Source organism: Bordetella avium (assembly GCF_034424645.1).
GTDB classification, from domain to species: domain Bacteria; phylum Pseudomonadota; class Gammaproteobacteria; order Burkholderiales; family Burkholderiaceae_B; genus Bordetella; species Bordetella avium.
This window is the reverse complement of record NZ_CP139969.1, coordinates 2,177,717-2,235,387: the sequence shown is the minus strand read 5'-3', so window position 1 is coordinate 2,235,387 and position 57,671 is coordinate 2,177,717. Positions and strand designations below refer to the sequence as shown.

Annotated in this window: 39 protein-coding genes and 2 pseudogenes (2 of these 41 running past the window's edge); 17 read left to right on the top strand and 24 right to left on the bottom strand. The window is 62.1% G+C overall.

Annotated features, from left to right (window positions below):
- The 3 genes from U0029_RS10350 to U0029_RS10340 form a co-directional block, all read left to right on the top strand.
- On the top strand, positions 1-793 hold the 3' portion of the coding sequence (locus U0029_RS10350; RefSeq protein ID WP_012417216.1) for a M81 family metallopeptidase. 710 nt of this gene lie to the left of the window's left edge; the window shows 793 of its 1,503 coding nt (coding positions 711-1,503); its start codon lies beyond the left edge, outside the window; the stop codon is at positions 791-793.
- A gap of 126 nt (positions 794-919) precedes the next feature.
- Positions 920-1,975, top strand: a complete 1,056-nt coding sequence (locus tag U0029_RS10345; protein WP_114852618.1) for an RNA methyltransferase — start codon at positions 920-922, stop codon at positions 1,973-1,975.
- A 277-nt stretch (positions 1,976-2,252) separates the two neighbouring features.
- Positions 2,253-4,520 (top strand): DNA internalization-related competence protein ComEC/Rec2, encoded by a 2,268-nt coding sequence (locus U0029_RS10340; protein WP_114852617.1) that lies wholly within the window; start codon positions 2,253-2,255, stop codon positions 4,518-4,520.
- Between the two features lie 91 nt (positions 4,521-4,611).
- On the opposite strand, the gene U0029_RS10335 is transcribed toward U0029_RS10340, so the two are convergent.
- Complete coding sequence (locus U0029_RS10335) at positions 4,612-5,877, bottom strand: diguanylate phosphodiesterase (protein WP_114852616.1); 1,266 nt, start codon at positions 5,875-5,877, stop codon at positions 4,612-4,614.
- A 424-nt stretch (positions 5,878-6,301) separates the two neighbouring features.
- Here U0029_RS10335 and U0029_RS10330 point away from each other — a divergent pair, with 424 nt between their 5' ends.
- From U0029_RS10330 to purL, 4 genes are all read left to right on the top strand, one after another.
- Positions 6,302-7,228, top strand: coding sequence for an alpha/beta fold hydrolase (locus U0029_RS10330; protein ID WP_012417220.1), 927 nt, complete (start codon positions 6,302-6,304; stop codon positions 7,226-7,228).
- 32 nt (positions 7,229-7,260) lie between these two features.
- Positions 7,261-8,106, top strand: a complete 846-nt coding sequence (locus U0029_RS10325) for a 3',5'-nucleoside bisphosphate phosphatase (RefSeq protein ID WP_012417221.1) — start codon at positions 7,261-7,263, stop codon at positions 8,104-8,106.
- A 49-nt stretch (positions 8,107-8,155) separates the two neighbouring features.
- A complete protein-coding gene (gene greB / locus U0029_RS10320; RefSeq protein ID WP_012417222.1) occupies positions 8,156-8,719 on the top strand; it encodes a transcription elongation factor GreB in 564 nt (187 codons plus the stop codon).
- Positions 8,720-9,109: 390 nt separating this feature from the next.
- A complete protein-coding gene (gene purL / locus U0029_RS10315) occupies positions 9,110-13,147 on the top strand; it encodes a phosphoribosylformylglycinamidine synthase (protein WP_114852625.1) in 4,038 nt (1,345 codons plus the stop codon).
- Between the two features lie 459 nt (positions 13,148-13,606).
- Here purL and U0029_RS10310 read toward each other — a convergent pair whose 3' ends face one another.
- Together U0029_RS10310 and U0029_RS10305 are read right to left on the bottom strand one after the other, a co-directional pair.
- On the bottom strand, positions 13,607-13,765 hold the full coding sequence (locus tag U0029_RS10310) for a hypothetical protein (RefSeq protein ID WP_231838635.1): 159 nt from the start codon (positions 13,763-13,765) through the stop codon (positions 13,607-13,609).
- 261 nt (positions 13,766-14,026) lie between these two features.
- On the bottom strand, positions 14,027-14,197 hold the full coding sequence (locus tag U0029_RS10305) for a hypothetical protein (RefSeq protein ID WP_231838637.1): 171 nt from the start codon (positions 14,195-14,197) through the stop codon (positions 14,027-14,029).
- A 740-nt stretch (positions 14,198-14,937) separates the two neighbouring features.
- On the opposite strand from U0029_RS10305, the gene U0029_RS10300 reads away from it, so the two are divergent.
- The 3 genes from U0029_RS10300 to U0029_RS10290 all read left to right on the top strand — a co-directional run bounded on the left by U0029_RS10300 (position 14,938) and on the right by U0029_RS10290 (position 23,121).
- Positions 14,938-20,979 carry a two-partner secretion domain-containing protein gene (locus tag U0029_RS10300; RefSeq protein ID WP_012417226.1) on the top strand — a complete coding sequence of 2,014 codons (6,042 nt, stop codon included), beginning with the start codon at positions 14,938-14,940 and terminating at the stop codon, positions 20,977-20,979.
- An 88-nt stretch (positions 20,980-21,067) separates the two neighbouring features.
- On the top strand, positions 21,068-22,540 hold the full coding sequence (locus tag U0029_RS10295; RefSeq protein WP_012417227.1) for a M20 family metallopeptidase: 1,473 nt from the start codon (positions 21,068-21,070) through the stop codon (positions 22,538-22,540).
- An 11-nt stretch (positions 22,541-22,551) separates the two neighbouring features.
- Positions 22,552-23,121, top strand: a complete 570-nt coding sequence (locus U0029_RS10290; protein WP_012417228.1) for a DUF1415 domain-containing protein — start codon at positions 22,552-22,554, stop codon at positions 23,119-23,121.
- 4 nt (positions 23,122-23,125) lie between these two features.
- On the opposite strand, the gene U0029_RS10285 is transcribed toward U0029_RS10290, so the two are convergent.
- The 13 genes from U0029_RS10285 to U0029_RS10225 form a co-directional block, all read right to left on the bottom strand.
- The gene (locus U0029_RS10285; RefSeq protein ID WP_236824217.1) at positions 23,126-23,566 is read right to left on the bottom strand and encodes a lysozyme inhibitor LprI family protein; all 441 of its coding nucleotides are present in this window, start codon (positions 23,564-23,566) and stop codon (positions 23,126-23,128) included.
- Positions 23,567-23,576: 10 nt separating this feature from the next.
- On the bottom strand, positions 23,577-24,413 hold the full coding sequence (locus U0029_RS10280) for a class I SAM-dependent methyltransferase (RefSeq protein ID WP_114852615.1): 837 nt from the start codon (positions 24,411-24,413) through the stop codon (positions 23,577-23,579).
- A 75-nt stretch (positions 24,414-24,488) separates the two neighbouring features.
- The gene (locus U0029_RS10275) at positions 24,489-25,076 is read right to left on the bottom strand and encodes a peroxidase-related enzyme (protein WP_012417231.1); all 588 of its coding nucleotides are present in this window, start codon (positions 25,074-25,076) and stop codon (positions 24,489-24,491) included.
- Positions 25,073-25,573, bottom strand: coding sequence for a CMD domain protein (locus U0029_RS10270; protein WP_114852614.1), 501 nt, complete (start codon positions 25,571-25,573; stop codon positions 25,073-25,075). Before U0029_RS10270 ends, U0029_RS10275 begins: the two co-directional genes overlap by 4 nt.
- Positions 25,573-26,877, bottom strand: a complete 1,305-nt coding sequence (locus U0029_RS10265; protein ID WP_012417233.1) for an acyl-CoA thioesterase/bile acid-CoA:amino acid N-acyltransferase family protein — start codon at positions 26,875-26,877, stop codon at positions 25,573-25,575. The genes U0029_RS10270 and U0029_RS10265 overlap by 1 nt, the downstream gene beginning before the upstream one ends.
- Entirely contained in the window at positions 26,877-28,448 is a 1,572-nt protein-coding gene (locus U0029_RS10260) for an ABC transporter substrate-binding protein (RefSeq protein WP_012417234.1), read from the bottom strand. The genes U0029_RS10265 and U0029_RS10260 overlap by 1 nt, the downstream gene beginning before the upstream one ends.
- 33 nt (positions 28,449-28,481) lie before the next feature.
- Positions 28,482-29,489, bottom strand: coding sequence for an ABC transporter ATP-binding protein (locus tag U0029_RS10255; RefSeq protein ID WP_012417235.1), 1,008 nt, complete (start codon positions 29,487-29,489; stop codon positions 28,482-28,484).
- Positions 29,486-30,490, bottom strand: a complete 1,005-nt coding sequence (locus tag U0029_RS10250; protein ID WP_114852613.1) for an ABC transporter ATP-binding protein — start codon at positions 30,488-30,490, stop codon at positions 29,486-29,488. The genes U0029_RS10255 and U0029_RS10250 overlap by 4 nt, the downstream gene beginning before the upstream one ends.
- Positions 30,487-31,392 carry an ABC transporter permease gene (locus tag U0029_RS10245; RefSeq protein WP_012417237.1) on the bottom strand — a complete coding sequence of 302 codons (906 nt, stop codon included), beginning with the start codon at positions 31,390-31,392 and terminating at the stop codon, positions 30,487-30,489. The genes U0029_RS10250 and U0029_RS10245 overlap by 4 nt, the downstream gene beginning before the upstream one ends.
- Positions 31,389-32,363, bottom strand: a complete 975-nt coding sequence (locus tag U0029_RS10240) for an ABC transporter permease (RefSeq protein WP_012417238.1) — start codon at positions 32,361-32,363, stop codon at positions 31,389-31,391. The genes U0029_RS10245 and U0029_RS10240 overlap by 4 nt, the downstream gene beginning before the upstream one ends.
- Positions 32,360-33,817, bottom strand: coding sequence for an NAD(P)-binding domain-containing protein (locus U0029_RS10235; protein ID WP_114852612.1), 1,458 nt, complete (start codon positions 33,815-33,817; stop codon positions 32,360-32,362). The genes U0029_RS10240 and U0029_RS10235 overlap by 4 nt, the downstream gene beginning before the upstream one ends.
- 10 nt (positions 33,818-33,827) lie before the next feature.
- A complete protein-coding gene (locus tag U0029_RS10230; protein ID WP_012417240.1) occupies positions 33,828-34,778 on the bottom strand; it encodes a LysR family transcriptional regulator in 951 nt (316 codons plus the stop codon).
- Between the two features lie 238 nt (positions 34,779-35,016).
- Entirely contained in the window at positions 35,017-35,568 is a 552-nt protein-coding gene (locus tag U0029_RS10225; protein ID WP_012417241.1) for a DUF2239 family protein, read from the bottom strand.
- A 219-nt stretch (positions 35,569-35,787) separates the two neighbouring features.
- Here U0029_RS10225 and guaB point away from each other — a divergent pair, with 219 nt between their 5' ends.
- From guaB to U0029_RS10210, 3 genes and pseudogenes are all read left to right on the top strand, one after another.
- Positions 35,788-37,248, top strand: coding sequence for an IMP dehydrogenase (guaB, locus tag U0029_RS10220; protein ID WP_012417242.1), 1,461 nt, complete (start codon positions 35,788-35,790; stop codon positions 37,246-37,248).
- 94 nt (positions 37,249-37,342) lie between these two features.
- On the top strand, positions 37,343-38,935 hold the full coding sequence (gene guaA, locus U0029_RS10215) for a glutamine-hydrolyzing GMP synthase (protein WP_012417243.1): 1,593 nt from the start codon (positions 37,343-37,345) through the stop codon (positions 38,933-38,935).
- Positions 38,936-39,218: 283 nt separating this feature from the next.
- A pseudogene (locus U0029_RS10210) lies at positions 39,219-40,120 on the top strand (tyrosine-type recombinase/integrase).
- 97 nt (positions 40,121-40,217) lie between these two features.
- Here the strand turns inward: U0029_RS10210 and U0029_RS10205 are convergent.
- On the bottom strand, positions 40,218-42,698 hold the full coding sequence (locus U0029_RS10205) for an autotransporter domain-containing protein (RefSeq protein WP_147294804.1): 2,481 nt from the start codon (positions 42,696-42,698) through the stop codon (positions 40,218-40,220).
- 2,065 nt (positions 42,699-44,763) lie between these two features.
- Between U0029_RS10205 and chrA the strand changes: the two are divergent.
- A pseudogene (gene chrA, locus U0029_RS10200) lies at positions 44,764-45,984 on the top strand (chromate efflux transporter).
- A 132-nt stretch (positions 45,985-46,116) separates the two neighbouring features.
- On the opposite strand, the gene U0029_RS10195 reads toward chrA, so the two are convergent.
- From U0029_RS10195 to U0029_RS10165, 7 genes are all read right to left on the bottom strand, one after another.
- Positions 46,117-46,623 (bottom strand): cytochrome b/b6 domain-containing protein, encoded by a 507-nt coding sequence (locus tag U0029_RS10195; RefSeq protein WP_158308696.1) that lies wholly within the window; start codon positions 46,621-46,623, stop codon positions 46,117-46,119.
- 339 nt (positions 46,624-46,962) lie between these two features.
- Positions 46,963-48,192: a xanthine dehydrogenase family Fe-S subunit gene (locus U0029_RS10190; protein ID WP_114852610.1), complete on the bottom strand. Its 1,230-nt coding sequence runs from the start codon at positions 48,190-48,192 to the stop codon at positions 46,963-46,965.
- Positions 48,189-49,055 carry an FAD binding domain-containing protein gene (locus U0029_RS10185; protein WP_049794145.1) on the bottom strand — a complete coding sequence of 289 codons (867 nt, stop codon included), beginning with the start codon at positions 49,053-49,055 and terminating at the stop codon, positions 48,189-48,191. The genes U0029_RS10190 and U0029_RS10185 overlap by 4 nt, the downstream gene beginning before the upstream one ends.
- Positions 49,052-51,493 (bottom strand): xanthine dehydrogenase family protein molybdopterin-binding subunit, encoded by a 2,442-nt coding sequence (locus U0029_RS10180; protein WP_039052033.1) that lies wholly within the window; start codon positions 51,491-51,493, stop codon positions 49,052-49,054. Before U0029_RS10180 ends, U0029_RS10185 begins: the two co-directional genes overlap by 4 nt.
- A gap of 155 nt (positions 51,494-51,648) precedes the next feature.
- Positions 51,649-53,103, bottom strand: a complete 1,455-nt coding sequence (locus tag U0029_RS10175; protein ID WP_012417250.1) for a TRAP transporter large permease — start codon at positions 53,101-53,103, stop codon at positions 51,649-51,651.
- Positions 53,104-53,140: 37 nt separating this feature from the next.
- Positions 53,141-53,722 carry a TRAP transporter small permease subunit gene (locus U0029_RS10170; protein WP_012417251.1) on the bottom strand — a complete coding sequence of 194 codons (582 nt, stop codon included), beginning with the start codon at positions 53,720-53,722 and terminating at the stop codon, positions 53,141-53,143.
- Positions 53,723-53,788: 66 nt separating this feature from the next.
- Positions 53,789-54,907 (bottom strand): TRAP transporter substrate-binding protein, encoded by a 1,119-nt coding sequence (locus U0029_RS10165; RefSeq protein ID WP_039052029.1) that lies wholly within the window; start codon positions 54,905-54,907, stop codon positions 53,789-53,791.
- Between the two features lie 286 nt (positions 54,908-55,193).
- Between U0029_RS10165 and U0029_RS10160 the strand changes: the two genes are divergently transcribed.
- The 3 genes in view from U0029_RS10160 to U0029_RS10150 are tightly spaced (at most 39 nt apart) and all read left to right on the top strand, a layout consistent with a single transcriptional unit that may run on beyond the window.
- The gene (locus tag U0029_RS10160) at positions 55,194-55,502 is read left to right on the top strand and encodes a non-heme iron oxygenase ferredoxin subunit (protein ID WP_012417253.1); all 309 of its coding nucleotides are present in this window, start codon (positions 55,194-55,196) and stop codon (positions 55,500-55,502) included.
- Complete coding sequence (locus U0029_RS10155) at positions 55,499-56,836, top strand: NAD(P)/FAD-dependent oxidoreductase (protein ID WP_012417254.1); 1,338 nt, start codon at positions 55,499-55,501, stop codon at positions 56,834-56,836. The genes U0029_RS10160 and U0029_RS10155 overlap by 4 nt, the downstream gene beginning before the upstream one ends.
- Before the next feature lie 39 nt (positions 56,837-56,875).
- Positions 56,876-57,671: the 5' portion of an aromatic ring-hydroxylating dioxygenase subunit alpha gene (locus U0029_RS10150; protein ID WP_012417255.1), read on the top strand. 494 nt of this gene lie beyond the right edge of the window; the window shows 796 of its 1,290 coding nt (coding positions 1-796); its start codon is at positions 56,876-56,878; its stop codon lies off the right edge, out of view.

The window sequence follows — 57,671 nt, the reverse complement described above, 5'->3', positions numbered from 1 at the left end:
CTTTCCTGCGGCCGATTTCCCGGAGTGCGGGCCGGTCGTGTGGGCCCATGGGCCGGACCGCGACGCCGTCGAGCAGGCAGTGCAAACCTTGGCCCGCCGTATTGCCGCGCTGGAGCCGCAGTGGTCGCCTGAGTTCTTGGCGCCAGAGCAAGCCGTGCGCGAGGCGCAGCACCTGGCGGCGGGCGCGAGCCGCCCCGTCATTATTGCCGACACGCAGGACAATCCTGGCGCGGGGGGCGACGCCAACACCACCGGGATGTTGCGCGCCTTGATCGATGCCGATGCGCAAAACGCCGCCATCGGCCTCATGTGCGATCCCGATGCGGTGCGGCAGGCCTTGGCGGCCGGACTGGGCAAGACCCTGCGTTTGCGTATCGGCGGGCAATCGGGGGCGGCTGGCGATGCGCCCTATGAAAACACCTTTGTGGTGGAACATGTCAGCGATGGTAAAACGCGCTTTGAGGGTCCGATGATGCATGGCATGGACGCGGATGTCGGCCCGACGGTGCGCCTGCGTCATGGCGGCGTGTCGGTGGTGGTCAGCAGCAACAAGGCCCAGACCCTGGACCGCAACCTGATCCGTCTGGGCGGCCTCAATCCCGAGGATTTGGCCATTCTGGTGGTGAAAAGCTCGGTGCATTTCCGCGCGGACTTTCAGCCCATTGCGCAGGCCGTGCTGATTGCCAAGGCGCCCGGCCCCATGCAGGCTGATCCGGCCGATCTGCCCTGGACTGCGCTGGCCCCGGGCATGCGCACCCGTCCCTTAGGTCCGGCCTTCGAGCCGGCTAAGTAGCGCCGCGCGTCCGGGCGGGATGCCGCGCCATGGCCATCTGGCCATGGCTTGCGCCGCCGGCACGACATGGCCCGGCGGCTGTGGCGCCAAAGCGCTTTGCCGGCGCCGGAGTAAAATCCGCTCCCCATGTGCTTCTCAGACTTTGACCTCCGCCTCGCCGCCTTTGGCGCCCAGCCCGTCCATCGAGGCCGCATCGCCCGTGTGTGGCTGAACGGGCAGGCGCTCGACACGGGCACCCGGAGGCGGCATTCCGAGCATTTTTTGCCGTTGGCCTTGCGCGAGGCGCTGCCGGCGTTGACGGCCGAACTCGATGGCCTGGCCCGCGTTCATTCCGAGCATGCGGGCAGCGATGGCTCGCGCCTCTTGGTGGCGCTGGCCGACGGGCAGATGGTGGAGAGCGTGCTGCTGCCGCGAGATGGGCTTTGCGTGTCCACCCAGGTCGGTTGCGCGGTCGGCTGCCGCTTTTGCATGACGGGCAAGAGCGGCCTGATCCGTCAGGTCACAAGCATGGAGATACTTGCCCAGGTCGTGCTGGCGCGGCGCCGGCGTGCGGTGAAGAAAGTCGTGTTCATGGGCATGGGCGAACCCGCCCACAACCTGGAGAACGTGCTCGAAGCCATCAATCTGCTGGGCACCGAAGGCAATATCGGTCACAAGAACCTGGTATTCTCGACCGTAGGCGACCGGCGCGTATTCGAAGCGCTGCCGCAACAGCGCGTCAAGCCAGCGCTGGCTTTGTCGCTGCATACCACCAAGGCCGAGCTGCGCGCGCGATTGTTGCCGCGCGCGCCCAGTATCGCACCCGACGAATTGGTGGAGCTAGGTGAGCGGTATGCCCGCCACATCGGCTATCCCATCCAGTATCAATGGACGCTGCTCAAGGGCGTTAATGACGGCAACGACGAGCTCGACGCGGTGTTGCGTCTGCTCAAGGGCAAATATGGCGTGCTCAATGTCATCCCCTTCAATAGTCTGGAGGGGGATGACTATCAACGTCCCGACCTGGAGCGTATCCGCGAAATTGTCCGCTACGTGCACAGCCGGGGTGTCTTGGTCAAAGTGCGCAATAGCGCAGGGCAGGATGTCGATGGCGGTTGCGGCCAACTGCGCGCCCGCGCGACGGGCGCCGACCAGGTGGTGACGCTGCGCCGCGCGCCCAGGCCTCAAGCCGTTCAGGCCTGAGGCGGCATCCCTCGGGCCTGCGGGTGAGGGAGCTTTCTTCAACCCTGGCCTATGCCTTCGCGCCTGTTGTCCATGTTTTCCCCCGGGAGTTGCACCGCCTTGCGCATTGACAGGCCAGCACCCTGAGAACGCGTGCGCGGCCCGTTCATGTCTCGGTCTGTTGCGCCAACAGGTATTTCCCCCTGCGACCAATCACGACACAGTCTGCCCACGCAGCGCAGCTTCTCGCGCAAAGTGCGGTTTTTGCGAGGTGGCCGTGTCTGGAAAGCGGGTAGTCATGCGGTTTGCGCCTTGGGGCTTGCTGGTGCTGGCGGCTGTGTTGGCCTTGATCCGGGCCTGGACCTGGGGTACGGAGCTGTTGGCTGCGGAGCATGACAACGAGGTGTTCGCGCTGGAGCTGACCATCGCCAGTCTGGCGCGGGGCGACGCGTCCAGCCGCAGCTTTGCCGCCGAGCTGGATACCTCGCGGCCTTCGGGGGTGCCGCGCCGTTTGCAGGTGACGTGGCGGGCATTGCCGGGTGGCGCTGTGCCAGAGGTGATTCCGGGGCAGCGCTGGCGCATGGTGATGGTGTTGCGCCGCCCTTATGGCCATGCCAATCCGCATGGCCCGCATGCCGAGCGGCGTTTTCATGCCGAGCGGGTGGGGGCGACGGCCTCGGTGCGTGGCTATCCGCGCTTGCTGGCGCCGCCTCGCGGCTATTGGCTGGAGCGTGCGCGGCATGCCTTGCGGGCCCGTCTTGCCGACGCGCTGGAAGGGCGGGTTTATGCCGGGGTGATCATCGCGCTGGTGATGGGGGATCAGCAATCGATACGCCGCGAGGACTGGGAGGTGTTCAACCGCACGGGGATCACGCATTTGGTGTCGATCAGCGGTTTGCATGTGACCATGTTGTCGGGGCTGGCGGCGGCCTGGGCGCGCTGGCTTTGGCCTCGTGCGCGCTGGCGCGGCCGCTATCTTGCCGAGCGCTGGGCAGCGCAGCGGGTAGCGGCATTGATGGCGGTGTTGACGGCGTTGAGTTATTGCCTGCTGGCTGGCTGGAGCGTGCCGACGCGGCGCACGTTTTTTATGCTGGCGGTAGTGGCCTGGGCCTTGCAGGCGCGTTTGCCGCTCACGCCGGGAGCGATCCTGTCTGTGGCGGCGGCCCTTGTCGTCGTGCTCGATCCCTGGGCGCTGACAACGCCGGGTTTCTGGCTGTCTTTCGGCGCGGTGGCGATTTTGATGCGCGTGGTGCTGACACAGCGCAGCGGATCGCGCTGGCAGCGCTGGCGAATGGCCGTCTGGGACTTCTGCCGCACACAGATGGCGGTCACGCTGGGTCTGATGCCATTGCTGGCGTTCTGGGTGGGCGAGGTGTCGCTGGTGTCGCCTCTGGCCAATGCCTTGGCGATCCCCTGGGTCAGTCTTTGGGTGACGCCGCTGGCCTTATTGACCGGCGCGCTGGTATGGCTGCCGGGTGCGGCGTGGTTAGGCGGACTGGCGCATGAGAGTTTTGCGGGCTTGATGTGGGGCCTGTCGTGGCTGGCTGCCTGGCGCGGGGCAAGCCTGCCGGTGGCGGCGGCGCCGATCTATTTGCTGGGGCTCGCATTGATGGGTGTCGCCTGGGCCTTGCAGGGCCGGGGCTGGCCATCGCGGTGGGTCGGATGGGTATGCATCGTGCCCATGCTGGTTTGGCGGCCGGAGCGGCCCCCCGAAGGCGGGTGGCGTCTGGCGGCGCTGGACGTGGGGCAGGGCACGGCGGTGGTGGTCGAAACTGCCCGGCATGTGCTGCTTTATGACACCGGGCCGCGCCATTACCGTTCCTGGGACGCGGGCGAGCGTCTGGTGCTGCCCTATCTGCGGGCGCGGGGTATTGCGCGCTTGGATCATCTGGTGGTGTCACATGCGGATCTGGATCATGCCGGCGGGCTGATGAGCCTGTTGACGGTGTTGCCCGTGAGCCAGTCCTGGGCCTCCTTTGTTTTGCCGGCTTGGCTGAGGCGCGAGCGCCGTCTGCGCGAGCGGGAAGGGGAGGTCTTGCCTGCCGAGATTCCTTTGCCTGGGCAGCAGCATGACTGCCGGGCGGGCGACGGGTGGGAGATGGATGGGGTGCGTTTCCGGTTTCTGCATCCAGGCGCCGATCCTACCCTGTGGCCCAAGGGCAATAATGCTCGCAGTTGCGTGTTGCTGATCGAAGGCGGCGTCCATCGTGCCCTATTGCCGGGCGATGTGGCCAAGGCGCAAGAGCGTGATTGGCTGGCTGCGCTGCCTGCGGTGGATGTCGTGTTGGCGCCGCATCATGGTTCTGCCGGTTCATCCAGCCAGGAGCTGGTCGACGCGGCGGGTGCGTCGCATGTTATTGCGCAGGCGGGACGTTTCAGCCGTTTCGGGCATCCGGCGCCGGCCGCCATGCGGCGTTGGCAACGGGCCGGGGCGCGTGTCTGGCGCACGGATCTCGATGGCGCCGTGATTGTCGAGTCAGGCGAGTCCTTGACCGTGAGCGGGTGGCGGCATGAGCGGTGGGATGGTTTTGTGCAGGAGACCGCCGAGATGTTTGCCGGACGCTAGGGCATTGAGCCCTTGGCTAGTCGTATGATGCCTCTCCGATGTGGGCCGGCGAGGCTGGCGAAGCCAGTATGGCGGCGTTGCGTCTAACAGGCTAGGCACAGTTGGCGGCGCGCGCATTGTCGCAGTAACGGCGCTCGGGCCAATACACATCAGGGATACGATTGAGGGCCGGTTTGGCGAACAGATAGCCCTGGAAGCGCTCAACTCCCGCTGCTTGCAACCAGCACCACTCATCGATGGACTCGACGCCTTCCGCGACGGGGGTAATGCCCATTGCCGTGCACACCTGGACAATGGCGAGCACGATGGCCTGCCTCGGGCCGTCGGTATGAATGTCCTGGATGATCCTGCGGTCGATCTTGAGTTTGTCTGGCTGAAATTCGGCCAGAAGCGACAGGCCGGCAAAGCCCGAACCGAAATCATCGATTGCTACGCCGACTCCGAAAGCACGCAGTCTCTTGATGGCGTTTCCGAACGATCTGAGACAGGAGATGGCCTCCTGCTCGGTGATCTCCACGAGCACCTGGGTGGGTGAAAGCCCGCTTGCCTCGATGTGCGCAACCAGCTTGTCCACGGCGTCCGGCACCGTCATGAGCGACATGGGGAACAGATTGACCGCGACCTTGATGTGCTGTTGGCCGATTTGGTGCGCCAGCCGGAAGGCGAGGGCTTTTGACTCAATATCGAGCCGGTAACGGTGCTCGGCCGGATACGACGAGAAAAACTGCTCAGGAGATCCGCCGTTGCGCCCACGTATGAGGAACTCAAACGAAGAGATGTCGCGGCGCATCGGATTGACAATGGGTTGAAGCGCGAATTGATAGGGAGGGTCATCGTTCTGTGCGATGTCTGAACGGTCGGTATCGTCACCCCCCTCTTTTGCATCCATAAAGGGCGGGGCCGACCAGTTTGATGAAGAATCGCCTTCGATGATGTGGCCCACGCTGCTGGACTGCACGTAGAGCAGCAGAATCTTGATGACCCGGTCATCGCTGTTGCTAAACTGAGTCATGCCCACCATTTTGGCGAGAATCGCCAGCCTGGGATTGATCGATTCGCTTCCGCGCAGGTCGATCAAGGCCATCGGGTCGCCCTTGAAGCGGCGAGCCGGGGCGTAATCTCGCAGAAGATGAACCACATCGCTGTGCCGGGGATCGCGCTTTATGTCTCCATATAGGACATCGACGGCGTTTTGCGGGCCTTCCAGCAACTGCACGAAATGCAGGCCGTCAAACAGCAGAATGCCGGTGATATTTTCGCGCGCGTTTCGCAGTCTGGCCGCCTGGATCAGTTCTCCAAGACGCTCTTCATCAAATGCCACAACCGCGCGGCTGCGATAGATCAGGGTCGAGAGCATTGCATCCTCCCAGGTACGATCGTGGGTGGTTCGTGAATCTTGCTCAATGCATGAACATCTGCCTGGGCCCGCCTATTGCGCAAAACTTGCTCGCGCTCTGCGAAAGAAGGGGCGAGTCGCAGGGGTTTGAATCATTCACGGGTAAGGCTATCCCCGATTCAGGGGGTGAAATCAAAACCTACTTGATCCTAACCCTGAATGCATTCGGATTAGAAGCAGAAAGTCTCCATAATGCGTCCCTAAATAAGAATTAGTTCAAGTCAGAGGGCAGGCCGGCGGCTGAGTCGCCCGGTTATGGCCAGCCATGCCAGGGGCAGGGCGGCGTGGGGGTGTTCCAGTACGCCTCTGTCAGCCAGGCGTGAATGGCGCCGCCTTACAGAGTTAAGATCTGCGCTTGGGCCACGATGGCCGCCTGGAGGCTTGCATGTCAGAACCGCGTCTGGATTTCGTTACTTGTGTCAGTCCGGCGGGTTTTCACCGCATGGCCTATTGGGAGTGGGGAGACCCCGACAATGATGATGTGGTGATGTGTGTGCACGGCCTCACGCGCAATGGCCGCGACTTCGACCACCTTGCGCGGCGTCTGGCAGGGCGTTACCGCGTGGTGTGCCCCGATGTGGTCGGGCGAGGGCAGTCGGATTGGCTGGTCAACCCACTGTACTACACGATCCCGCAGTATGTTGCCGACATGATGACGCTTCTGGCCAGGGTGCAGCCCAAGACCCTGGCCTGGGTGGGCACCTCGATGGGTGGGCTTATCGGACTGGGGCTGGCTGGCGCCTTGGCCATGGCGCGCCAGACCAGACAGGCTCCTGCGGGTATTCATCTGCCCCAGGAGCGAGACATCCATATCGACTACATGGTGCTCAACGATGTAGGGCCGCGGATGGAGCGTATCGCGCTGGATCGGATTACCGACTATGTCGGTCTGCCGGGTATTTACAGCAGCTTCGAGGATGCCGTGGCGGCGACCAAGCTGGCCTGCGCCACCTTCGGGCCGCACGACGAAACGCAATGGCGCGAACTGGCCGATCATAGTTATACCCGGCAGGGGCCATTCTGGATCAAGCGCTATGACCTCAAGCTTGCCTTGGCGCTCGTGACCCAGGTCGGCCCGGATACCTATTTGGCTGGCGAGCAATTGCTTTGGCAGGCCTATGAGGCGCTGGACTGCCCTATCCTCGTTCTACGCGGTGAAGAATCAGACTTGCTAAAGGCGTCCACCGTTGCGGAGATGCGCCAGCGTAATCCGCTTACCGAAGAGCGCGTGTTTGCGGGGGTGGGCCATGCCCCCACACTGATGTCGCCGGAGCAGATTGAGCCTGTTGCGGCGTTTCTGCACGCTAGCTAGTTCGCGGCTGTCCCTGCTCATACAATAGGCCGATGAACACCTCCTGCTTGAACATCGATTTGCATTGTCATTCCACTATGTCTGACGGCATGTTGCCGCCTGCGGACGTGGCGCGCCGTGCGCATGCCAATGGTGTCGATGTTTGGGCTTTGACCGACCACGATGAAGTGAGCGGTGTCGCGCAGGCGCGAGCAGCGGCGGCAGAACTGGGGATGCGCTTCATCACTGGCGCGGAAATTTCCGTGACCTGGGCGGGTCAGACCGTCCATATCGTGGGGCTGCATTTCGATGACAGCAATCCGGCCCTGGTCGAGGGGCTGCGCAAGACCCGTGCCGGGCGGGCGGGCCGCGCCCGTCAGATCGGCGAGCGTCTGGCGTCCTTGGGCATGCCTGGCGCTTACGAAGGCGCTTTGCCTTTTGCGGGCAACCCGGAGCTCATCAGCCGCACGCATTTTGCGCGCTATCTGGTCGAGGCGGGCTACTGCCCCGATGTGCAGACCGTTTTTAATACCTACCTCGGCGACAACTGCCCCGGGCATGTGCCCATGCAATGGGCACGCCTGGCGGACGCGGTGGGCTGGATACGCGGGGCTGGCGGCCGTGCCGTGATCGCGCATCCTGGCCGTTACAAATACACGGCGCTGCAATTCGCTGCGCTGTTCGACGAGTTCCTGCAGCTCGGCGGCGAGGGCATCGAGGTCGTGACGGGCAGCCACACCAAGCATGAGGCCGTGCATTATGCTGGCGTGGCCCGCCGCTATGGTTTTCTGGCCTCGCGGGGTTCGGATTTCCATAGCATGGGTGAAAGCCGGGTGGACCTCGGCTGCCTGCCGCCCCTGCCCGAGGATTTGAAACCGGTCTGGCACGACTGGGTCTGAACTCCTTTGAACCGGCGTCCCCTGGACGCCTTTGCCCACTGATTCCGCCATGAACAAGGCTTTTGTCAAAGAATCCGAGCGCGACGACGATGACGATCTGCCCGAGGCGCAGGCTTTGCCTGCCGGCACGCGCAACTACATGACCCCTGAGGGTTACGCCCGCTTGCGCGACGAACTGGCGCATCTGATGAATGTCGAGCGGCCCAGCGTAGTGCAGGTCGTGTCTTGGGCGGCCTCCAATGGAGACCGCTCCGAGAACGGCGATTATCTGTATGGCAAGAAGCGTTTGCGCGAAATCGATCGTCGCATGCGGTTTTTGACCAAGCGGCTCGATATTGCCGAAGTGGTCGATGCCTCTTTGCAACCCAATCGCGATCAGATTTTCTTTGGCGCGACGGTGGTGTATGCAGGCAAATCCGGCGAGGCCCAGCGGGTTTCCATCGTGGGTGTGGACGAGGCCGAGCCGCTGGCGGGCAAGATCAGTTGGATTTCGCCGGTCGCGCGCGCGCTCATCAAGGCGCGCGAAGGCGATACGGTCACGCTACGCACGCCGGGAGGCGTTGAGGCGCTGGATATTCTGGAAGTGCACTACCCGGAGCCGGCTGTCGAGTAGATGCCGCAGCAATAGAAACGGGCGCTGGTTTGTGACCAGCGCCCGCAGTTTGGAAGGGTTTATTGACGCCCCTGCCTCGCGTCGGTAGCTTGCGCTACCGCTTCCCCTTGGGCTGCTGCTTATTCTGTAACGATGCACACCGGGCGAGGCGGCATCCTGTAAAGGGTTCAACGGTATTCTGGGCATTGCAAACCTCGCGCTTAACGGTTAAGGCTTTCAACAACATCAGAACTTTCTGGCGCACAGTGTAGGGCCAGTGCAAGCGCAAATCGATCCGGGGTTTTCCTGATGAAAGCGGGTTTTTCAGCGGGAAATTGGCTTTGGTCCGGGTTTACCCCGGCGAGCAGGTAAAATCAGGTTTTGATCCCTTTTACCTACGGCGCCCGCATCGTGTCCCTTGTCCAGCATCTGCCCGGTTCCTCCGTCCTGTCCTCGTTTCGCCGTGAGCGGCTCCTCGCGCAATTGAAAAAGGCCGGTTTACCGGTGGCGGACGTATCCGCCCGCTACGAACACTTCGTGCAAACCGACAAGGCCTTGTCCGCCGAGCAGCAATCCCATCTCGTCCAACTACTCGACTACGGTACGCCGCTGAGCGGCGAACCGGGGGCCAAGCGTCTGGAGCTTTTGGTCATTCCGCGTCTGGGCACGATTTCCCCCTGGGCCAGCAAGGCCACCGACATCGCTCATAACTGCGGTCTGGACAGCGTTCACCGCATCGAGCGCGGCGTGCGTTACTTCATCACGCCCGAACGCGGCCTGCTGGGCGCGAAGTCGTTCGACGCCGACATGCTGGCGCGTGCGGCCGATTGCCTGCACGACCGCATGACGGAAACCGTGGTGCAGGGCGATTTCGACGGCCAGGCGCTGTTCACCCCCCTGGCGGGCAAGCCCATGCGTACCGTGGGCGTCAAGGCCGAGGGGCGCGCTGCGCTGGAAGCCGCCAACAAAAGTCTGGGCCTGGCGCTCTCGGAGGACGAGATCGACTACCTGACCAAGGCCTTCGGCGATCTGGGCCGTGACCCCACCGATGTGGAATTGATGATGTTCGCGCAGGCCAACAGCGAACACTGCCGCCACAAGATCTTCAATGCCCAATGGGTGATCGATGGCAAGGAGCAGCCCAACACGCTGTTCGGCATGATCCGCGCGACGCATAAGGCGCAGCCCGAGGGGACGGTGGTTGCTTATTCGGATAACGCCGCCATCATGGAGGGCGGTCCGGCCCAGCGTTTTCAGGCCGGCGTGCCGGGCGGCGCCAATGAAGCCCGTTATGTGCGCCGCGACACCGTCGTGCACACGCTGATGAAGGTTGAAACCCATAATCACCCGACCGCGATCGCCCCTTTCCCCGGTGCGGCCACGGGCGCGGGCGGCGAGATCCGCGACGAAGGCGCGACGGGCCGGGGCTCTAAGCCCAAGGCCGGCCTGACCGGTTTTACCGTGTCGCATCTGCGCTTTGACGACGCGCTGCAACCTTGGGAGGCCGATCATCATGGCCTGCCCGAGCGTATTGCCTCGCCCCTGTCCATCATGATCGACGGCCCCATCGGGGGCGCGGCGTTCAACAACGAATTCGGCCGGCCCAATCTGCTGGGTTATTTCCGCAGTTTCGAGCAGACGGCAGGCGGCACGCGCTGGGGCTATCACAAGCCCATCATGATCGCGGGCGGCCTGGGCAGCATCGATGCCGGCCTGACCCATAAAGATCCGTTGCCGCCAGGCGCCTTGTTGGTGCAATTGGGCGGCCCCGGTTTCCGTATCGGCATGGGCGGCGGCGCGGCGTCCAGCATGAGCGTGGGCAGCAACTCCGCCGAACTCGACTTTGATTCGGTGCAGCGCGGCAACCCCGAGCTGGAGCGCCGTGCGCAAGAGGTTATCGACCGCTGCTGGCAGCAGGGCGAGGCCAATCCTATTCTGGCCATCCACGACGTGGGCGCTGGCGGTTTGTCCAATGCCTTCCCTGAACTGGTCAATGATGCCGGCCGGGGCGCCATTTTCGATCTGAAGCGCGTGCCGCTCGAGGAATCCGGCCTGTCGCCTGCCGAAATCTGGAGCAACGAGTCTCAGGAACGCTATGTGTTGGCGATCCTTCCCCAGGATCTGGCCCGCTTTGAAGCCATTGCCCAACGCGAACGCTGCCCTTACGCGGTGGTTGGCGTGGCCACCGAAGAGCGCCAGCTGCGCGTGGTGGACGGCGAGGGCCTGCCCGGCCTGGATACCCTGCGCCCGCAAGGTGCAGATGAGGTGCGCCCCGTGGATGTGCCCATCGATGTCATTCTGGGCAAGGCGCCGCGCATGACCCGTGATGTCCAGCGCCTGCCGGGCGTGTCCTGCGCGCTGGATCTGGCCGGTCTTGACCTTACCGAGGCCGCCTATCGCGTGCTGCGCCACCCGACGGTGGCCAACAAGAGCTTTCTCATCACCATCGGCGACCGCACCGTGGGCGGGCTCTCCAGCCGTGATCAGATGGTCGGCCCCTGGCAGATTCCGGTGGCCGATGCCGCCGTTACGCTGGCGGATTACGAAGGTTTCCGTGGCGAAGCCATGTCGATGGGCGAGCGCACCCCGCTGGCCATGCTGGATGCGCCCGCCTCGGGACGCATGGCCGTCGCCGAGGCGCTGACCAATCTGGCTTCGGCCGATGTGGCCCGCCTCGAAGACATCAAACTGTCGGCCAACTGGATGGCCGCCTGCGGTGTGCCGGGCCAGGACGCCGCGCTGTATGACACGGTATCGGCCGTGAGCGAGCTGTGTCAGGCCGTGGGTTTGTCGATTCCGGTCGGCAAGGACTCCCTGTCCATGAAGACGACCTGGCGTGAAGACGGCGAGGCGCGCGAAGTGGTGGCGCCGGTGTCGCTCATCGTGACGGCGTTCTCGCCGGTCGGCGATGTGCGCGCCAGCCTGACGCCTCAGCTTCGCACCGACGCGGGCGACAGCGTGCTTATCCTCATCGATCTGGGCCGCGGCCGTCATCGCATGGGCGGCTCCATTCTGGCGCAGGTCTATAACCAGGTCGGCGAAACGGTGCCGGACATCGATCAGCCGCAGGATCTGCGCGCCTTCTTCGTGACCATCCGCACCCTGGCCGAAGCCGGCACCATCCTGGCCTACCATGACCGCTCCGACGGTGGGTTGTTCGCCACGGTGGCTGAAATGGCTTTTGCGGGCCGCACGGGCGTGTCGATCAACCTGGACATGCTGACTTTCGATCCCCAGTCGGCCGACTGGGGTGATTACAAGATTCGTCCTGAACAGGTCGCCGTGCAGCGCGACGAGCTCACGCTCAAAGCGCTTTTCTCGGAAGAAGCCGGCGCCGTCATTCAGGTGCCGGCCTCGCAGCGCGATGCCGTGATGCAGGTGCTGCGCGGCGCGGGCCTGTCGGCACACTCGCATGTCATCGGCGGCCTGAATGGCGCCGACGAGGTCGAGTTCTTCCGCGACGGTAAGAAGATCTGGGGCCAGCCGCGCGCCGAACTGGGCCGCGCCTGGAGCGAAGTCAGCTATCGCATCATGGCGCGCCGCGACAACCCGGCCTGCGCGCAGGCCGAACTAGATGTCTGGAACGACGCGGCGGACCCGGGCCTGGCGCCGCGTGTCGCCTTCGATCCGCAACAGGACGTGGCGGCGCCCTTTATCGCGACGGGCAAACGCCCGCGTGTCGCCATCTTGCGCGAGCAGGGGTGCAACAGCCAGGTGGAAATGGCCTGGGCTTTTGATACCGCGGGTTTCGAAGCCATCGATGTCCATATGACCGATCTGCTGTCCGGCCGTATCGATCTGGGCGGCATGCAAGGGCTGGTAGCCGTGGGCGGCTTCAGCTACGGCGACGTGCTGGGCGCAGGCGAAGGCTGGGCGCGCACGATTCGGTTCAATAGCAAGCTGTCGGATCAATTCGCTGCCTATTTTGCGCGTCCCGACACCTTCGCCCTGGGCGTGTGCAACGGCTGCCAGATGATGGCCGCGTTGGCCCCCATGATTCCGGGCGCCGAGTTCTGGCCGCGTTTCACGCGCAACCAATCCGAGAAGTACGAAGCCCGTTTGTCGCTGGTGGAAGTGCAGGCCTCGCCGTCTATTTTCTTTGCCGGCATGGAAGGCGCCCGTATTCCGGTGGCGGTGGCGCATGGCGAGGGCTTTGCCGATTTCTCCCAGCAGGGCGATATCGGCCGGGTGCTGACCGCTGCGCGCTACATTGACAACCACGGTCAGATTACCGAGCGCTATCCTTTCAATCCTAACGGCAGCCCGCAGGGTTTGACGTCGGTGACCACGGCCGATGGCCGCTTCACCGTGCTGATGCCGCATCCCGAACGCGTCACGCGCAATGTGATGATGTCCTGGACGCCGGCGCAATGGGGCGAGAAAGATAGCCTCGGCGCTTACACGCCCTGGATGCGTTTCTTCCGCAACGCGCGGGTGTGGCTGGGCTGATCCGTCTGCCTGTTTAAGCCTGCGCGGCAGCCGCTCTAAAGGCGGCTGCCGCGTGTCAGCAAGCGTCGTCCTCAAGGCATAGAGTCAGCGGCGGCGTTCTTCACGTTTGATGGGCAAGCGCGTCAGGCCCGCCCACCCGGGCTGCGATGAGGGGCTTGACGTCGATCTGATCCGGAAATAGTCCGGGATTGATGCGGCATGTCCGCTCGAGCGCCGTGGACTCTACATCCGCGCGGACCCGCTGGATGTGCGGGCAGAGCGATTCCACGGGTTTCCGGGGCCGTCCTGGCGGGTTTGCCGTCCACGGGCTTGAGGCTGCCCTGCGTGACGGGTTGTTGGCGTTGAAGAGGGCGAAGAAAAAAATCGCCGGCCATGAAGGCCCGGCGATACATGTTGCGGGAATCACCCGCTCCTCTGGCCGGCGGGGCGGAGGTTCCATACAGCAGAAACGGGCGCGGCTTATTGGTCGAGCTGAATCTTGGCCTCCTGAGCGGCATGTTTCCATTGGGCGACATCGCCGGCGATGACGGCCTTGAATTCATTCGGGGAGTTCGCCACCACTGTGTCTTCCAGGCTGTTGAGCTTGGCCTTGACTTGCTGGTTGTTCAGTGCGCGCACCGAGGCTTTATACAGTTGGCGCGGATATCATCCGGTAGTCCTTTGGACGCGAGCAGACCGTTCCAGGCATTGGCTTCGTAGTCGAGCAGGCCGGGGTTCCCAAATCATCGAGACTTCGCCACTGATCACGTCGGTGAAGGCCAGGCCCGCGCCGCGATAGGCAAGGTGCATGAGTTAGGTGCCAGTCTTGGATTTGAACAGTTCCATCGCCAGATTGCCCAGACCGCCCGCGCCCGCCTTGTTTTCTACTACGACAGTTTGTTACAACTCTTGGTCCGGCTGCGCGGCAAACACACGGCCAATGATGTCGGCGGTGCCGCCCGGCGCGAACGGAATGACCATGCGCAGCGGCTCGTCGGGGTAGGCGCTGCGCGCCACCGGCATCAGAACTGCAAAGAGCGCGAGGGCAAAGGTGGTTTTCTTGAAAGACATCAGGTGTTCCTCGGGGAAGGGTAAGCCGTTTGCAGCCAGTTCAGAATGTGGTCCGCAACGGCGTCGCTGCTGTGATCCAGCATACAGAAATGAGAATTGCCGGGCAGGCCTTGTGCCGGCAGATTCCACTCGTCGGCCACTGATCGGCTCGACTCCCACCCCGGCGGTGATCGCGCCGGCGGCCCCGGGGCTGCGGCATCCTCGTCATCCCGTGTCCCGCCTGCGCAGCGACGCTCGCGTACCCTATCTGGTCTATGCCGATACCATGTGGCTGGGACGCATCCTGCATGACTGCTTGCCCGGGCTGTGCATGATGGCTTCGCTCGAGACGGTTTATGAGTCTGATCTGGCCGATTCGCTGCTGGTGATGGCGTGTCAGGGGTTCGGCTTGGCTGCCTTACACCCTGGTGGAAAGAGCGCTGCGCGCCGATCGTGCCGGCCACGATATCGAGATGGAAATCCGTCTGTATCAGCCCGTGAGTCAAACGCGACCCCTGGCGCGCGAGCTTTGGAAGCGCGTGGAACGCCACGCTGCGCCCTAGTGCTCGTGGCGCTGCCCGCTTCGGCTGCCGCCTTTGCTTACGCTATACCGAACATGGTTTAGTACATGAAATATGACGTACGAATGTAAGGTGTTTCTTCTTATTTTTGCGTGAAATCTCGAGATTTCCTGTCTTCTCGCTCCACAGTTCACGGTAGGGTCATTCAAGTCCGGCCCGCTTATAAGAGGAGACAGGATCATGAGCACTCATCATCAGGCGCCGCCTTTGCCGGAAACACTTTTTCGCGGCGCACTGAGTTGCCTGCTGGTCACGCTGGCTGCCCGCGCTGCGGCGGCAAGCGACGTGGCGCCCAACGGGGTGCCGGTGTTGAACATCGCCGCGCCGAACGCTCAGGGTTTGTCGCACAATCGGCTGCCGCGGTTCGATGTGGACTTACCGGGTTTGGTGTTCAACAACAGCCAGTTCGACGGACCTTCGCAGATCGCCGGCCAATTGATGCGCAACCCCCATCTGCGCGCGCAGCCGGCGACTGCCATCCTTACGGAGGTGACCGGCACGAGCGCCAGCCGCTTGCAAGGCACGCTGGAGGTCTTTGGCGGCAAGGCCGACTTGCTGATCGCCAATCCGAATGGGATGGTCGTCAACGGCTTGAGTACCGTGAACGTGGGCCGCCTTACCCTCAGTACAGGCTTACCCAGGTGGACGGCCGGGGGCCTGTCGCTAGACGTGAGCCAGGGCAAGATCACTATCGGCAAGCGAGGCGTGAACACACAGGGCTTGCAAGTCTTTGACTTGGTGGCCAGGGTGATCCAGCTTGATGGCCAGGTCGGCGGCACGGGTAAGGCAGCGGATATCAATGCTGTCGCGGGAGCATCGGTGTTTGAGGTGGCGACGCGTGGCGTGACCCCGCGCGAGCCGCAAGCCGCAGCGCGCGAGGTCTACGCTATCGACGGCGGCGCGGTGGGTGCGATGAACGGCGCCGCCATCTCCCTGGTCGTGACTGAGGCCGGTCTGGGGGTGCGCCTGCCCGGCATGCTGAGTTCACCGGGCGACATCACGATCCGCGCCGGTGGGGAGGTTCGTCTGGGCCATATCCAGGCCCGGGCGTCTCAGGTCGTATCGGGGGCCTCCGTCACGATGGGCTCGGCGATATCTGGGCAAGATCTGCAACTGAGCGGGCGGTTCGGTTTAGCGATTGATGCCTTCAAGGCCGGTGGGGATGTGGTGCTCAGCGCCCAGGCCGGACGCTTGGCGCTGGGGACCGGAACGCGCCAAGACGGCGCAGAAAAATCAGTGGCCAAGGGACATCTCAAATTGCGGGCTGGCGAGGTAGAACTGGGCCGCGCCATCGTGGCGGAAACCCTGACGCTGAGGGCGGGCAATGTGCATCTCAACCAGGCCATGATTGATGTCGGTTCCGCAGATATCCGGACGGATGGACTTTTCCGGATGACCGCTTCCAGCACCTCGACCCACTTACCCCCTGAGGCGACCGGTCTGCGCGCGCGCCGGGGCGACATCGACATAAGGGCGGGAGCGATCTCCAATAACGGTGCCACCCTCGCCGCTGTGGCGGGCGATCTGGGCGCGCAGGTCGCGGGACGCCTCGACAACGAGGGCGTCCTGAGTGCCGGCGGCCAGCTTAGCCTGGTGGCCCAGGATATTGATAACCGCGGCGGGCTAGTGGCCAAAGAAAAGCTCAGCCTGATCGCCGGCCGCCATATCGGCAACCGGGGCGAGGTCGTGTTGACGGGTGAAGCAGAGGAAGAAAGACTGATTGCGCGCGCCGGTCAGTCCATCCAGAACGACGGCGCGTTGCGCAGCAAGGCCGGGATCCATTTGATGGCTCTCCATGACGCGGTTTCCCCGCCCACAGTGGTGTCCAACGGAGAGGTCGTGGGTCATTCCTTGAGGGTGGCCGCGCGGGACTTTGACAACACCGGAAAGATCGCCGTGCGGGACACGATGCGCCTGCTCACCGACCAAGACTTGCGCAATTCCGGCACTATCCAGGCAGTCAACCACATTGATGCCAGGGTGGGGGGCTATGGCAATACCGGGCGTATCAGCGCGGGCGGCAAGGCTAGCTTCACGATCATGCATCCCGATGGTCTGGTTATCGACGCTAGCCGCCAGGCCGCGATTGCCAACCAAATGCTGAGCTATCAGGCCAACGCCATCTCGGTGCACGATGCTATCCAGAACCCGGGTGATATCGTGCTGAGGGCCACGCGGGGCGATATTATTAACCGCCATCGGATCGCCACCCTGAAAAATCTCACACTCAGCGCGCAAGGCCGTGTCAGCAACCTCGCCGCCGCCTTGATGTGGGCGGGCCAATCCGCCAGGCTGTCGGGTCAAGACCTAGTGAACGAGCGGGATGCCTGGTTGCTGACACAGGAGGGCGACATCACGCTCAAGGCCACAGGGCGGGTAAGCAATAATGTGGGCCGTATCGAAGCGGGCAGGCATATCCGCATCGACGCGCCACGCACCGAGAACCTCTCGGAGATAAGCGGCGAACTAAAGCTCAGCGACGGCAGGGCCGAGCGGGTCATCACACCTGACAATCTCGGTCATTGGCGTGATCTGCGCTGGGTCAAAACGGTGATTCACGACTTTCCGGTCCGCCGGCCCCTCTCTACTCTGAGCGTCAAGCAAGGGGTTTTGCTGGCCCAGGGCGATATTGAATTCAACCAATCTGAGCAGCATGGACGCGGCGGCGAGGTCTATAACGAGGGGGTCGTCCTGGCCCGCGGCCAGCTCCGCCTCGACGGGGCCGCCGAGAACCGCTCGTTGTCTCAAACGCTGGATATCATCGATTTTCTGAAACAGAACCGCTCGGCAGGCGGGGCCTATGGCAGCCATGTGGTGGATTCGCTGGCCATTCTGCATCCCGATACCCGCGATTTTGGCAGTCTGTTCGAGCTTCTGGATTTTGTGTTCGCTTCTCCCGAAAGGTGGGTGCCGCTGTTTGTCGCCTATGGCTACCACCCTTCGGATCTCGCCCCGGTATTGATGGCTGCGGACATGAGCCAGGCGCCTGAGTTCGGCAAGATGCTCAATCATTTGATGGGCGCGGATTGGCGCGCGCTGGATGCCGGCAAACGTCACGAACGCTGGCTAGCGGCCAAGGCAGGCAAACGCGCGCCGATGGAATTCTTTCCCGCAGCGCAGACCGTAATGGCGGGCCAGCAGGGCATGCGTTTCACAGGCGGACGCATCCTGCTGGGCGGCAATGCCAGCCAGTCCGCTGCGCAGGCGCAGCTCGCCGCCGTGAGCCGCGAGCAAGCCCGGATAGGCAAGGCCGACACCGCCATCGTGGCGGGGGCTCTGGACGCTTTTTTCGAGACACCGTCTTATGCCGGTGATCGAGATACGCAGTGGGATGATGTCATTTTGCACGGGCTGCTCGCCAACTCCTCGCTCTTTGGGAGGTCGGCGCAGGTCAGACCGGTAAGCGGCGACGCGCTGCCCATCCCGTATTACGAGACCCGTCTGGCCTTTATCGATCAAAGCCGGTTTTACGGATCGCGCTACTTCTTCGAACGCATTGGCTATGAGCCGCAGCGAGGCCTGGTTATATCGGGCGACAACTACTTCGAAACCCAGCTGATTCTGCGCGAGTATGCACAACTGCAGCGCGGCGCAATGGGGCCTGACGCTGTGGGCGGCGCGGCATTGGCCAAAGCCCTGATGGATCAGGGGGCCGCGCAGGCCGGCGCCCTGGGACTGACGCTGGGGCAAGCGCTGACCAGCGGGCAGATCGAGCGTCTTGAGAACGACATTGTCTGGTATGTCTGGACTGAAATCGATGGCCAGGCGGTGCTCGCACCCCGGGTCTATCTGTCCCGGGCCAGCAAGCAGGCCGCTGAACAGCGGCGCAGGCGAGGGGGCGCCGTTCTGGTCTCAGGCGGCGGGATCCATGTGGAAACCGGGGCTCAGGAGGTCGCTGTCCACAATGGCGCTTTTTTGGCCGGTGGCGGCGTGCGTATCGCGACCCGGCAGGGGCAAGCGCGCGCGGGCAATATCGCTTTCACGAGCACGGGCGGTGTGCTGGGCGGCGTTGTCGGCGGTCAGGCAATAGAGATACAGGGCGCGGACATACGGGTCTCGGGGGGCGAAATCAAGGGCGGTCATGTCACCCTGAAGGCGGATAACGCACTCGGCATTGTCGCCAGCATGCAGTACGGCGCAACAGGCAATTTGGCGCGCCGCACGGACACCGCGCAGATCCATGGGGAAACCGGCTTTGATCTCATTGCCTCCCGTCTCACCACCGAGGGCGCCACGATGCGCACGCAAGGCGAGGCGTTCATCCAAGCCCGCACCGCTGATCTCAGGGATGTTCATGAGCTCGAATCCAGTTATGCTCATACGGTGAAACACGGTTTGGGCGAGGCTTTTGCCTTTCTGTCCCACACCAGCCGCATCAAACGCAGTGCGACCGCCGTCTCTGTCGGCAGCGACATCCAGGCCCGTCATCTCCGCATCCACACGCTGGGCGATCTGCGCATTACCTCGGGCAGGGTTCAAGCGCACAGCAGCAATATCGACGTGGGAGGAGATCTGCTGCTCAAGGCCGGAGTCAATCATGCCTTTTCTCATAGCAATGAAACGCGTAGAGAGCTGCGGATCAGCGCGGAAGCAGGCTCAGGCGGTTATGTTGCAAGCGCTTCGGCGGGCAGCGACGCCGGAACCAAGACCCAGACCGGACCTGGCGTCAGCGCCGGTCTCAGGTTGAATATGGGCTTTTCTTCCTCGTCGATAGACACCACCACGCAGGGCAGGACCTATGTCACCGGCCAGTTCAATGTGGGAGACGGGCGCATCGAGGTAGCAGGCAAGGCCGATGTGGGCGGCGCCGATATCAATGCCGACCGTTATCGCGACGAGGGTCAGTCTGGCAGTGGTGAATTGCATATCAGGGCCGGGGAAATCGTCAGCAGCCGCTACGAAACCGAGCTGCGCACCGATGTGTCCGAACAGCATTTTCGCCTGGGTTGGTACTCGGCCTCGGATTTCATGCCCTTGAGTTCCAGCTCCCGCTTGGGTCTGGGCATCGCCCAGGCATCCCATGAGGGGCGTCAGATCGACCCCGGCCTGATGACGACTCAGGTGCTGGGTGAAGTCGTGCAAAACGTGATGGGCGATACGGGGTCCACCTCCATCGGCACCTATATGGGCGGCGGCTGGTCGAAGCAGACGCAGCGTCGTCGCGAAGACAATGCCAGCCGCATTGGCGGTAGTGTGACCCTTGAGGCGGCCAAAGGTGATCTGGTGCTTGATGGCGTCAGTTTTGGCGGAGGCCGTGATGTCGCCCTGCGTGCCAAGGGCGGCATCACGCTCGCTGCGGCCCGGCAAGAACTGCGCTCACACACCGAGGCGCATCGGCTCGAAGCGCGCACGCAGCTGAGACTGGCCGCCAATGTGGTCAAGGGAAGCGCCGCCCTGCGTGGCACGCTCGGTCTTTACGGTTCGCATAAGACCAGCGAGCTCATATCGCTCGAATGGACGCGCGGGCAGATTCTTGCCGAAAACCTACAGATCCAGGCGGGAGGAAATCTCACGTTGCGCGGGGCGCGCGCGCAGGCGCGCGGGCGCGCCGTCATCGACGTGGCGGGTAATGTCAGGGTCGAGAGCGTTCAGGACACACAGCGCAGTCAGGAAAGCGGCGGCAGTTGGTCCCTGCGCGGCGGCGTGCAAATGAGTCAGGCCACCGGTTTCAAACCCACGCCGGTGATGGGGTTGTCCTTCTCCGGCAGCCATTACCATGACAACCACACGCTGGTGGGGCAGCGCAGCGGCCTGCAAGGCGGGCAGCTGTCCTTGCGGGCAGGCGGTGATCTTAGTTTGTCCGCCGCGGATATTGCCGCCCGCGGGGGCCGGCTGATGGTGGGCGGGCGCCTGTTGGCCCAAACCCAGAATGAACAGAAGGCGCGTGACGGGGGCTATGCCGGGCTCGAGATGCCATCCATCACTACGCTGTCCAGCATCCCCCCGACTGTGCTGAGTGCCGGGCGCGGACCGCGTGATCTGATGCAGGCCAGCCAGCACGCCCTGGTTTCCATGGGCTCGGGCGTCTTTCGGGCCGCGGCAGGGGTGCACGGGGGGTTGGCGCGGCAGCCGGATGACGCGCGCGAGATTCAGCGCGATGAGCGTTGGGCGCAGGGCGATTTCGCCTTTACCTATGGGTCGGCGCCGCGCTTTGATCGGGGGCCTTTTGCCCCGCCGCTGAATCAGGTGGCTTACGACAGCGCGATGACAGCCTCACCCTGAAAGGGCGGCGATGGCCGGGGGCGCAAACACAGTCGGAATTTGAGGCATAAAATACGGATTTTCGCCGCTCCCAACCGGAGAACCGCTCATGAACGCCCGTGTACCCGACGACGCCCTGCCGCCCACCCTGGACCCGAAGGCCTTGCAGGCTTTTGTCGATGAAAAGTGGGATACGGAAATCATCCCCGCGCTGACCGAATACATCGCCATTCCCGCCAAAAGCCCGGCTTTTGACGCCGACTGGGAAAAAAATGCCTATATCGAGCGCGTGGTGCGAGATGCCGCGCAATGGGTCGAGGCGCAGAAAGTCTCTGGCCTGACGCTGGAGGTCGTGCGTCTGCCGGGCCGCACGCCGGTCATCTTCTTCGATGCGCCGGCCACGCGCAAAGACAACGGCGATACGATTCTGCTCTACGGCCATCTGGACAAACAGCCGGAATTCTCTGGCTGGCGCGCCGATCTGGGCCCCTGGACGCCCAAGTACGAGAACGGCAAACTTTACGGGCGCGGCGGCGCCGATGATGGTTACGCCATCTATGCCTCGTTGACGGCCATCATGGCGCTCGATAAACAAGGCGTGCCGCGTCCGCGTTGCGTGGGCATTGTCGAGACCTGTGAGGAGTCCGGCAGCTATGACCTGTTGCCCTATGTCGATGCCTTGCGCGAACGTCTGGGTAATGTGGCCTTGGTGGTCTGTCTGGATTCTGGCGCGGGCAACTACGATCAGTTGTGGATGACCACCTCCCTGCGTGGCATGGTGGCGGGTACGCTGGAAGTGCAGGTGCTCGACGAGGGCGTGCACTCTGGCGATTCCAGCGGGGTGGTGCCGTCGAGTTTTCGCATTCTGCGCCATCTGCTGGACCGTCTGGAGGACAGCGGTAGCGGACGCCTGCTGCCGCAAAGCCTGCATTGCGAAATCCCGGCCGACCGCGTCGAGCAGGTCAAGGCGACCGCTCAGATTCTGGGCGATGAGGTCTGGCGCCGCTTTCCCTGGAGCTGCGGCGCCGAGGCGGGCTTTGTGCTGCCCATGACGACCAATCCCGAACAGGCGCTGCTCAACCGCACCTGGCGGCCGACGCTGTCCGTGACGGGCGCCGAAGGCCTGCCGCCCCTGAGCAGCGCAGGTAACGTGTTGCGCCCGCGCACGGCCTTCAAGCTGTCGCTGCGCCTGCCGCCGCTGATCGATGCGGTGGCGGCGTCAGCGGAAATCAAAAGCCTGCTGGAAGCGGATTCGCCCTATAACGCCAAAGTCATCTTTCATGCCAACGAAGGCGCCGCCACAGGCTGGAATGCGCCGGCCACGGCGCCCTGGCTGGCTCAGGCGCTGGACGCCGCTTCGCAGGATTATTACGGCGCTCCTTGCGGCTATATCGGCCAGGGCGGCACGATTCCGCTCATGAATATGCTGCAAAAAGGCTTCCCCAAGGCGCAGTTCATGGTGTGCGGCGTGCTAGGTCCGAAGTCCAATGCGCACGGCCCCAACGAGTTTCTGCACGTGCCCTATGGTAAGAAACTGACCGCCGCCGTCGCTCAGACGATGGCCGCCATGCCCTCGGCCTGAAAGGTAGCCCCATGATCCTGAACACTCCTGCCGCCGACGCCATCATCGACGAGGTCCGCCATTGGGTGGACCGCGCGGTCATCGGCTTGAACCTCTGTCCCTTTGCCAAGGCCGTTCAGGTCAAGGGCCAGATCCGCTACGCCGTCAGCGACGCCACCGATGCTGAGGGCGTGCTGCCCGATCTCGAAGCCGAATTGCAACGGCTGGCCGATACGGCTCCGGAAGAACTGGACACCACCTTGCTGATCCTGCCCGAGGCGCTGCACGATTTCTACGACTTCAATGACTTCGAAGAATTGTCGGAGCGTTTGCTCAAGCAGATGAATCTTGTAGGCGAATTGCAGGTGGCGACCTTCCACCCCTTATTCCAGTTCGCCGGCACCGAGCCTGAAGATATCGAGAACTACACCAACCGTTCTCCCTATCCTATCTTGCATCTGCTGCGCGAGGACAGCATCGATCGTGCCGTCGAGGCCTTCCCCGATGCCGCCGAGATCTACGAGAAGAACATCGAAACCCTGCGCGAGCTGGGGCACGATGGCTGGCAAGGTTTGATGGAAGACGGCCGGGGCGTGAGCTAGCCCCTCAGGGCATGAAAATGGCTGCGCGCTGGTCGCCGCGGCGCTTGACGAGCGTCTGGTACTGGCCCAGCCTTTCTTCCCGCGCCGACATCATTTCGACACGGCAGGCATTCAGGGCGATCTCGCCCCAGGTCTGGCGCCAGGTGTCGTTCTCGCCGCCAGCCATGTCGGTAAACACCTCGCAGTCCGCTTCCACGAAGCTGGCCCAGCTAGCCTGATCGCGGTCGAGTTTGCTGGCTTCTTCCCCAGGCAGTTTGCTGCGCAGCGCATCGTAACGCGCCTGCAGGGCCGATTTTTGCCTATCCAGCGCGGTTTGCACACAGACCAGGGCCTGATGGCTTTCTTCGGACAGCGGTGCGTCGCAGTCATCGGCGAGCGCGGGCTGGCTGGCCAGGCAAAGGACGGCGGCGGTAAGCGGCGCTGCGGCGCGCGACAACATCTTCATCAGGACAAAATCAGAGGTCTGCGGGGACGCTGAACCGTTCGTGCAACTGCGGCAGGCCCACGCGGTCAAGCATTTCATTCAGCCGTTGTGCGGCCTTGCGGCGGGGGCGGTCCGCCTTGTGCTGGGCGATGATGAGTTCGTTCTTCATGGAGTGTTCCCAGCCGACCAGTTCTGTCACACTGACCTGATAGCCATGGGCCTCCAGTTGGAGGCAGCGCAGCACATTGGTGAGCTGGCTGCCGAATTCGCGCGTATGCAGCGGGTGACGCCATAGCTCGGCCATGGCGTCGCCCAGCGAGGCGCTCTTGTGCTGACGCAGCGCTGCCGCGACCTCGGCCTGGCAACAGGGCACCAGCACGATGTGATCGGCCCGCTTGGTGAGCGCAAAGCGGATGGCGTCGTCGGTCGCCGTATCACAGGCGTGCAGCGCGGTGACGACATCGATCGTCTCGGGCAGCAGCGGCGACACGATGGATTCAGCGACGGAAAGATTCAGAAAAGACATACCCGTGAAACCCGCGCGCAGGGCGAGGTCTTGCGAGCTTTGCACCAGGGCATCGCGTGTCTCGATGCCGTAGATATGGGAATCTCCGGCCAGTTTCTTGAAATACAGATCGTAGAGAATAAAGCCCAGGTAGGACTTGCCCGCACCATGATCGGCCAGCGTCACGCGGCCACGGCGCGCCGCGACATCAGCCAGCAGCGGCTCGATGAACTGGAACAGATGGTAAACCTGCTTGAGCTTGCGCCGGCTATCCTGATTCATCTTGCCATCGCGGGTCAGGATGTGCAGGGCCTTGAGCAGCTCAACTGACTGGTCAGGGCGGATTTCGTAAGTCTTGGACATGGGTGAAACAGAACTGGGCAAGCCCCTAAAACCCGCAGTGTACCCAAAAGTCGGGGGGGCTCCCCCCCCGGCGACTCAGCTTTGGGGGAAGATGGGTTCGCCCAGATTAAGCATCAGGCGGTTGGCCCAGGCGAAGATGGCGTCGGCATGCACCAGATCCAGGATTTCTCCTTCGGACAAGCCCACCTCCTTGAGGGCGCGGATGTCCTTCGCATCCAGCCCGGCGGGATTTTCGGTGATCTTGACCGAGAACGCGGCGATGGCGCGCTCGCGCTCGGTCGTGCCTGCCGTGCGCGGATCGTCGAACACCTCGGCGATCACGTCATTGCGCTTGGCCAGTTGCTCAAAGCGCTGCGCATGGACCGAGGCGCAGTATACGCAGCCATTGATGCGCGAGACGACCGTAGCGCCCAATTCGCGTTCCGCGCGCGACAGCCCGCCCGGCGCATACATGATGGCGTTGAAGGCGGTCGAGCGCTGGCGCAGGATTTCCGGCTGATGGATCAGGAACAGGTAGTAGTCGGAAGTCTTGGCCTTGGGATGGCTTTCCTCCAGCACCGCGATCTGCTCGGGCGTGGCGCTCTCGACCCTGACCGTATCCAACCAGGCTTTCCATTCCAGGCTTTCATTGGTGAAGCCGTGGGCTTTGATGGGCGTGCTCATGCGCTTTGCTCCAGCGATTGGATGGCCTTCAGGCCCGCGACCAACCGCACCTGATACGACAGAAAGGCGATCAGTTGCGAGAGGGCAACCACGGCCGGCGTGGACAGGCCTGCCTCGGGCAGCGTCTTGAGCGCGGCCTCATCGCCCTCTACCGGATTGATGATCAGCTTGCGTGTGAACTCGAATATGGCAGCCAGGCGGGGCGTGGCGGCCGGAGCATCTTGCTGCACCGTATCGAGCAGCGCGGCGTCCGCGCCCGCTTCTTTCAGGTGCGCCAGATAGTAGGTGGCCAGTTCCGGCGCCGGCGTCAGGCGGCAGGCGTAGACCGCGACGGCCAGGCGTTCGCTCAGCGGCAGGCCAGGCAGGGCGGGGTCAAACAGGGCCTCCAAGCTGCCTTGCGTGGCCTGCACCACCTTCTCGCGCTGATGGCGCACCGCGTGCAGCGGCTGGCCGGGGGCGAGGCCGACCAATTGATCGACCAGATCCGGGGTAGTCATCAAGCCTCTCCTTCGGCGGCCTTGGCCACCGCATCATGCAAAAATTGCAAAACACCGGCCCACGATTCTTCGTCGGCTCGGGCGTTGTCTTTGGGATTGCCGCCGCTGGTGCTGATCTTGCCGGACACGGGGTGGGCATACACCATCTGCGTGGTCGGCACATAGGGAAAGACGATCAAATGGCCGGCGTCCTGGAAGTCCAGCCATTGCACTTCGTGCGGATGCGACACCTCGGCCAGCTTGTCACGCACCATGCCCGAGTACAGCGACGAGGGCCAGGAGCCATCGTCGGTGGCCGAGAGCAGCATCACCGGGCCTTGAATACGCTCGACCGGGATACGTGCGCGCGCCACGGCATCCGGGTCTTGCAGCGCGGTCAGGATGGCGCGCTCGTGCCGGTGCGGCGCGGGGCCGTCGTCAAAGGGCTTCCAGCTGGCACTGCGGTTGTTTTCCCAGACGTGGGTGAGCGGCTTGCCATCCAGCAGCCAGGTCGGCCCTTCGCGGCCGATCTTGGGGTCGGCCGCGTTCTGTCCGCTATGCACCACTGCGCCCGGCACATAGGCCACGACGGCCGAGACCTCTTCAGGGAAGGTCGCGCCCAGAAGCAGCACCAGCTCACCGCCGCGCGACTGGCCGCTGAGGGCGACGAAGTCATGGGCGGGCCGGACCCTGCGCCGCAGCCAGCGCAGGCCACGCTGGAAATACTCCAGTGGCGTGTTGGAGATGTAGTCGGACAGCCCCGGCGCCTTGAAGTAAGCCAGCGCGAAGGCGGCATAACCATGCGACGCGTAAAGTGCGGCGCGCGGTTCGTTGATGCCGCCGCCTGAGCCGTTCAGAATCATGACGGCCGGGTGCGGGCCGGGACCGGCGGGCAGATAAAGCGTGCCGACCAGGCCATCCTCGCAGACCTCCTGGCGCGTGACGCCGGCGCCGGCCAGACGCTGCACGAGGCGGGCGTTGGCCTGGGTCTCGCCGCTGGCGGCCGTCACCTCGGTGACCAGCGCCTCGGTCACCGGCTGGTTGAACGCCTCGCGGCGGCCGGCCACGTCCGGCGCCTGCGACCAGATCAGGCCCATGAGCGCCACGCCGTCATAGCTGCCGGACAGGGGGGCATCGCGGCCGAGGTCCACCCTGCCTTGGGCATCGGCGACAAAGCGCGCCGCTGCGCGCCAGATCACGCCGGCGCGAGAGGTGGCCGTGGCCAGGGTGACTTCAGCGCCCGGCAGTGCGCCGTCGACGACGATGCGGCGAGGCGCGTCGATCAGGGCGTCGGCAGGTTCGATAGTCAGTGTCAGGACGGACATTATTTCGTGTCCTTGCTGACCATCTGTGCAGCGGTGCGGTCGCTGGTCATCGGCTCGACCTTCAGACCCTTGCGGGCTGCCCAGATGTTTTTGTAGTGAAACAGCGGAATGATGCCGACATCGTCGCTGACCAGCTTGACCGAGTCGCGCAGAATGGCCTCGCGTTTGGCGATATCGAATTCCGAGGTCGACGTGTCCAGGGCCGCGTCCACCTTGGGATTGCTGTAACGGCCCCAGTTGGAAGCGCCCAGCCCCTTCTCCGGCGCCACGGTGGCGAGGATGTTGACCAGCGCATAACTGGCTTCACCCGTGCCATTACCCCAGGCCAGCATGCTCACGGCATATTCATTCTTGTTGGCGCGGCCCGAGTAGACCGCCCATGGCACGACCTCGACCTGGGTCTTGATGCCCACGCGCGTCCAGAACTGCGCCACCGCCTGAGCCGTCTCCGGGCCTTGCGGGTAGCGGTCGTTGGGCACATGCATGGTCAGCTTGAAACCCTCGGGAAAACCCGCTTCGGCCAGCAGCTTCTTGGCCTGCGCCGGGTCGTAGGGAATGTCCTTGACCTCAGGGTTGTAGCCAAACGTGCCCTTGGGCATCCATTGATTGGCCTCGGTCGCGGCCTCCTGCAAAATGCGGTCGGTAATGGCCTTGCGGTTGATGGCCAGGTTCATGGCCTGGCGCACGCGCTGGTCCAGCAGCGGGTTCTTGGGCAGCGGCTTGCCGGCGTTGTCCGTGATGTAGGGGCTGGGAGCCGGATTGAAATTGGGTTGCAGCAGCATGACGCGCAAGCCGTCATACGGGAACACCGAGATATTGGGCGATTTCTTCAGTTTTTCCAGATCAGAGACCGACACCTTGTCGATCACATCCACGTCGCCGGCCAGCAGGGCGGCGGTGCGGGCGGCCGCATTATTGATGTAGCGATAGTTGATCTTGTCCCAGATCTGTTTGCCGCCCCAGTAGTCGTCGTTGCGGGCCATCACCACGCGGTCGCCCGGCGTGTACGACACGAATTTGTAGGGGCCGGTGCCCACCACGGCCTTGCCCGAGTTGTAGTCCTCGGTACTGGACTTCTCGCCCACGTGTTTGCTCACCACATGGATAGACGCCAGATTCAGCGGCAGATCGGGGTTGGGCGCCTTGGTCTTGATGACCAGGGTCAGCGGGTCCGGAGCGCTCATGGACTCGATGGTGCGCAGATAGCCGCCGTAGGTGGCCACGCTGCCTGGCACAGCGCGTGCGCGGGTGTAGGAATAAATCAAGTCATCCGCCGTGAAGGGCGTGCCATCCTGCCACTTCACACCGGGGCGCAGCTTGAATTCCCAGGTGGTCTTGTCCAGCGGCTTCCACGACAGCGCCAGGCCGGGCTGAAGCTTGTTCCATTTGTTCTCGATCAACAGGTCCCAGAAATGCAGCGCTACCGACCGGTCCCCGGCGTGGTTGTTCAATTGCGGGTCCAGCGAGGACAGCGGATCGGCGAAGCCGATCGACAAGGTATCGGCCGAGGCGGGCAGGGCGGCGGCGCCGACCAGTGCGGCAGCCAGGGAGGTCAAAAGCAGTCGTTTCATGTTGCGTATCCTGATAAGTAAAAGCGTGAGGGCTCAACCGGCGTCATTCAGATGACAGGCGCTCAGGTGATGGATGGCGATGCCTTTCAAGCGCGGCGCCTCGGTCTTGCAGCGCGGCATGGCATGAGGGCAGCGTGGATGGAAATGGCAACCCGAAGGCGGCGCCAGGGGACTGGGGATCTCACCCTTGATGGGGGCGAAGGTCTTGTGGCGGACATCCAGCCGGGGGATCTCGGCCAGCAAAGCCTGTGTGTAGGGATGGTTGGCGTGACGGAACACCTCCTCCACGGGCGCGGACTCAACGATGCGGCCCAGATACATGATGATGACGCGATCCGACACATGTTCGACCACGCCCAGATCATGGCTGATGAATAGATAGGTCAGGTTCAGCTCTGCACGCAGATCCATGAACAGATTCAGAATCTGCGCCTGGATGGACACATCCAGCGCCGCCACCGCCTCGTCGCACACCAGCATGTCGGGCTTGACCGCCAGCGCGCGGGCGATGCCGATGCGCTGGCGCTGGCCGCCGGAGAATTGATGCGGATAGCGCTGGCGCAGCGCCGGGTCCAGCCCGGCGCGTTGCAATTGCGCGCTGACATAATCATCGAAGCCCCCACGGTCGACCAGACCATGAATGCGCGCCGCCTCACCCACGATTTCGTCTACCCGCAGACGCGGATTGAGACTAGCGTAGGGGTCCTGGAAGATCATTTGAATCTTCAGCCGTGCGCGATGCGCCTCTTCGGGGCTCATTTCCGAGCTCAGGCGGCCGTTCACACGCACCTCGCCCGCGCTGGGCGGCATGAGACCGGCCGCAATGCGGCCCAGCGTGGACTTGCCGCAGCCAGACTCTCCCACCAGGCCCACCACTTCGCCCGGCCGCACGGCCAGGTCCACGCCATCGACCGCATGGGTGACGGCCGGCGGTTTGGACAGGCTGCGGAACAGGCGCGACAGCGCGGTGTCCGAGCCTTCGCCGAAACGCTTGCTGACCCCGCGCAAGTCCACCAGCGGCGTGATATCAGGTGTGTTCATGCCGAGGTCTCCGGAGTTAGGGCAGGATGGAAGCAGCGCACCAAACGGCCTTCCTGCGGCGTGGATAGGGGCGGACGCTGCCCGCAGGCCGCCGACGCGCGCGAGCAGCGCGACGCGAAAGCGCAGCCCTCGGGCAAAGCGAGCAGATTGGGCGTCATGCCGGGAATCTGGCGCAGCCGCTGGCCGCGTGCATTATTGCTGGGCAGACTGCCGATCAGGCCGGCCGTGTAGGGGTGCATGGGCGCATCCAGCACGGCATCGACCGTGCCATGCTCAACGATGCGTCCGGCATACATCACCGCCACCTCGTCGGCCAGCCCGGCCACGACCGACAGATCGTGGGTGATCCAGATCAGGCTGGTGCCGTGCTGGCGGGCCAGTTTCTGCACTTCGGAAAGAATCTGCGACTGGATCGTGACATCTAGGGCCGTGGTCGGCTCATCGGCGATGATGAGGTCGGGCTGGTGTAAAAGCGCGATGGCGATGGCCACGCGCTGGCGCATGCCGCCCGACAATTGATGCGGATAGGCCAGCAGTCTTTCTTCCGGGCTGGGAATACCCATCATGCCCAGCGTGGCGCGGGCCCGTTCCCGAGCCTGAGCGGTGCTGACCTTCTCATGGGCGCGAACGGCTTCGATCATCTGCGCATCCACCCGCAATACCGGGTTGAGCGTCATCATGGGGTCCTGGAAAATCATCGCGATGCGCCTGCCCTGCAGACGGCGCATTTCGCGAGGGCTCAGGCGAGTCAGGTCGCGGCCCTGAAACAGCACGCTGCCGCCCACCACCCGGCCTGGAGGATCCACCAGGTCCATGATGGAAAAGCCCGTCACGGACTTGCCCGAACCCGATTCACCCACCAGACCAAGAATCTTGCCCCGCTCCAGCCGGAAAGACACGTCGTCCACGGCGGGCAGGGTGCCGGCTCGGGTTTGAAACTGGGTCCGCAGATTGCGGACTTCCAGCGTAGCCGGCTCCAGAGAATGCGTGGCGGCCGTCATTTGTGCGTCCTCGGATTGAGCACATCGCGCAGGCGGTCACCCACCAGATTGATCGCCACAATGGTGATCAAGAGCGCAATGCCAGGATAGAAACTGATCCAATACTGGCCCGACAACATCGTCTGATAGCCGTTGGCGATCAACAGACCCAGCGAGGGTTCGGTAATCGGCACGCCCAGGCCCAGAAAGCTCAGGGTGGCCTCCAGCGTGATGGCGCGGGCAATTTGCAGCGTGCCGATCACGATGAGCGGCGGCAGGCAGTTGGGCAGAATGTGGCGCAGCATGATGCGCCAGCCGGGAATATCCAGGCAGCGGGCTGCCTCTACATATTCGCGGCGGCGCTCGACCAGGGCCTGGCCGCGCACCGTGCGGGCGTAATACGCCCACTCCAGCACCACCAGCGTCAACACCACATTGCCCACCCCCTTACCCAGGTAGGCGAGGATCATCATCGCCACCAGAATCGACGGAAAAGACAGAATCAGATCGACCAGGCGCATGATCAGGGCATCCACCCGGCCGCCCGCGTAGGCCGCGATCAGGCCCAGCAGCGTGCCCAGCACGGCGGCAATCAGCGCCGAACCCACACCCACCATCAGGCTGATGCGCAGACCATACAAAATTCCCGACAGCAGATCGCGGCCCTGGCCGTCCGTGCCCAACCAGTAATTGAACGTGCCCAGGCCGTTGGGAGAGCCCGGCGGCAGGCGTGAATCCAGCACATCCAGCTGCATGAGGTCATAGGGGTTTTGCGGCGTGATCCACGGCGCAAGAATGGCGGCCAGCACCAGCAGCACCGACACCACCAAGCCGACCACCGCCGTCTTGGAGGCGAAGAACTCGGCCACATGGCGCTGCCACGGCGATTCACGCTTGAGCGCGGGAGTCGTCGTCAAGCTCATTGCAAGCCCTCCAGCCTGACCCGGGGGTCCAGCACCTTGTACAAAATATCCACCAGCAAATTCAGTAGCACGAATAGGCAGACCACGACCACCAGATACGACACGATGACCGGCCGGTCCAGCGAGTTGATACTGTCCAGAATCAATTTTCCAGCGCCCGGCCAGGAAAAAATGCTTTCAGTGACCACGGCGAAAGCGATGGTCGAGCCCAGCTCCAGGCCCAGTACGGTCACCAACGGAATCAAGGTGTTGCGCAGGATGTGCATCCCCACGACGCGCGCAGGCGACAGGCCCTTGGCGCGGGCGAATTTCACGAAATCCAGCGGCATGATCTCGCGCACCCCGGCGCGGGTCAGGCGGATCACCAAAGAAATCTTGAACAAAGACAGGTTGACGGCCGGCAGAATCAAATGGCGCCAGCCATCGGCCGTCAGCCAGGACCACTGCGCGCCCAGGAACTCCACCGTCTGCCCCCGCCCGCTGGCCGGCAGCCAGCCCAGCGACACGCTGAAAGCCATAATCAGCATCAGCCCGACCCAGAACGTTGGCAGCGAAAACCCCACGATGCTGCCCGTCATGATGGTTTTGGAAATCGGGCTCTCGGGATACAGACCCGCGTACAGACCCAGCGGAACGCCCAGGATCACGGCCAGCACCAGCGCTGCGATGGCCAGCTCCAGCGTGGCCGGCAGACGCTGCATAATCAGCTCCACGGCAGGAATGTTGTAGACAAAACTATTGCCCAGATTGCCGTGCGCGGCGCCGTTCAAAAAGCCCAGATACTGGCGCCACAAAGGCTGATCCAAACCCAGCTCGGCAATGATGCGGGCGCGGTCGATTTGATCCACGTCCTGGCCGATCAGGATATCCACCGGGTTGCCAATCGCGTGCAGACCGACGAAAACAATCAGCGTCATCAAAAGCACCACCACCACGGCCTGGGCCAGGCGGCGCAATAACCATAGCGTCATGTCCGCTCTCCCGGGGGCGGCGCCACGGTCCATTCGTCGCCGAACACTTCCGGCTCGGCATAGGCCTGCATCGTCTCGAAATGCTGCGCCACATCTTCGGCATAGAGCATGCCGGCAATGCCCTGGGCGAGGCGGCGCGCGCCCTCGCTGACCGCCGGAATGTCGCCCGACACGCCGCCATGCGACAGCACTGCGGGATAGCAAAAGCAATGCACGCGGCTCAGGTCTGGGCAGGCGCCGGGGCGGCGCTCCAGAAATTCGAACACGGGTCCTAGGTCGGGAGAATCATGCAGTTCCTGATCCTCCTCGCCTGCTGCGGGCTGATAACGATCGCCCCACAAACGGATATGCGGGGCGATCTCCGCGAATTCCGGCCGGGCCTGCCAATCCAGTTTGAAGCCCGTCGAAAAAATCACGAAATCAACGCGGAACACCCCCTTGGGTGTCGTGAGCGCAATCTCGCCGTTTTGCCATTGCACATCCAGAATCGGGCAGCCGAGATTGAAACGCGCATTGGCATGACGCGATACCCGCAGGGTGCTGCCACGTGGCGGCGGCACCTGCTGCGCATTGATGTAATGACGAAAGCGCCACTTCCATTCTTCTGGCAGATTCAGGTGGCCGTGGGTCAGGCCGGGGTTGCCGGCGCCCTTGCCTTTGTTGATGCGCGGAATATCGTCGCGGCGGATCAACAGGTCCACGCTGGCCGCGCCCGACTCCAGCGCGGTCGCCGCGCTGTCCATCGCTGAGGCGCCCGCCCCAATGACCGCCACCCGCTTACCGGCCAGGGTGCCATAATCCATTTCATCCGAAGAATGCGCCCAGCCGTCGCGCGGCAAGGCCTGCGCAAACGCGGGCAACGACGGGCCGCCCAGACCATCGCGTCCTGTGGCCACCACCACGCGGCGCGCCAACAAGGGCTGCGTGCCAGCGGGGCTTTGCACCGTCAATGCCACCACGCCATCGCCACGCGGGCGCAGCGCCAAGACGCGGTGCTCATTACGCACGTCCAGCTCCAGCACCTGGCGGTACCAGCGCAGATAATCCATCCACTGCAAACGCGGAATCTTGTCTAGCGCCTCCCAGGCGGCCAGACCGAACTGCGCTTCGAACCAGGCGCGGAAGGTGAGGGCGGGCAGACCTAGCGCCGGCCCCGTCAACTGCTTGGGCGAGCGCAAGGTTTCCATGCGCGCCGTGGTGGCCCAGGGGCCTTCATATCCCTGGGGCGAACGGTCCAAACAGACCGCGCGCACCCCCAGATGCTTGAGCGCGGCGCAGGCTGCTAGGCCCGCCATGCCGGCGCCGATGATGACCACCTCCTGCACCGGCTGGCCATCGGCCTCGCGCGCGGGCACCCAGGCGCGGGCCGGCAGTTCCAGCCAGGCCAGATCCTGGCGTAGCCGGGCTTCCAGTTCGGTCAAGCCCAGGGGAGGGTGGGCAATGGGAAAACTCATGCTGATTCCATCAAAAATCGGGTTTGCCATGCAGACGGCTCAACAGGCCGGCATGGGCGCTGGCTTCGTGGCGGGCAAAACCTGGCAACAAAGCAGCGGCCGTTTCGGCCAGCGTCTTGGCCATGTCGGCCACTGCGGGCGCGATAGGCGTAGATTGGGGTGTGACCACCCCGAAAAAAAAAGGAATCTGCCGGTCGATGGCGCGGATCGCCACCCCTTGCACCGCCAGGCCTGTCGCCGACACCGGCTCCAGAATCGCCACACCCAGGCCGGCGCGCACCGCCGCCAGCGCATTGATCGAAGAATTGCTTTCGATCAAGCCGGGCGCGGCGGCTTTCAGCACCTGGTCCAGACGGCTGCGCAGACGAAAGGGATTCGCCATCGTGATAAATCGGCGTCCCGCCAGGGCGGCAACTGGCACGCACGGCTCCAGGGCCAGCGGATCATCCTCGGCCAGCGCCACGACGCAATTGGCCTGACCGATCCAATGGACATCCAGGCCGCGGTGCTCCAGCGGCAGACTGGTCAAGCCAAGCTGGGCCGAACCCGTCAGCACCGCATGCAAAACCTGTTCGGGAGAGACCGTGCGCACCTGCATGGCCCGCACGCCGGACTCGGCTTCGACGCGGGCAATGGCCTGAGGCAACAGGCCCGCGGCCAAGGCGGCCGTGGCGGCCAGCCTGAGCGGCTGCGGCTTGCTTTGCGCGATATCGCCTGCCCGCTTCTCGAGATGACGCAGGCTCGACAAGGCATGCGCCACATCGTCGTGCAGCAGAAAACCCTGCTCCGTAGGTGTGACACGGGGGCCGCTGCGCATAAACAGGGCATAGCCGATCTCGGCTTCCAGTTCCTGGATGCAGCGGGTGATCGAGGGCTGCGACCTGCCCAGCAGACGCCCGGCAGCGGTCACGCTGCCGGAACTCATGACTGCCGCAAAGGCCTCTAGTTGGCGTAATTCCATCAAACTTCTTTTATGTTCGATGCGAATTCTTGCTCTTCTAGTATGTTTAGAACAAATAATAAAAGCGCATAAGTAAATGCAAAAACTCACATAAAACAAACCAAGAAATAGAGGTTTTTGTAATAAGCGAGCGATAAGCCCGCGCTTGTCTCGGTGGCGGGCAGCGCAATATGGCCGCCTGAGCCCGCAGCGGCTTCAGGCGGCCAAGACAAAGGGATAGGGGGGCGTGCGCGCCGGATCAGCGGCCTTCGAACAGCGTCAGCGCGTAGGCGGCGACGTCCTGGGGCCAATCTTGCATGCAGGCGCTCAGCGCGTTGCGGTCATCGGCATACAGCGCACGCAAGGCCTCTTCATACTGAGGCAGATTGCCCGCGATGGACTGTAGAAAATGATAAGCCGCATCCTGGCGCGCCCGACGGTCGTTGGCGCTTTGCGTGGCCTTGCGGGCATCTTCCACCAGCTTGCGCAGCGTCACCGACGCGCCGCCCGGCTGCTGCGCCAGCCAATCCCAATGGCGTGGCAGCAGGGTCACCTCGCGTGCCACCACGCCCAGGCGAGGGCGGCCACGGCCCCGACTGATCTCGGGGCTATCCTGCGTAGGGGAGGGCTCGCGCGCCGCCCTTGCGTCGCCGGACAGCAAGCGCGGGTCCAGATCCGTCTGGCGGCCGCTGGCATCATCAAACACCAGGACCTGGCCGGCAGGCCGGTCGTGCAAGGCCAGCGCCACTTCTGCCAGCGAACCCTGGGCAACGCGCCGCATGCCATCGAAAGCGGTGAAGAGCTGGCTCATTTTGATCCGGGTCAAAATAAAGCAAGCAGTATGCAGCCAGTGCCAAAATCTTGTCAAAAATCCGCTTGGCATCGTGTCGCGCCCTGGCCACAGAGGATTGCAGCCAGATACGACCAAGGGCGCTTGACGTAGCCGCCACATTGATACAAAAACCTAGGGACAATACCTAGTCATAAGGCCTGATAGGCGTATAATCTTGCTTTGCGCCCGGAGTTTCTCATGCGTCTCGTCCAAAAAGCGCTCACCTTCGACGACGTGTTGTTGGTGCCTGCGTATTCTGATGTGTTGCCGCGCGACACCTCGCTTACCACCCGCCTGACCCGAAACATCACCCTCAATATTCCCCTCGTGTCCGCCGCCATGGACACCGTGACCGAGTCGCGCCTGGCCATCGCCATGGCGCAAGAGGGCGGGATCGGCATCATCCATAAAAACCTCAGCGCGGACCAGCAGGCCCGCGAAGTGGCCCGTGTCAAGCGTCACGAGTTCGGCATCGTGATCGATCCGGTCACCGTCACGCCCGACATGAAAGTCCGTGACGCCATCGCGCTGCAACGCCAGCACGGCATCTCCGGTCTGCCCGTCGTTGAGGGCGGCAAAGTGGTCGGCATCGTCACCAACCGTGACCTGCGTTTTGAAGACCGTCTGGATCAGCCGCTGCGCAACGTCATGACGCCGCGCGAGCGCCTGGTCACCATGACCGAAGGCGCCACCCTCGACGAAGCCCAGACCCTGATGCACAAGCATCGTCTGGAGCGCGTGCTCATCGTCAATGATGCGTTCGAGCTGCGCGGCCTGGCTACGGTCAAAGACATCGTTAAAAACACCGAACACCCCTATGCCTGCAAAGACGCCCTGGGCCAGCTGCGTGTCGGCGCGGCGGTCGGCGTGGGGGCGGGCACCGAAGAGCGCATCGAGAAACTCGTGGCCGCCGGTGTTGACGTCATCATCGTCGACACCGCGCACGGCCATTCGGCTGGCGTGATCGAGCGCGTGCGCTGGGTCAAGCAAAACTACCCCAAGGTTGACGTCATCGGCGGCAATATCGCCACCGCCGCCGCCGCGCGCGCGCTGGTCGAGGCCGGCGCCGACGGGGTCAAGGTCGGCATCGGGCCGGGCTCCATCTGCACCACGCGCATTGTCGCGGGTGTGGGCGTGCCCCAGGTCACCGCCATCTCCGACGTGGCTCAGGCTCTTGAAGGCACGGGCGTGCCCCTCATCGCCGACGGCGGCATCCGCTACTCGGGCGACGTCGCCAAGGCGCTGGCCGCCGGCGCCTCCACCTGCATGATGGGCGGCATGTTCGCCGGCACCGAAGAAGCTCCGGGCGAAGTCGTGCTCTTCCAGGGGCGTTCTTATAAGTCCTACCGTGGCATGGGCAGCCTGGGCGCGATGGCCGACGGCTCCGCCGACCGCTATTTCCAGGACCCGGCCAACAACGCCGACAAGCTCGTTCCCGAAGGCATCGAAGGCCGCGTCCCCTACAAGGGCAGCGTCCTCGCCATCATCTACCAACTGGTAGGCGGCATCCGCGCCTCGATGGGCTATTGCGGCTGCGCTACTATTGATGACATGCGCACCAAAACGCAGTTCGTCGAGATCACCTCGGCGGGGGTGCGCGAATCGCATGTCCATGACGTCCAGATCACCAAGGAAGCGCCCAACTACCGCGCCGACTGATCCCGGATCACGTCAATCCCGCAATGCAACGCGCACCGGCAGAATCCGCAATGTTCTGGCCGGTGCGCTTTTATTTCCAACCGGCAGAATCTCCATGCACCAGCGCATCCTCATTCTCGACTACGGTTCGCAAGTCACCCAGCTCATCGCCCGCCGCGTCCGCGAAGCTGGCGTCTACTCTGAAATCCACCCCGGCGACGTCGACGACGCTTTCATCCGCGAGCAAGCCGCTCAGGGCCTCAAAGGCGTCATCCTTTCCGGCAGCCACGCCTCGGCCTACGAAGAAGGCTCCATGCGCGTGCCCGCCGCCGTCTTCGAACTCGGCCTGCCCGTGCTTGGCATCTGCTACGGCATGCAAGCCATGGCCCTGCAACTGGGCGGCAAAGTCAGCTTCAGCGATCACCGCGAATTCGGCTACGCCGAAATCGTCGCTCAAGGCGGCACCAAGCTGCTCTCCGGCCTGGCCGACTTCCAGAACGACGCCGGCCAGGATGTCCTCAAAGTCTGGATGAGCCACGGCGACAAAGTCACCGAACTGCCGCCCGGCTTCAGCCTCATGGCTTCCACGCCGTCCTGCCCCATCGCCGCGATGGCCGACGAAAGCCGTGGCTATTACGCCGTGCAATTCCACCCCGAAGTCACCCACACCGTGCAAGGCAAAGCCTTGTTCTCGCGCTTCGTGCGCGAGATCTGCGGTTGCGAAGGCGACTGGAACATGCCCGACTACATCTCCGAAGCCGTCGCCCGCATCCGCGAGCAGGTCGGCAACGATGAGGTCATCCTCGGCCTGTCCGGCGGCGTGGACTCCTCCGTGGCCGCAGCGCTTATCCATCGCGCCATCGGCGACCAGCTCACCTGCGTCTTCGTCGACCATGGCCTGCTGCGCCTGAACGAAGGCCTGCAAGTCATGCAGACCTTCTCGGAAAACATGGGCGTGAAAATCATTCACGTCGATGCCACCGAGCAATTCATGGGCAAACTGGCCGGCGTCGCCGACCCCGAAGCCAAGCGCAAAATCATCGGCCGCGAATTCGTCGAAGTCTTCCAGACCGAAGCAGGCAAGCTCCAGGGCGCCAAATGGCTCGCCCAGGGCACCATCTACCCCGACGTCATCGAATCCGCCGGCGCCAAAACCGGCAAGGCCGCCGCGATCAAATCGCACCACAACGTCGGCGGTCTGCCTGAAACCCTCAACCTGCAACTGCTCGAGCCGCTGCGCGAACTCTTCAAAGACGAAGTGCGCGAACTCGGCGTCGCCCTCGGCCTGCCGCCCCAGATGGTTTACCGCCATCCCTTCCCCGGCCCCGGCCTGGGTGTGCGCATCCTCGGCGAAGTCAAACACGAATACGCCGAACTCCTGCGCCGCGCCGACGCCATCTTCATCGAAGAACTGCGCAACACCAAAGACCCCGCCAGCGACCTCAGTTGGTACGACCTGACCTCCCAGGCCTTCGCCGTCTTCCTGCCGGTCAAGTCCGTGGGCGTCATGGGCGATGGCCGCACCTACGAATACGTCGTCGCCCTGCGCGCCGTGCAAACCTTCGACTTCATGACCGCCGACTGGGCCCCGCTGCCGCACCCCCTGCTGGCCAAGGTGTCCTCACGCATCATCAACGAAGTCCGCGGCATCAACCGGGTCGTCTACGACGTCTCCAGCAAACCGCCAGCGACTATCGAGTGGGAGTGATTCGTCGTCTGGTATAGACCGGCGACTCAAGGCATGAAAAGCCGCAAAGCCCGCGTCATTGCGGGTTTTTTCCGGCGTGGCACTGTCTGGCACCTCCAGGCAGCACCAAGCATGTATTTTCATGGCATCAAACCTAGATACCATGGGTTTCTTGGGCACGATGTCGACCGAGTGAAGCGTCGGATGGTGTAAAAACCAGATAAGCTATTTTTTTAATTGGATAGTTTTAATAATTTCGCTGGTTTTGAATTACGGTATTCCTCTGGATTTGAATCCCCCGGTCATGCTGACCGCTGCTAAGCCGCGTAACCTCAAACCTCGCGGCGAGTTTTATATGGCGGATGACTGTGATGGTCTCTATGCGGCCGTCACGCGTGCAGGCGCGATCTCGTTTCGCTACAACCACAGCATCCACGGCAGGCAAGTCCCCGGCTAAGGAGAAAGCCCGTGACAAGGCTCGCGCCAAAGCTGCGGATACCTTTGATGCCTGGTAGCAGAAGTGGTTGCGCGGGTATCAGATGGCGGATTCCACGCGCGATATGCGTCGGTCCGTCTATGAACGCGAGCTGCTGCCGACATTCGGCAAACTGAAGCTGAAAGAGATCAGTCACGAAGATCTGCGTGCCCTGACGGATCGCATCGTTGAGCGTGGCGCTCCTGCCACCGCCGCGCATGCGCGTGAACTGGTGCTGCAAATCTTCCGCTGGGCGATTGAGCGCGGCCAGAAGGTCGATAACCCTGCAGAGTTGGTCCGTCCAGCCAGCATCGCCCGATTTGAGCCGCGTGACCGGGCTTTGACGCCCGACGAGATCGGCGTGATGTACCAATACATCGAGCGTATCGGTACGACGCCTTCCACTCGAGCCGCCGCCAAGCTTCTGCTGCTGACGATGGTGCGCAGGAGCGGTCTGTCTCAATCAGGTGCTGACCTTGACCTATCGGCTGGCACAGAAAGAAGGGCAACCACTAGTCAAGTTCGGGCCGCATGATTTGCGGCGTACTGCCAGCGCCTTGCTGCATGAGGCGGGGTACAACGCGGACTGGATTGAGAAGCGCCTAGCGCACGAGCAGCGTGACGTGCGGGCGGTTTATAACGAGGCGGAGCACCGGGAACAGCGCACTGGCATGCTGCAAGATTGGGCTCATATGATTGATGAGTGGACGAGTAAGCGCTCAATGTCATGAGATTGATCTGCCAGATATTGCAAGGGGGGCTGTTATCGGCCAGAAGCCGCCAGTCGATAAGCAAGAGTTATCGCAAGTTGAATCCCCAGCCCCTCACTTAAAACGCATACTTGATCTTGACAGAGCCCGATGCGCCCTCGCGCTTGCCAACGTAGCCTTGCAGGCCCATATCCAAGCTCAGCGCCTGCTTAGAAGCCCACGGCTTCATCGAAGCGCCCACTTCCACAATGCCAGTGTTTCCCTTCAGTGAGGGCTGCGCAATATCCAGACCGGAGGAAGATCCAGAGGAGTCACCCTTGAACTCCCGCTCCGCTGCCAAGCCCACATAGGGGGTGAAGGTGCCGCTCGATATGTGGCTGTAGCGGGCACCCAACCGCAAGCGTGAGCTTTGCGAAGCTCCAAACTCCAAAGCGCTGTTGCCCACCATGACCGAGTTCGCGCCCAGCTTGCCCCAGGTGTAGCGGCTGTACAGATCTACCGAACTTTGCTCATTGAGATAGACCACATAGCCTGCTCCCGCCATGGCACTGAAGTAGCTGGTGCGTGAGGTGTAGCTGCCTTGCACGCCTGTGCCATCGTCAAGGTCCGCACTGTTAAACGTGTTCTTGATACGGCCCGCTCGCAAGGCACTTTGCAGGTAAGGGCCAGTTTGTGTACCCAGCTTGGCATCTGTTGCATGCTGCAAGCCAAGCCCAGCAATGTGCATCAGAACGCCAATACCGTAGAAGTTCGAGTGACCATGGCCACGCACCTCACCCAACGCCCCGAAGTCGTTATAGGTGTCGTAGTTGCCTTGGCCATATTCCACAAAAGCACCCAGCGTCACAGCACTGGACCCTTTCCAGGACAGTCCCTTAGAGACGCCCAAGGCCAAGTTGATATCCCGCACATCAATGTGTGAGCCCGTCTTATAGCGGTTCGACCCACCAGCACTGCCCATGAACATACCGGCATTGCCACCACCTGCGCTCACGCGAGCTGCGGCCATGGCGTTGTCGCTGACCATGTCAGCGCCTTGGTTGGCTAAAGCTGCGCTGGATGCACGGCCTTCCAAAAATGCTTTGGCTGTTGGGTTAATGCGTCCTGCTGTACCCGTGCCATCACCTTTACCATCTTGAGCAATGGTGAGGACAAGCTTGTTTGCTTCCACTGCCAAATTGGCGTCATACAAGATGAAGTGCCCTTGCTTGACGGTCTGATTCGATGCAAAGCTTGGTGTGCCTTGCACCTTGTCGATCAACGTAATCTTGTCGCCCGTGTTCAAGCGGTTTCCATCGTTGTACATCGCTGCAGTGTGCTTGGTGTTGTCCAACTGCACCGGCGTATTGCCAGCGATATTGACCATGATGACTCCGTTGACCACATCCTTGGGCAGCACCCAGTTGAACTTCTCGATGTTGTAGATGCCTTGCACGGAGCCTTTGTAGCCCTCCAGGTTCAGTGTGTTGCCTGTGAACGCCCTCGTGTGGTCATCAACTCCCGCGCCATTGATACTGCGCCCGCCATAAATTGAGCCACCAATGGTGATGTCTTTGCCGATGAGGGTGATGGTGTTGTTTTGCACCAAGCCGCCCTGCCCATCGATCCCATCCGTGATGGTTGTTGAACTGCGAACCTTCCCTTTAGCACCACCCTGGCTGATGCCGCCATAGATGTCACCAGATATCTTGCTCACCCCAGAAATAGTGATCTTGTTGTCTGTGACATCCCCACCATGGCCGCCGTTCGCGGAGGAGGAGGTGGCGGAGCCGAAGGAGTCGGCGTATCCAGCCGCGCCGCCGCCCCCATAACCAGAGGAAGACGAAGAGGTGATACTCCCTCCTGCGCCTGCAGCAGCGCCTGTCAATGTGGAGTTGGTGATCGCTATCGTGTTTGCGCTGACATTCCCCCCATTGCCGCCGTTCGCGGATGACGATGATAATGAGGAGGAGGATGAGGAGGAGGAGTTACCCGCCGCGCCGCCGGTGGAGATACCGCCAAATACCGATCCCCCGCCATGGCCTGCCGCGCCGCCGCCTCCATAAGCATAAGCAGAAGAAGTGACGCTACCTCCTGCGCCTGCAGCAGCGCCTGTCAATGTGGAGTTGGTAATCGCTATTGTGTTTGCGCTGACAGCTCCCCCATCGCCTCCGTTCGCGGAGGAGGAGGCGGCGGCGGCGAAGGAGGAGGCCGCTTCGGAGTAACCCGCCGCGCCGCCGGTGGAGATACCGCCAAAGACCGATCCGCCGCCGTGGCCTGCCGCGCCGCCGCCTCCATAAACATAAGCAGAAGCAGAAGGACCGAATAAAAAGACGCTACCCCCTGCGCCTGCAGCAGCGCCTGTCAATGTGGAGTTGGTGATCGCTATCGTGTTTGCGCTGACATTCCCCCCATTGCCGCCGTTCGCGGATGATGATGAGGAGGATGAGGAAGATGGGGAGGATGAGGAGGATTTGGAGTAACCCGCCGCGCCGCCGGTGGAGATACCGCCAAAGACCGATCCGCCGCCGTGGCCTGCCGCGCCTCCTCCCCCGTGAGGAGAAACGCTACCCCCTGCGCCTGCAGCAGCGCCTGTCAATGTGGAGTTGGTGATCGCCATCGTGTTTGCGCTGACATTCCCCCCATTGCCGCTGTTCGCGGAGGAGGAGACGGAGGAGGAGACGGAGGGCTGGGAGTATCCAGCCGCGCCGCCGGTGGAGATACCGCCAAAGACCGCCCCCCCGCCATGGCCTGCCGCGCCTCCTCCTCCAAAAGAAGAAGAGGTGACACTCCCCCCTGCGCCCGCAGTAGCCCCTTTGGAGTCTAACTCGACATCCGTCAACGTGATCTGGTTGCCTGTGACATCTCCCCCATGGCCGCTGTTCGCGGAGGAGGCGGACGAGGAGTTGGAGTAGGAGTGTCCAGCCGCGCCGCCGCCTCCCCTAAAAGAAGAGCCGCCACCCCCTGCGCCTGCAACAGCGCCTGTCAATGTGGAGTTGGTGATCTCGATCCTGTTTGAGCTGACAGCGCCCCCATGGCCGCCGTTCGCGTAGGCGGGGGAAGAGAGGGTTGAGTGTCCAGCCGCGCCGCCGGTAGAAATTGCTCCAATCACAGAGCCACCGCCGTTACCGCCTGCGCCTCCTCCTCCACTTCCCGTTGGAGGTAGTCCATCTGCACCTGCACCTGGGGGGCCAGAGGGTGCTGTATTAATGGGTGGAGTGTTATTAAAAGAATCCCCATTCTTACCATCTGCTTTATCGAGGCTCTTTCCCACATCGCCTACGTTTTGATTGCCAATCTGGCTACCTGCGCCATTAGCACCTGCCGCACCGCCATCCGCATAAGCTTGACCAGCCAGTAGTAACGCCAGACCTGCAGCAATAGGGGTTAGTTTGATTGTCATGCAGTCTCGCTTTGGTGTTTTAATTTTTACATTACCGCATTTAATCATCCTAAGTAGAAAAAAATAAATTTTTATGCTTGTACTGCGACACAAAGCCCTCTGGGTGTATCAAACGAGTCATTCCTCCAACAAAAAAGCGCCGGCAGCGCTTTTTTTGTTGACAAAGATCCTTGCATGCTGATGACGGGCAAAGACTGCTTAGGGTCGATAGCGCCAAGTCAGCACACGCCGAAGCGTTCACTTGGCGATGGTCAGATTCCACTGGCAGCTTAAGCGGTAGCGCTGACCTTCTCTAAAGTCCTGCTGCAATGACAGCTCCCGGTGGCAGCAATCATTTATCTTGCCGACTTGAATGGCAGCACCCAACCTAGTCCGGAAATTCAGGCCTGATAGGATTTCATGTCGTTGATAAAATTGTGAGGTCGGGCACCATAGGCAGTCGACGGTTCATAACGATGCTGCTAATGCTCTGATGTGCTTTTTCTTTGTATGATGTTCAAAATGGTATTTGATGGATAATATCTTATAAGATATTGTTTTATAAGAAATATTTGTTTTTATTTATAATCGGGCGGAAGTGACTCCACTGCTGGCGCGAACTGGTATCAAAATAAACCCAAGCCCTCGTGATCGAGGGCTTTTTTTATATCCTGCATGATCCGGCGCCAAGGGCATGCGCCTGCATCATTTGAGTATGGAATTAAAGCCGGTGTTATCCGATGATGTTGTGGCGAAGGCGGATGCTTTCTCGTCACTTTGCCTGGTCGAATTAATTTTTATTTGCACATTTTTCTGATTTGATTGTTGAATCCGGCAGATTGGCAGCGTGTTTCAACAAGGAGTCGAGTACTGGAGAGGGAAGGTTGGACGATACCGAGTTGCGCTGTTGGCTGCGGGACCTTCTCTTTGGGCGGTTCAAGCGGCTTGATCCCTCAGGCCGCAATCCGCTTGATCACTGCATGTTGAGGCGCCCAAGGTTTAGCCGGGTTTCCACGGTGGCGAAAGCGGTCGCCAAATTCGGGGGATTACCCTAACATCGAGGTTGCCTGGATGCATTTCTTCATGCGGGCGGGCGGCAAGTTCATGGCCAGTGCATTATGGGGAGCGGGTTTATCATGGCTGAGGTCGATCTCCGGAGGCGCACTGGCCAATGGTCCGCGGCTTACTGGTGCGGTAGCGCGGCAGGCGGTCACACCCCGCGCAGGTCTTATCCGGTTCTGCGTCGTGACGTGGCCGATGCGCCGCTGAGTCGCGTCCGGGGTGTCTCCGGGGGCGGGCAGAAGTGAATGATCCCTTCAACACCCGGCGGCATGAGCCTGGAGCCGCCCGTGGCGGGGTGGCCGAAGTCTTTGGCGCTTTTCTCAAGCTCGGTCTGACCTCTTTTGGGGGGCCGATCGCCCACCTCGGGTATTTCCGATCAGAGTTTGTCGAGCGCCGCCGCTGGCTGGATGACCGCAGCTACACGGATTTGGTGGCCTTATGTCAGTTTTTACCGGGTCCGACCAGCAGCCAGGTCGGTATGGCCCTGGGCTTGGGCCGTGCGGGCTGGGCAGGATTGCTGGCAGCCTGGGCAGGGTTTACCTTGCCGTCAGCCATCGCCTTGATCCTGTTTGCCTTTGGGATTGCCGAGTACCAGGGCGTGGCTCAGTCGGGCTGAGTGCATGGGCTTAAGGTCGTGGCGGTTGCCATCGTGGCGCAGGCGGTTTGGGGGATGGCGAAATCGCTGTGTCCTGATCGTGGGCGTGCGGCCCTGGCGCTGCTGACCCTTATTCTTCCCTCAGCGACGGGGCAGGTCGCGGCTATTGCCGTGACAGGGTTGCTGGGGTGGTGGCGTTTGACACTCGCTCAATCTGGCGGTGGCCGGGCGCACCGCTACCCTGTTTCGCGCAGGCTCGGCTTGATTGCGCTGCTGTTGTTTGCAGCGCCGCTGCTGGGCTTGCCGATGTGGGCGGCTGTCACGGGATCGTCAACGATAGCGCTGCTCGACGGGGTGTACCGCGCTGGCGCCCTGGTATTTGGCGGCGGGCATGTTGTTTTGCCGCTGCTCCAGTCGGCTGTGGTGCCCAGCGGCATGGTGAGCAACACCGAGTTTTTGGCGGGCTATGGTGCGGCTCAGGCCGTGCCCGGACCCCTGTTCACGTTTTCGGCTTATCTTGGTGCGCTAGCCAATGGCCCGCTGCATGGCTGGGCTGGCGGTCTGGTTCTGCTGGCGACGATTTTTTTTCCCGCTTTTTTTATGCTGGTCGGCGCGCTGCTTTTCTGGCAGGCGCTGCGTCATCGCTCGGGCATTCAAACCGCCATGGCAGGCATTAATGCTGGCGTGGTCGGCATTTTGGTGTCCGCGCTTTATGACCCTGTTTGGACAAGCGCTATTCTTGGCAAGGCGGACTTCGCGCTGGCATTGCTGTCTTTCGGTTTGTTGACGGTGGGCCGTGTCTCCCCCGTGCTGGTGGTGCTGATGGCCGGGCTGTCCGGCTGGGCCATGGCGGCTGCCGGCATGTGACGCCCGGCGTCTGGGAGGCGGCCGCACGCGCCATCAAAGCCCCGCCCCTGGGGCCACCCATGGTCTGGGGGCAGACGTTGTGGTTTGCTGTTGATATAGGAAAAGGCCGGAGCTGAGACGCAGGCCAAGCTGTCAGCGGTCTGGATGATGTTTGCGCTGCAAGTAGAAATGCAGCAAGCCCATTCCACCGTGGCCGTAGAGATAAGCCTCCACAAGACCGGTCAGCGTTTTATGCAGCGAGCGTAGATCAGGGGCCAAGGCTTGCCCGCTTAACCAGAGCAGCAGCCATGCGGCACCCGATAGCGTGACCAGCCCCATTGCGCCCAGGCCCAGGCCTTGCACACAGGCCGCCAATCCCCGGGCTTGGGCGCCGGGGAGTTGACGGTTGGCCAACAGGCGCAGGTCTTGGCTAAGCTGGGCGAAGTCTCCCCGCAGATAGGGGAAGTAATAAGTGAAACCGCGCGATTTGAAGCATTGCGCGGCAAGTATCCCGGTGAGGCACAGCAGCACCAAACCACAAGCGATGTGCAGCCAGGAAAAAAACGCGTTGGCGCCATGCATCGCGCTCCACGTATCTTTGGGAACATGCATAAAATTACTGATCACAATCTGGGTGATCACAAGCAGCAGTGTCCACATGTGGACCACTCGAACTTTTGGCGTTTGCCGATCGCCGAGGTATCGCCAAAAAGCAGGAATCCATCGCATCGCTTTCTTGCCATCGTGTGGGTGGTTGGTTCCATCATCATAGCCGGTGGCGTTTAAACGGATCGGCGCCCACGAGAAAATGGGATAAGCCGCTGGGCCTGTTATGGCGTGTGGCTCCCGGCGTATTCTGTCGGACGCTCGCCGCGCGCGGGACAGTGGCGCGAGCCCCATCCGGACCTGCGGGCCGCCTTCCTCGCACTGTGCTGGCGGGGAAGGGGCCGGTAAATCTGTGAGGCTGCGGGCCGATCCTTTTTGCTTGGGGGAAGATGCTCAGGAGCGGCTAAAGAGGCGTTTGATCCGGCCGATCAACACGCTCCAGGCCAGGGAGAACGCATTGAGTTTGGCCACGGGTAATGGATCATCGCTAGAACGGTTAGGATCCATGCGCAAGCCTACGTTTTTGCCGAATTCCTGGATAAGCCGGCCGACAAAGTCTTTGACCAAGCCAGAACGCGAGAACTGCGCCAGCGGCCCTTGCAGGCTGAAGCCCAAATTGACCGACACGCGGGTTTTGGACTCGTCCAGCGCCTGTACGATGAAGGCGATATTGCCCGTGGCGCGCGATTGGCTGAGCGAGTCGGTTCCCGCACCCTTGAGCACGGCAGCGCGGTTGGCTTCATCACGTTGCAGCTTGGCCGAGCCATTGAAGGCGGCCGACATGGGTCCGAACTTGATGCCGACATGCCCTTTGACACGTTCGCCGCCGTTGGCCTGTTTTTCATGATCGGTGAGTTGTGCGCCAGGCAGGCAGCTCGCGACCGCAGGCAGATCAGCCATGAATTTCCACACTTGATCGGCTGGATAGTTCACCGTAAAGCCGCCTTCGATCACCGTGTCGCCCTCAACTTTGGCGCCCAGCGCACTGAATGCCGCACCGTCCGAGCGGGCATTGTTGTCAGCGTCTGCCGATTGAGACGCAGCGCCCACGTCTTCGGGCGAGAAGGGGGCAAATGCCGCAGGCGCAGCAGCCTGCGCCGGCCAGCATTGGCGGCCCTTGGCCGCAGCGGCGCGTAATTCGGCGATGGCAGCGGGAGCCGAGCGGCACTGTTCAAGTACATCGAGAATAGCTGCCACGATGCCCTTATAGCCGGTACAGCGGCAGAGACTGCCGGAGAGTTCGAGGCGGACCTTGGCTTCGTCCGCATAGGGGAAGCGTAAAACAATGTCGCGGGCGGTGGTCAGCATGCCGGGTGTGCAGTAGCCGCACTGCAGTCCATGGTGCTTGGAAAAGGCCGGGCGCAGCAAGGCCATGATGGGATCGTCCTGGTAGCCCTCCACCGACGTGACGGACTTGCCCTCGCATGCCGGCGCAAAGGAAATGCAGGAGCGCACCGGCACGCCGTCGACCAGTACCGTGCAAGCGCCGCAAACACCGTGCTCGCAGCCCAGATGGGTGCCGGTTTGGCGGCCTTCTTCGCGGATAAAGTCACCCAGGTGAGTGCGATCCTGCACGTCGCGGCGCAGTTTGATGCCATTCAAATTGATGCTTACGACGCTCATGCGGGCTGCTCCTCTTCGCCGATCATGACTTCTGGGGTCATCAAGGCTTGTTGCAGGCAGCGTGTTACGACTGCCAGTTGCATCTGTTGTTTGACGGGGTCGTCGCCAAGTTTGGCCAAGGCGGCCGCGATCGTTTCGCGATCCGGCAGCTTGGCCGTGGAGGCCACGAGCCTTGCCAGCTCCGGTAGCGGCTGCGGCGCGCCATCGAGCGCGCCGACCATGATGCGTGCACGCCTACGCTTGGGATCGAACACGCAGGCGCAGCTCGCTTCTGCGAATTCGCCGGTTTTGCGGCAGAACTTGTAATAGCCCCAACGTGCGCTCGCATCGAGTTGCGGCACCGTGATGGCGGTAATGATTTCTCCCTCCTGGACCTCAGTCGTGTAGGCCCCGAGCATGAAGGAATCCATGGCTAGGGTGCGCGTGCCGCTGGCCGAGCGCAGTTCGATATCGGCGGCCAGCGCCGACAGCGTCAGCACCCAGTCTGCCGCAGGATCGGCATGGGCTAGGCTGCCGGCGATGGTGCCGCGATTGCGCACGGCACGGTAGGCGATGCCGCCGGCCACGTATTGCAGCATCGAGCCGCGCAGGGCCTCATGCACGCCGTCCTCGATTTCGGCATGGGTGACAGCCGCGCCTATCCGGATATTGCCGTTCTGCACTTGAACGCCGCGCAGCTCGGGCAAATGCGAGACATCGACCACTTTCTTGGGTCGCGTGAGGCGCAGATTCAGCATGGGCCCCATGGACTGGCTTCCACCCATGACTTTGATCGGGCCTTGAACGCCCTCAGCAGCCGAGAGGGCTTGCAGTGCAGCGCTCAGCTGTCCCGGATTCTGATAGTCGAATTTGGCGGCTTTCACGCTGCTGCTCCTTCCCTGGTAACCGGGGCCTGCTTTCCTAGATGTTTGGCTTCATGCATGGCGTGCAATAGCTTGTGAGGCGTGAGCGGGGTGCTGCTCATTTCAACGCCTAAATGTTGAAGTGCATCATTGACGGCATTGAAGATCACGGCGGGCGGCGCGATCGCGCCGCCTTCTCCCATCCCCTTGATGCCGAACTCGGTATTGGGCGAGGGCGTGACGAAGTGATGGATCTGCATCTGCGGGACCTCTGTCGCGCCGGGCAGCATGTAATCGGCCAGCGTAGATGCGAGCGGCTGACCATTTGCGTCGTAGCGCATCTCTTCATACATGGCCGTGCCTATCCCCTGGGCCACCCCGCCAAAGGTCTGGCCCTCGACCACCATCGGGTTGACCATGATCCCGCAGTCTTCAACAATGGCGTAATCAAGAATGCGAACGGCGCCCGTCATCGTGTCCACCTCGACGACAGCCGCATGGCTGGCATAGGTGAACGAACCCGTATCGACCTTGGGCTTGTAGCCTGCGGTGGCTTCCAGACCTCCACGGTCCACATCGTCGGGCAGCAGTTGCGGGCGTAGATACCAGGCGTTCGTTACGTCTGCAAGCGTCACGCTCTGGCCGCTGCTCGCGGAGGTGATCTTGCCGCCGCTGAGGCTGACGTCGTCCGTCGTGGTTTTGAGCAGATGCGCCGCAATCCCCAGGATGCGCGGCATCAGCACCTTACAGGCGCGTGAGACAGCGCCGCCGGCATAGACGATAGAACGCGAGGCATAAGTGCCGGTTGAAAAGGGCGTGAAAGCGGTGTCGCCGTGCACGACCTTGGTGCGGTAGATATCCACGCCAAGGATTTCATGAGCGATCTGGGCCAGCGTGGTTTCCATGCCCTGGCCGTGCGAATGCACCCCCACACGGATTTCCGCGCCGCCATCTGGCGTCAGGCGAACCGTCGCCGCATCAAAGCCCGGAATCACCGGCGTGCCCCAGGCCGCAAAGACCGAGGTGCCATGGGCCGATTGTTCCACATAAGAGGCAAAGCCGATGCCGATCAGCTTTCCTGTTTCGCCCCTTGCATCCGACGCAGCCTTCGCCTTGCGTTGGCGCTCGCGCACTTGGTCGAATCGGATCATGTCCTTCACTTTGATCAGGCTGGCAGGGTAGTCGCCGCCATCAAAATGCTTGTTGGTGACATTCACATAGGGCATTTGTTCCGGTCGGACCAAATTTTCATGGCGCACCTGCCAGGCTTCGCGTCCCACTTCGCGTGCGATGGCATCCATCAGCAACTCAATGGCGAAGCACACGCCTGTGCGCGCGACACCGCGATAGGGGACAAAGCCGGGCTTGTTGGTTGCGACAGCTTCGGTCACGCAACGGTAGCCGCGAAAGGCATAGGGACCGGGCAGGTTGCCCAGAGCCTGCCCGGGCTCCAGGCCGATCGTAAATGGCCAGACTGAATAGGCTCCGCCGTCGATGGTAATTTTGGCGTCCAGCGCCAGCAACCTGCCCTGATCGTCCACATAGGCATTGAGGTCGTAGTGGTGCTCGCGCGAATTCGCCCCGGCAATCAGGTGCTCGCGACGATCCTCGATGAAGCGGAAGGGCTTGCGAAAACGCTTGGCAAGCCAGGCCACGCACAGTTCCTCCTGCTGAAGCACGCATTTGTAGCCAAAGGCGCCGCCCACATCAGGCGCAATGACGCGCACTTGATCTTGAGACAGATGCAAACATTCCGCAAGGATAGTGCGGATCATGTGCGGTACCTGGGAGGCGGTGTAGACGACCAATTGGTCCGCGCGCTCGTCCCAGTACGCCAGGACCGCCTTGCCCTCCATGGGCACCATGCATTGTCGCGCCAGATTCACCTTGCGGTGAACGACACGCGCGCTCTTGGCCGCCAGTTCATCGAAGTTAATGTCGGCCTTGAGCGTCAGAAAGTGATTGCTGTCCCATTCATCGTGAACGAGGTGACCTTGTTGGGCGCCCGCCTTGGCGGCGTCCGTCGTCGGGAAAACGGGGAGGTCGGCGTAATCGACTTGAACCAGTTCCGCCAAGTCCTCCGCCTCGGCGCGGCTGGAACCCGTGACCATCACCACCGGTTCGCCGACGAAGCGCACTTTATGCTTTGCAAGAGGGGGTTGCGCCGAGCGCTGATAGCTGGGCAGCGTGGAGTCGGCCAGCACATCGAGTGCGTCGTCCATGTCTTCACGCGTGAATACCCATTGCGCCTCGGGGTGGTCGGCAGGAGGGCGCCGAATATCGGCAATGCGCGCATGCGCCATCGCGCTACGTACAAAAGCAACCTCGCGCAGTTCGGGCATGCTCATATCAGCGATGAAGTTGCCGCGCCCGTTCAGATGGCGCTCATCTTCCTTTCGTAGTACCCGCGCGCCGACACCCTGGCCCGCTTGATCAGCGTGATCCATGTCGGTTGTGATGCGATTGCTTTCCATATGGGGTTTACTCCTTCAACGAGATCCTTGGCAGGATCTCCCATTGACGGTCAGATATTGACTAGAACTTCTTAAGTTGATGGCCGTGCAATAAAAAAAGCACCCGGAAGAGATCCGGGCACTTGAGTTTTCTGCTGCGGTCAATCAGGGTAGCCGTCGTTAGAACCGTTATCGCCGGGATAGTCATCGTCTGCGCCAGAGCCGGCGCCGCTTTGGCTTCCTTCTACACGAATCTGTATCTGATTGATGTCGAAGGCTTTAGCCTTGTGCACATTCGCCGTCACCAACTGCGGCATGGCGATGACAAGAATGACCATGACAATCTGTATGCCCAAAAACGGTATGGCGCCGCGGTAGATGTCTGAAGTCTTTACCGATCTCGGGGCTACCGAGCGCAGGTAGAACAGCGAAAAACCGAAAGGCGGATGCATGAACGAGGTCTGCATATTGATCGCCAGCAACACGCCGAACCATACCAAATCGATGCCCAGCTTATGCGCCACCGGCGCCAGCAGGGGGACAATAATGAAGGCAAGCTCAAAAAAGTCCAGAAAGAACGCGAGCACGAAGACCATCGCATTCACCGCCAGCAGAAAGCCGAGTTGGCCGCCGGGCAGGTTAATGAGCAGATGCTCGACCCATACATCGCCGTCCAAGGAGCGGAAAACCAGGCCGAAAACGGTCGCGCCGATCAGGATAAAGATGGCGAAGCAGGTGAGCTTGGCCGTCTTGTCCATGGCTTGATTGAGCAGCTTGAGGTTCAATCGGCGACGCATAAGCGCCAGGATCAGCGCCCCGACTGCCCCCATGGCGCCGCCTTCAGTCGGCGTTGCAATGCCCATGAAGATCGTGCCCAGCACCAGGAAAATGAGGACCAGGGGCGGCACCAGCGAGGTCAGCACGCGCATCAGCAGTGCTGCGCCATGCAAGGTGCGGGCTTCAGGCGGTAAGGCCGGCGCAGAGCTAGGCTGCAAGATCGACTTGATCAGCACGTACAACATATACATGCCGGTAAGCACAAGCCCCGGGATAAGCGCGCCGGCATACAAATCGCCTACCGAGCGGCCGAGCTGGTCGGCCAACACGATGAGCACCAGAGAGGGGGGGATGATTTGTGCCAGCGTTCCTGAGGCCGCAATGACACCCGCGGCTAGCCGTTTGTCGTATCCGTAACGCAGCATGATGGGCAGCGAAATGAGGCCCATGGAGATCACCGAGGCGGCGACAACACCCGTGGTGGCTGCAAGCAGTGCGCCCACGATCACCACGGCGTAGGCGAGCCCGCCCCGGATCGAACCGAAAAGCTGGCCTATCGTGTCAAGCAGCTCCTCGGCCATTCCACTTCGTTCAAGGATCAATCCCATGAAGGTAAAGAACGGTATTGCCAGCAGAGTTTCATTGAACATAATGCCGAACACGCGTTCGGGCAATGCTTGGAATATGGAGGGCTCTATCAAGCCGACACCCATGCCAATGAGGCCAAATAAGAGGCCATTTGCAGCAATGGTGAAGGCCACCGGGTATCCGATGAGCAATAGAAGCACCATGGACGCAAACATGATGGGCGCCATATAGGCAGTCAGAAACTCGATCATGGGTAGTTCTTAGTAAGTGGTTTGACGACCCGTCGTATCAACGGTTCTGACCCGAAGTGATGCTGGACGCCAGTTCCTGCGCCATCTCCGCATGTGCTTCGCTGCCGATTCCTGGCTGGTAGCCCGGGGGCAGGCGACGCAGCTCATAAATGTCCTTGATCAGCTCGGAGAGCCCTTGCAGCAGGAGCAAGGAAAACCCAACCGGGATAAGCAGTTTCACCGGCCAGCGGATAAGTCCCCCCGCATTGGCTGACACCTCACCGCTTTGGTAGGCATGGATGACCGGAGCAAAAGACAGCGCCAGGATCAGGCTGGCCATGGGGATGAGGAATAGCAGCACCCCCAGGATTTCCACCCGCAGCTGGGCGCGCCGACTCATGCGCGAGTAAAAAAGATCGACACGGACATGTTCTCGGCTCAGCAATGTGTAACCCGCGCAAAGCAGGAACACTGCAGCGAACAGATACCACTGGATTTCCAGCATGGCATTGGAGCTGAGGTTCCAGGCTTTGCGCGTCACGGCGTTGCCGGCGCTGATGAGCACCGCAATGAGAATAAGCCAGTGGACAAGCCTGCCCACTACCCGGTTGAGCGCATCAATGGAAAGTGCGAGGCGCATGAAAAAGCCATGCGGCTCCTCGCCCGGCGCCGGCGATTGTGAGGCAGTTGTCTGCACAATGCTTCCTTATTGCTTGGCTTTGCTATTCGCAGCCAGAACGGCATTGAACGTGAAGTTATCGAGAGGCGCGTCAGCCACCTTGAACCAGCTGGCCTGGGCCTCGCGGTAAGCTTTCCATTTAGGATAGATGGCCTTGAAGGACTCGCTTTTTGCCGCCAGCTCCTGCATGGTTTCCTCTGAGGCCTGGAAGGCCGCGTTCATCACATCGCGCGGGAAGTACGACACCTTTGCCCCCTCGCCGATAAGCTTTTTGAGGGCGGTGGGGTTACGCGAGTCATAGTCGGCCAGCATTTTTAGCGTCTGCTCGTTGGCGGCGCACTCAAAGGCTGCTTGATAGGATTTGGGCAGGGCTTTCCAGGCGTCTGCATTCACCATTGCGGTAATCGAGGCGCAGCCCTCCCACCAGCCCGGTGAGTAGTAGTGCTGAGCGACGCGGTGCAGGCCGAGTTTTTCGTCGTCGTAGGGGCCGATCCATTCGGCGGCGTCAATCGTTCCTTTCTCGAGCGAGGAGTAGATATCGGAGGGCGGAATCTGCTGCGGCACCGCGCCGAGCTTGGCCAACACCATGCCACCGATGCCGCCGATGCGCATCTTCAAGCCCCGCAAGTCGGCCACGGTTTGGATCGGCTTGCGATAGAAGCCGCCCATCTGCACGCCGACGTTGCCACAGGTGATGTTGACGATGTTGTATTTGGCGTACATCGCCCGCAGCATTTCCAGGCCGCCGCCATACAACATCCAGGCGTTGTGCTGTCGGGAGTTCAAGCCGAAGGGCAGGCCGGTATCGAAACCCACGGTGGGCTCCTTGCCCACGAAGGCGCTGGCCAGCACATGGTTGCATTCCACCGTGCCATTACTCACCGCGTCGAAGTTTTGCGCGGGCGGAACGATGTCGCCACCGGCAAAGGCACGGATTTGGAATTTGCCGTTGGTTAACTCCGCGACGCGCGCACAGAGATGCTCTGCAGAGCCATACATCGTGTCTAAGCTCTTAGGCCAACTGGTGGACATACGCCATTTGACCGTCGGCGCATCCTGAGCCGCCGCCTCGCGTGGAGCTGCAACACCCAATGCCGCTAGCGGCGCCGCAATGCCGACCCCGCGCACAAATTCTCTTCGCTTCATACCCGATCCCTTGAATGGTTGGAACACCCCGTAGCGAGCATTTCGGCGCGGCGTTTATGAACAACGCATCACGCAAAAATACTCAGTGTTAGGATCATAAATTTTGCGTGTCAAAAAAACATCAGGGTAAGCACTTAGCGAAGAATATAAGGTAAAGCCCTGGTAAATTGACTCATTCTTGGTATAGCACGAGCTGCCAGCTTGGGTTGGATTAAGGGAAATCACTATGTTTGCCGGAATTGTTTGTTAGTATACTGAGTATAGGCCTTACTTTTACGACCTAGCCATGACCTGGAAAACCATCGCAAACATCAACGACATCGGCGAGGACGAGGCGTTAGCCTTCGAGCACGACGGCGCCAAGCTGGCGCTGTTCAAGAGCGCCGATGCATTTCATGTGACGGACAACATCTGCACCCATCAGTACGCCCTGCTATCCGAGGGCTATATTGAAGATGGCTGTGTAGAGTGCCCGCTCCATCAGGGCACATTCGATTTGGTGAGCGGCGAAGCGAAGTGCGCTCCCGCAACGCAGCCGATTCGCGTCTATCCCGTTCGCACGCAGGGCGACGAAGTGCAGGCTGATCTCCCATGACAATCGAGCGCTGTTCCACGGCGGGGCATGGGGTGCTCATCATCGGTGCGGGTCAAGCGGGCGCGACGGCGGCCAATGCCTTGCGCCAATTTGGCTTTGAGGGCTCCATCACGCTGATTGGCGACGAGGACGCCGCCCCTTATGAGCGGCCGCCGCTTTCCAAAGCGGTGCTGCTCGATCCGGCTAAGGAAGCGGAAATTGCCATCCATTCCGGCACCCATTACAAAGACCACAACATTGCAGTGCAGCTTGGGGTCAAGGTGGCGAAGCTGGAGCCCCAGCACCATCGTGCCGTCCTGACTGACGGACAGGTGCTGGAGTACTCACGGTGCTTGTTGGCGACGGGGGGCAGGGTGCGCGAATTGCCTGGCCATCCCGCCGGCGCGACGCCAAATCTGCATTACCTGCGCACACTATCCGACGCTCACGCCTTGCGTGAGAAATTGCATGCCTTGGCGGCAGGTTCGGTGTCGCAGGATGTTCAGTTGTTGGTCCTGGGTGCGGGCTTTCTTGGGCTGGAGGTCGCATCCACGGCCTTGCAATTGGGTGTCAAGGCAACGGTCATCGAGCCGGGCAGCACATTGCTGGCGCGGGCCATACCGCCCGAGCTGTCCCAATGGCTGGCGGGCATTGTTCGGGCCAAGGGGGTCGATTTGCGCTTGGGTGTCGGCTGCGGCGAGCTTGAGGAAGTCGCGCAGGGAGTTCGCGCACAGTTGTCCGATGGCACAGCGCTGACCGCCGCCTGCGTCGTGGCTGCCGTGGGTCAGCGCGCGGACACCGCGATTGCCAGTGAAGCCGGTTTGCAGATCTGCGCCCAGACCGGCGGCGTGATGATCGACGCCGCGGGCCGCACGAGTGCGCCTGACGTTTATGCCGCTGGCGATTGCACCACGCAATGGCAGCCTCTGCTCAACAAGGCGGTCCGCCTAGAGTCCTGGCAAAGCGCCAACGAGCAGGCTCGCCTGGCCGCGGCGTCCATGCTTGGAAAACAGGTCGAGCCGGCCGCGACGCCGTGGTTCTGGACGGATATGTTCGGCTTGAACATCCAGATGATGGGCATGCCGCATGCGGGTTTGACGTATTCCTTGCGCGGCGTCATGCCCGCGCCTGAATCTGCGGCGGCAGACGGCGCCAGCGCGCCAAAGTTTCTCATGTTTGGTTTGGATGCGCTGCAACGCTTGCGCTATGCCGTTGCCGTGAACGCAGGGGGGGATCTGCGGATGTTGCGGCCCCTGTTCACCAGCGAAGCCCCATGCGCCAACGGCTGCCTTTCCGACGGCGCTCGGCCTCTGCGCGAAATCACGCGGCAGCTTCAAGCTATGTCCGCCAGCTGATTTCTGAAACGAGCGACATCAATCTTCCCAGGGACAATCATGTTTAGCACTCAATCGGTTATCAACATTACCCCGCTGTCGAAAGACGGCAGCATCCAGGACTGCAAATGGCCGGAAGACGGTCTGCACTACATCCCTGATTGGGTTTACACCAACAAGGAAGTTTACGAACGGGAGATGAGCTGTATCTTTCGCGGCAAGACCTGGAACTACGTCGCGCTCGAAGCGGAAATTCCCAATGTCGGTGACTACAAGCGCTCCTATGTTGGCGATACCCCTGTGGTCGTCTCTCGTGCCGAGGACGGCAGCATCCACGTTTTCGAGAATCGCTGTGCGCATCGCGGCGCCGAATTTTGCCGGCATAGCCGCGGCAACAACACCGAGTTCGTTTGCCCTTACCACCAATGGTCGTATGACCTAAAAGGCAATTTGCAGGGCGTTCCTTTCAAGCGGGGAGTGAACAAAGTCGGCGGTATGCCCAAAGACTTCAAGGCCTCCGAACATGGACTCAAGAAGCTGTATGTCACTACGCTTAATGGTGTGGTGTTCGCCTCTTACAGTGCCGACGTGGAGCCCATCGAGGAGTATCTGCAGCCGGAAATCAAGAAAGATTTCGATGTGGTGTTCAACGGCAAGAAGCTCAAGATCCTCGGTTACTACAAGAACGAGTTGCCCTGCAACTGGAAGATGTACCACGAGAATCTGAAAGATCCTTACCACGCCACGCTGCTGCACTCCTTTCTCGTCGTGTTCGGCCTGCTGGTGGCGGGCAACGACGCCGCCATGATCGCCGATGCGAAACACGGCCGTCACGGCACGATGGCTTCTGCCAAGA

What these genes read in the sequence shown, in the direction of transcription:
- U0029_RS10290 (WP_012417228.1), top strand. Translation starts at nt 22,552, where the DNA reads ATGATCCTGAACACTCCTGCCGCCGACGCCATCATCGACGAGGTCCGC.
- U0029_RS10175 (WP_012417250.1), bottom strand. Translation starts at nt 53,103, where the DNA reads ATGATCGAGTTTCTGACTGCCTATATGGCGCCCATCATGTTTGCGTCC.
- U0029_RS10300 (WP_012417226.1), top strand. Translation starts at nt 14,938, where the DNA reads ATGAGCACTCATCATCAGGCGCCGCCTTTGCCGGAAACACTTTTTCGC.
- U0029_RS10195 (WP_158308696.1), bottom strand. Translation starts at nt 46,623, where the DNA reads ATGTGGACACTGCTGCTTGTGATCACCCAGATTGTGATCAGTAATTTT.
- U0029_RS10295 (WP_012417227.1), top strand. Translation starts at nt 21,068, where the DNA reads ATGAACGCCCGTGTACCCGACGACGCCCTGCCGCCCACCCTGGACCCG.
- U0029_RS10190 (WP_114852610.1), bottom strand. Translation starts at nt 48,192, where the DNA reads ATGAGCGTCGTAAGCATCAATTTGAATGGCATCAAACTGCGCCGCGAC.
- U0029_RS10345 (WP_114852618.1), top strand. Translation starts at nt 920, where the DNA reads ATGTGCTTCTCAGACTTTGACCTCCGCCTCGCCGCCTTTGGCGCCCAG.
- U0029_RS10155 (WP_012417254.1), top strand. Translation starts at nt 55,499, where the DNA reads ATGACAATCGAGCGCTGTTCCACGGCGGGGCATGGGGTGCTCATCATC.
- U0029_RS10340 (WP_114852617.1), top strand. Translation starts at nt 2,253, where the DNA reads ATGCGGTTTGCGCCTTGGGGCTTGCTGGTGCTGGCGGCTGTGTTGGCC.
- U0029_RS10260 (WP_012417234.1), bottom strand. Translation starts at nt 28,448, where the DNA reads ATGAAACGACTGCTTTTGACCTCCCTGGCTGCCGCACTGGTCGGCGCC.
- U0029_RS10250 (WP_114852613.1), bottom strand. Translation starts at nt 30,490, where the DNA reads ATGACGGCCGCCACGCATTCTCTGGAGCCGGCTACGCTGGAAGTCCGC.
- greB (WP_012417222.1), top strand. Translation starts at nt 8,156, where the DNA reads ATGAACAAGGCTTTTGTCAAAGAATCCGAGCGCGACGACGATGACGAT.
- U0029_RS10265 (WP_012417233.1), bottom strand. Translation starts at nt 26,877, where the DNA reads ATGTCCGTCCTGACACTGACTATCGAACCTGCCGACGCCCTGATCGAC.
- U0029_RS10205 (WP_147294804.1), bottom strand. Translation starts at nt 42,698, where the DNA reads ATGGCGATCACCAACTCCACATTGACAGGCGCTGCTGCAGGCGCAGGG.
- U0029_RS10335 (WP_114852616.1), bottom strand. Translation starts at nt 5,877, where the DNA reads ATGCTCTCGACCCTGATCTATCGCAGCCGCGCGGTTGTGGCATTTGAT.
- U0029_RS10170 (WP_012417251.1), bottom strand. Translation starts at nt 53,722, where the DNA reads ATGCGCCTCGCACTTTCCATTGATGCGCTCAACCGGGTAGTGGGCAGG.
- U0029_RS10305 (WP_231838637.1), bottom strand. Translation starts at nt 14,197, where the DNA reads ATGTCTTTCAAGAAAACCACCTTTGCCCTCGCGCTCTTTGCAGTTCTG.
- U0029_RS10235 (WP_114852612.1), bottom strand. Translation starts at nt 33,817, where the DNA reads ATGAGTTTTCCCATTGCCCACCCTCCCCTGGGCTTGACCGAACTGGAA.
- U0029_RS10165 (WP_039052029.1), bottom strand. Translation starts at nt 54,907, where the DNA reads ATGAAGCGAAGAGAATTTGTGCGCGGGGTCGGCATTGCGGCGCCGCTA.
- guaB (WP_012417242.1), top strand. Translation starts at nt 35,788, where the DNA reads ATGCGTCTCGTCCAAAAAGCGCTCACCTTCGACGACGTGTTGTTGGTG.
- U0029_RS10285 (WP_236824217.1), bottom strand. Translation starts at nt 23,566, where the DNA reads ATGAAGATGTTGTCGCGCGCCGCAGCGCCGCTTACCGCCGCCGTCCTT.
- U0029_RS10245 (WP_012417237.1), bottom strand. Translation starts at nt 31,392, where the DNA reads ATGAGCTTGACGACGACTCCCGCGCTCAAGCGTGAATCGCCGTGGCAG.
- U0029_RS10230 (WP_012417240.1), bottom strand. Translation starts at nt 34,778, where the DNA reads ATGGAATTACGCCAACTAGAGGCCTTTGCGGCAGTCATGAGTTCCGGC.
- U0029_RS10275 (WP_012417231.1), bottom strand. Translation starts at nt 25,076, where the DNA reads ATGAGCACGCCCATCAAAGCCCACGGCTTCACCAATGAAAGCCTGGAA.
- guaA (WP_012417243.1), top strand. Translation starts at nt 37,343, where the DNA reads ATGCACCAGCGCATCCTCATTCTCGACTACGGTTCGCAAGTCACCCAG.
- U0029_RS10160 (WP_012417253.1), top strand. Translation starts at nt 55,194, where the DNA reads ATGACCTGGAAAACCATCGCAAACATCAACGACATCGGCGAGGACGAG.
- U0029_RS10270 (WP_114852614.1), bottom strand. Translation starts at nt 25,573, where the DNA reads ATGACTACCCCGGATCTGGTCGATCAATTGGTCGGCCTCGCCCCCGGC.
- U0029_RS10255 (WP_012417235.1), bottom strand. Translation starts at nt 29,489, where the DNA reads ATGAACACACCTGATATCACGCCGCTGGTGGACTTGCGCGGGGTCAGC.
- U0029_RS10240 (WP_012417238.1), bottom strand. Translation starts at nt 32,363, where the DNA reads ATGACGCTATGGTTATTGCGCCGCCTGGCCCAGGCCGTGGTGGTGGTG.
- U0029_RS10330 (WP_012417220.1), top strand. Translation starts at nt 6,302, where the DNA reads ATGTCAGAACCGCGTCTGGATTTCGTTACTTGTGTCAGTCCGGCGGGT.
- U0029_RS10280 (WP_114852615.1), bottom strand. Translation starts at nt 24,413, where the DNA reads ATGTCCAAGACTTACGAAATCCGCCCTGACCAGTCAGTTGAGCTGCTC.
- U0029_RS10225 (WP_012417241.1), bottom strand. Translation starts at nt 35,568, where the DNA reads ATGAGCCAGCTCTTCACCGCTTTCGATGGCATGCGGCGCGTTGCCCAG.
- U0029_RS10325 (WP_012417221.1), top strand. Translation starts at nt 7,261, where the DNA reads ATGAACACCTCCTGCTTGAACATCGATTTGCATTGTCATTCCACTATG.